The sequence below is a fragment of the Burkholderia sp. THE68 genome (assembly GCF_009938265.1).
Taxonomy (GTDB): domain Bacteria; phylum Pseudomonadota; class Gammaproteobacteria; order Burkholderiales; family Burkholderiaceae; genus Caballeronia.
On the sequence record NZ_AP022319.1, the window covers coordinates 915,877 to 973,547 of the forward strand.

The 57,671-nt window shown below is 65.0% G+C and carries 47 protein-coding genes and 1 pseudogene (2 of these 48 only partly in view); 34 read left to right on the top strand and 14 right to left on the bottom strand.

Annotated features, from left to right (window positions below; translation table 11 throughout):
• Positions 1–1,062, top strand: partial view of a chloride channel protein gene (locus BTHE68_RS32730; protein WP_162070413.1) — the 3' portion only. It extends 255 nt beyond the left edge of the window; the window shows 1,062 of its 1,317 coding nt (coding positions 256–1,317); its start codon lies beyond the left edge, outside the window; the stop codon is at positions 1,060–1,062.
• A 1-nt stretch (position 1,063) separates the two neighbouring features.
• Here the strand turns inward: BTHE68_RS32730 and BTHE68_RS32735 are convergent, their stop codons facing one another.
• Positions 1,064–1,822: an ATP-grasp fold amidoligase family protein gene (locus BTHE68_RS32735; RefSeq protein ID WP_353622670.1), complete on the bottom strand. Its 759-nt coding sequence runs from the start codon at positions 1,820–1,822 to the stop codon at positions 1,064–1,066.
• A 626-nt stretch (positions 1,823–2,448) separates the two neighbouring features.
• Here BTHE68_RS32735 and BTHE68_RS32740 point away from each other — a divergent pair.
• Positions 2,449–3,693: a hypothetical protein gene (locus BTHE68_RS32740; RefSeq protein ID WP_232078182.1), complete on the top strand. Its 1,245-nt coding sequence runs from the start codon at positions 2,449–2,451 to the stop codon at positions 3,691–3,693.
• Between the two features lie 15 nt (positions 3,694–3,708).
• Here the strand turns inward: BTHE68_RS32740 and BTHE68_RS32745 are convergent, their stop codons facing one another.
• Positions 3,709–4,899 carry an MFS transporter gene (locus BTHE68_RS32745; RefSeq protein WP_162070415.1) on the bottom strand — a complete coding sequence of 397 codons (1,191 nt, stop codon included), beginning with the start codon at positions 4,897–4,899 and terminating at the stop codon, positions 3,709–3,711.
• 114 nt (positions 4,900–5,013) lie between these two features.
• Between BTHE68_RS32745 and BTHE68_RS32750 the strand changes: the two genes are divergently transcribed.
• From BTHE68_RS32750 to BTHE68_RS32780, 7 genes are all read left to right on the top strand, one after another.
• A complete protein-coding gene (locus BTHE68_RS32750; protein ID WP_162070416.1) occupies positions 5,014–5,955 on the top strand; it encodes a GlxA family transcriptional regulator in 942 nt (313 codons plus the stop codon).
• 82 nt (positions 5,956–6,037) lie between these two features.
• Positions 6,038–6,232: a DUF2934 domain-containing protein gene (locus BTHE68_RS32755; RefSeq protein WP_232078183.1), complete on the top strand. Its 195-nt coding sequence runs from the start codon at positions 6,038–6,040 to the stop codon at positions 6,230–6,232.
• Positions 6,233–6,545: 313 nt separating this feature from the next.
• On the top strand, positions 6,546–8,531 hold the full coding sequence (locus tag BTHE68_RS32760) for a hypothetical protein (RefSeq protein WP_502710623.1): 1,986 nt from the start codon (positions 6,546–6,548) through the stop codon (positions 8,529–8,531).
• A gap of 128 nt (positions 8,532–8,659) precedes the next feature.
• Positions 8,660–9,580 (top strand): hypothetical protein, encoded by a 921-nt coding sequence (locus BTHE68_RS32765; protein ID WP_162070418.1) that lies wholly within the window; start codon positions 8,660–8,662, stop codon positions 9,578–9,580.
• 52 nt (positions 9,581–9,632) lie between these two features.
• Positions 9,633–11,636, top strand: coding sequence for a SpoIIE family protein phosphatase (locus BTHE68_RS32770; protein ID WP_162070419.1), 2,004 nt, complete (start codon positions 9,633–9,635; stop codon positions 11,634–11,636).
• Complete coding sequence (locus BTHE68_RS32775; protein ID WP_162070420.1) at positions 11,633–12,061, top strand: ATP-binding protein; 429 nt, start codon at positions 11,633–11,635, stop codon at positions 12,059–12,061. Before BTHE68_RS32770 ends, BTHE68_RS32775 begins: the two co-directional genes overlap by 4 nt.
• A gap of 19 nt (positions 12,062–12,080) precedes the next feature.
• Positions 12,081–12,416 (top strand): STAS domain-containing protein, encoded by a 336-nt coding sequence (locus BTHE68_RS32780; protein ID WP_162070421.1) that lies wholly within the window; start codon positions 12,081–12,083, stop codon positions 12,414–12,416.
• 55 nt (positions 12,417–12,471) lie between these two features.
• On the opposite strand, the gene BTHE68_RS32785 is transcribed toward BTHE68_RS32780, so the two are convergent.
• A complete protein-coding gene (locus BTHE68_RS32785; protein ID WP_162070422.1) occupies positions 12,472–12,960 on the bottom strand; it encodes an Hcp family type VI secretion system effector in 489 nt (162 codons plus the stop codon).
• A gap of 118 nt (positions 12,961–13,078) precedes the next feature.
• Positions 13,079–13,423 (bottom strand): STAS domain-containing protein, encoded by a 345-nt coding sequence (locus BTHE68_RS32790; protein WP_162070423.1) that lies wholly within the window; start codon positions 13,421–13,423, stop codon positions 13,079–13,081.
• A 356-nt stretch (positions 13,424–13,779) separates the two neighbouring features.
• Between BTHE68_RS32790 and tssB the strand changes: the two genes are divergently transcribed.
• From tssB to BTHE68_RS32875, 17 genes are all read left to right on the top strand, one after another.
• A complete protein-coding gene (gene tssB, locus BTHE68_RS32795) occupies positions 13,780–14,274 on the top strand; it encodes a type VI secretion system contractile sheath small subunit (RefSeq protein ID WP_061173142.1) in 495 nt (164 codons plus the stop codon).
• 1 nt (position 14,275) lies between these two features.
• Positions 14,276–15,763 (top strand): type VI secretion system contractile sheath large subunit, encoded by a 1,488-nt coding sequence (gene tssC, locus BTHE68_RS32800; protein ID WP_162070424.1) that lies wholly within the window; start codon positions 14,276–14,278, stop codon positions 15,761–15,763.
• A 183-nt stretch (positions 15,764–15,946) separates the two neighbouring features.
• Positions 15,947–16,435, top strand: a complete 489-nt coding sequence (locus tag BTHE68_RS32805; RefSeq protein ID WP_014192977.1) for an Hcp family type VI secretion system effector — start codon at positions 15,947–15,949, stop codon at positions 16,433–16,435.
• 32 nt (positions 16,436–16,467) lie between these two features.
• Positions 16,468–16,881: a type VI secretion system baseplate subunit TssE gene (gene tssE / locus BTHE68_RS32810; RefSeq protein ID WP_174258140.1), complete on the top strand. Its 414-nt coding sequence runs from the start codon at positions 16,468–16,470 to the stop codon at positions 16,879–16,881.
• Between the two features lie 49 nt (positions 16,882–16,930).
• On the top strand, positions 16,931–18,655 hold the full coding sequence (tssF, locus tag BTHE68_RS32815; protein WP_162070425.1) for a type VI secretion system baseplate subunit TssF: 1,725 nt from the start codon (positions 16,931–16,933) through the stop codon (positions 18,653–18,655).
• A complete protein-coding gene (gene tssG / locus BTHE68_RS32820; RefSeq protein WP_162070426.1) occupies positions 18,619–19,602 on the top strand; it encodes a type VI secretion system baseplate subunit TssG in 984 nt (327 codons plus the stop codon). The genes tssF and tssG overlap by 37 nt, the downstream gene beginning before the upstream one ends.
• A 45-nt stretch (positions 19,603–19,647) precedes the next feature.
• Positions 19,648–22,296 (top strand): type VI secretion system ATPase TssH, encoded by a 2,649-nt coding sequence (tssH, locus tag BTHE68_RS32825; RefSeq protein ID WP_162070427.1) that lies wholly within the window; start codon positions 19,648–19,650, stop codon positions 22,294–22,296.
• A gap of 84 nt (positions 22,297–22,380) precedes the next feature.
• Entirely contained in the window at positions 22,381–25,032 is a 2,652-nt protein-coding gene (locus BTHE68_RS32830) for a type VI secretion system Vgr family protein (RefSeq protein WP_162070428.1), read from the top strand.
• Positions 25,033–25,036: 4 nt separating this feature from the next.
• Positions 25,037–27,670, top strand: coding sequence for a DUF2169 family type VI secretion system accessory protein (locus tag BTHE68_RS32835; protein WP_162070429.1), 2,634 nt, complete (start codon positions 25,037–25,039; stop codon positions 27,668–27,670).
• Entirely contained in the window at positions 27,667–28,695 is a 1,029-nt protein-coding gene (locus BTHE68_RS32840; RefSeq protein ID WP_232078187.1) for a pentapeptide repeat-containing protein, read from the top strand. Before BTHE68_RS32835 ends, BTHE68_RS32840 begins: the two co-directional genes overlap by 4 nt.
• 25 nt (positions 28,696–28,720) lie before the next feature.
• On the top strand, positions 28,721–29,386 hold the full coding sequence (locus tag BTHE68_RS32845) for a DUF3540 domain-containing protein (RefSeq protein WP_162070430.1): 666 nt from the start codon (positions 28,721–28,723) through the stop codon (positions 29,384–29,386).
• A gap of 8 nt (positions 29,387–29,394) precedes the next feature.
• A complete protein-coding gene (locus BTHE68_RS32850) occupies positions 29,395–29,790 on the top strand; it encodes a DUF4150 domain-containing protein (RefSeq protein WP_162070431.1) in 396 nt (131 codons plus the stop codon).
• Between the two features lie 729 nt (positions 29,791–30,519).
• Entirely contained in the window at positions 30,520–31,299 is a 780-nt protein-coding gene (locus BTHE68_RS32855; protein ID WP_162070432.1) for a hypothetical protein, read from the top strand.
• A 134-nt stretch (positions 31,300–31,433) separates the two neighbouring features.
• Complete coding sequence (gene tssJ / locus BTHE68_RS32860) at positions 31,434–32,204, top strand: type VI secretion system lipoprotein TssJ (protein ID WP_225936457.1); 771 nt, start codon at positions 31,434–31,436, stop codon at positions 32,202–32,204.
• Between the two features lie 18 nt (positions 32,205–32,222).
• Positions 32,223–33,611 (top strand): type VI secretion system baseplate subunit TssK, encoded by a 1,389-nt coding sequence (tssK, locus tag BTHE68_RS32865; protein WP_162070434.1) that lies wholly within the window; start codon positions 32,223–32,225, stop codon positions 33,609–33,611.
• Position 33,612: 1 nt separating this feature from the next.
• Positions 33,613–34,302, top strand: a complete 690-nt coding sequence (locus BTHE68_RS32870) for a DotU family type IV/VI secretion system protein (protein WP_162070435.1) — start codon at positions 33,613–33,615, stop codon at positions 34,300–34,302.
• A complete protein-coding gene (locus BTHE68_RS32875; RefSeq protein WP_162070436.1) occupies positions 34,299–38,168 on the top strand; it encodes a type VI secretion protein IcmF/TssM N-terminal domain-containing protein in 3,870 nt (1,289 codons plus the stop codon). Before BTHE68_RS32870 ends, BTHE68_RS32875 begins: the two co-directional genes overlap by 4 nt.
• Positions 38,169–38,189: 21 nt before the next feature.
• Here the strand turns inward: BTHE68_RS32875 and tssA are convergent, their stop codons facing one another.
• From tssA to BTHE68_RS32890, 3 genes are read right to left on the bottom strand one after another with little or no spacing between them, the layout of a single operon-like run.
• Positions 38,190–39,776 carry a type VI secretion system protein TssA gene (gene tssA / locus BTHE68_RS32880; RefSeq protein WP_162070437.1) on the bottom strand — a complete coding sequence of 529 codons (1,587 nt, stop codon included), beginning with the start codon at positions 39,774–39,776 and terminating at the stop codon, positions 38,190–38,192.
• A gap of 38 nt (positions 39,777–39,814) precedes the next feature.
• Positions 39,815–40,549, bottom strand: a complete 735-nt coding sequence (locus BTHE68_RS32885) for a response regulator transcription factor (protein ID WP_162070438.1) — start codon at positions 40,547–40,549, stop codon at positions 39,815–39,817.
• Positions 40,546–42,552: an ATP-binding protein gene (locus BTHE68_RS32890; protein ID WP_162070439.1), complete on the bottom strand. Its 2,007-nt coding sequence runs from the start codon at positions 42,550–42,552 to the stop codon at positions 40,546–40,548. Before BTHE68_RS32890 ends, BTHE68_RS32885 begins: the two co-directional genes overlap by 4 nt.
• Before the next feature lie 323 nt (positions 42,553–42,875).
• Here BTHE68_RS32890 and BTHE68_RS32895 point away from each other — a divergent pair, with 323 nt between their 5' ends.
• Positions 42,876–43,697, top strand: coding sequence for an FkbM family methyltransferase (locus tag BTHE68_RS32895; protein WP_162070440.1), 822 nt, complete (start codon positions 42,876–42,878; stop codon positions 43,695–43,697).
• Positions 43,698–43,713: 16 nt separating this feature from the next.
• Here BTHE68_RS32895 and BTHE68_RS32900 read toward each other — a convergent pair whose 3' ends face one another.
• Positions 43,714–45,387 (bottom strand): cation acetate symporter, encoded by a 1,674-nt coding sequence (locus tag BTHE68_RS32900; RefSeq protein WP_162070441.1) that lies wholly within the window; start codon positions 45,385–45,387, stop codon positions 43,714–43,716.
• Positions 45,384–45,689: a DUF485 domain-containing protein gene (locus BTHE68_RS32905; RefSeq protein WP_162070442.1), complete on the bottom strand. Its 306-nt coding sequence runs from the start codon at positions 45,687–45,689 to the stop codon at positions 45,384–45,386. Before BTHE68_RS32905 ends, BTHE68_RS32900 begins: the two co-directional genes overlap by 4 nt.
• Positions 45,690–46,012: 323 nt before the next feature.
• Here BTHE68_RS32905 and BTHE68_RS32910 point away from each other — a divergent pair, with 323 nt between their 5' ends.
• Positions 46,013–46,684, top strand: a complete 672-nt coding sequence (locus tag BTHE68_RS32910) for a ferredoxin reductase domain-containing protein (protein WP_162070443.1) — start codon at positions 46,013–46,015, stop codon at positions 46,682–46,684.
• On the opposite strand, the gene BTHE68_RS32915 is transcribed toward BTHE68_RS32910, so the two are convergent.
• Together BTHE68_RS32915 and BTHE68_RS32920 are read right to left on the bottom strand one after the other, a co-directional pair.
• Positions 46,685–47,200 (bottom strand): GNAT family N-acetyltransferase, encoded by a 516-nt coding sequence (locus BTHE68_RS32915; protein ID WP_162070444.1) that lies wholly within the window; start codon positions 47,198–47,200, stop codon positions 46,685–46,687.
• A gap of 66 nt (positions 47,201–47,266) precedes the next feature.
• Positions 47,267–48,106: an alpha/beta hydrolase gene (locus BTHE68_RS32920; RefSeq protein ID WP_162070445.1), complete on the bottom strand. Its 840-nt coding sequence runs from the start codon at positions 48,104–48,106 to the stop codon at positions 47,267–47,269.
• A 449-nt stretch (positions 48,107–48,555) separates the two neighbouring features.
• Between BTHE68_RS32920 and BTHE68_RS32925 the strand changes: the two genes are divergently transcribed.
• The 6 genes and pseudogenes from BTHE68_RS32925 to BTHE68_RS32950 all read left to right on the top strand — a co-directional run bounded on the left by BTHE68_RS32925 (position 48,556) and on the right by BTHE68_RS32950 (position 54,955).
• A complete protein-coding gene (locus BTHE68_RS32925) occupies positions 48,556–49,776 on the top strand; it encodes a glycosyltransferase family 4 protein (RefSeq protein WP_162070446.1) in 1,221 nt (406 codons plus the stop codon).
• A gap of 732 nt (positions 49,777–50,508) precedes the next feature.
• Positions 50,509–51,213 (top strand): annotated as a pseudogene (locus BTHE68_RS32930) (GNAT family N-acetyltransferase); the annotation flags it as partial.
• A 172-nt stretch (positions 51,214–51,385) separates the two neighbouring features.
• Positions 51,386–52,444, top strand: coding sequence for an ABC transporter substrate-binding protein (locus BTHE68_RS32935; protein WP_232078189.1), 1,059 nt, complete (start codon positions 51,386–51,388; stop codon positions 52,442–52,444).
• Positions 52,441–53,280 carry an ABC transporter ATP-binding protein gene (locus tag BTHE68_RS32940; RefSeq protein ID WP_162070448.1) on the top strand — a complete coding sequence of 280 codons (840 nt, stop codon included), beginning with the start codon at positions 52,441–52,443 and terminating at the stop codon, positions 53,278–53,280. Before BTHE68_RS32935 ends, BTHE68_RS32940 begins: the two co-directional genes overlap by 4 nt.
• An 87-nt stretch (positions 53,281–53,367) precedes the next feature.
• A complete protein-coding gene (locus BTHE68_RS32945; RefSeq protein WP_162070961.1) occupies positions 53,368–54,135 on the top strand; it encodes an ABC transporter permease in 768 nt (255 codons plus the stop codon).
• Positions 54,128–54,955 carry a type 2 periplasmic-binding domain-containing protein gene (locus BTHE68_RS32950; protein WP_162070449.1) on the top strand — a complete coding sequence of 276 codons (828 nt, stop codon included), beginning with the start codon at positions 54,128–54,130 and terminating at the stop codon, positions 54,953–54,955. The genes BTHE68_RS32945 and BTHE68_RS32950 overlap by 8 nt, the downstream gene beginning before the upstream one ends.
• Positions 54,956–55,622: 667 nt before the next feature.
• Here BTHE68_RS32950 and BTHE68_RS32955 read toward each other — a convergent pair.
• The 3 genes in view from BTHE68_RS32955 to tauA are tightly spaced (each overlapping or abutting the next) and all read right to left on the bottom strand, a layout consistent with a single transcriptional unit that may run on beyond the window.
• The gene (locus tag BTHE68_RS32955) at positions 55,623–56,474 is read right to left on the bottom strand and encodes an ABC transporter permease subunit (RefSeq protein ID WP_162070450.1); all 852 of its coding nucleotides are present in this window, start codon (positions 56,472–56,474) and stop codon (positions 55,623–55,625) included.
• On the bottom strand, positions 56,471–57,250 hold the full coding sequence (locus BTHE68_RS32960; protein WP_162070451.1) for a taurine ABC transporter ATP-binding protein: 780 nt from the start codon (positions 57,248–57,250) through the stop codon (positions 56,471–56,473). The genes BTHE68_RS32955 and BTHE68_RS32960 overlap by 4 nt, the downstream gene beginning before the upstream one ends.
• A protein-coding gene (gene tauA / locus BTHE68_RS32965; protein ID WP_162070452.1) for a taurine ABC transporter substrate-binding protein crosses the window boundary here: on the bottom strand, positions 57,247–57,671 show its 3' end. Its footprint extends 610 nt past the window's final position; only the last 425 of its 1,035 coding nucleotides appear in the window; its start codon lies beyond the right edge, outside the window; it ends in the stop codon at positions 57,247–57,249. Before tauA ends, BTHE68_RS32960 begins: the two co-directional genes overlap by 4 nt.

Consider the following 57,671-nt stretch of genomic DNA (forward strand, 5'->3'; position numbering starts at 1 on the left):
AGCGGCATCCCGCAGGTCATCGCGACGCTGCATGACAAGCGTGACCTCGGGCCGCGCCTGCTCACGCTGCGCATTCTCGTCGGCAAGATCTTCGTGTCGTTTCTGTCGATCCTCGGGGGCTTCACGATCGGCCGCGAAGGACCGACCATCCATGTGGGCGCGGCGCTCATGTACAGCTTGCGGCGTTTCTATCCGGCGCGTCTGCGGAGCATTCGCGGCGGCGCACTCGAACGCAAGCTGGCGCTCGCGGGCGCGGCGGCGGGACTCTCGGCCGCGTTCAACGCGCCGCTCGCCGGCGTGGTCTTCGCCATCGAAGAACTCACGCGCAGCTTCGAGGCGCGCACGAGCGGCGTGCTGATCACGGCGATCATCTTCGCGGGTATCGTCTCGCTCGCGCTGCAGGGCAACTACGTCTACTTCGGCACGATCGATCTGGTGGGCAGTCATTTCCCCGATTCGCTCGCGCTCGCCGTCATTCTGGTCGGCGCGATCACGGGCGTCGCTGGCGGAATCTTCTGCTGGCTGCTTCTGAACACGCAACGCTGGATGCCGGCGCGCGTCCTTTCCTGGCGCGAGGCGCATCCGGTGGCGTTCGGCGCGGCGTGCGGCCTCGTCATCGCCGTGATCGGTCTGGCGTCGCGCGGTCATACCTTTGGCAGCGGCTACGCGGAAGCGCGCGAGATGCTCGAAGCCCATTCCGATGTCGGCGTGAGCTATCCGCTGCTAAAAATGGCGTCGATGGTCGGTTCCTATCTTCCCGGCGCGCCAGGCGGACTCTTCGCGCCGTCGCTCGCGATCGGCGCGGGCATCGGCAACGCGCTGCATCTCATCTTCGGCGGCGCGCATTTGCCATTGCCGATGTTGATCGCGCTCGGCATGGTCGGCTATCTGGCAGCCGTCACGCAGAGCCCGATCACGGCATTCGTGATCGTCATCGAGATGATCAACGGGCACGCGCTCGTGCTGTCGCTGATGGCCACGGCATTGATTTCGAGTCAGGTATCGAGACTGTTCGCGCCGCCGCTCTATGAAGCGTTGGCGCGCAAGTACATGAGCAAGTGACCTACATCAGGCGTCCCCACTCGTAGTCCACCTTGTCCGGCCGTATGCGGAACATGCCTGCGCCGGGCGTGAACGTCAGTTCGCCGAAATAGACGGCGTCGTTGGCATCGTAGAGATCGACGCGCACGAACTCAAAGTCGCTCGCCAGCTGGCGCGCCACCGACAGCAGCTTGTCCAGCTTTTCCGGGCGCGGAGCCGGAACCGGGCTGCGCGCGTAGTGGCCGATCGAAATGTCGAGGCGGTTCCAGTTTTCGTCATACACGTCGCCGCGCGGATGCCCTCCGAAGCGGTCCGTGACCACCAGCAGAAAGATCTTCGGATCGCCCGATTGCTTGTTGAAGACATGGAACTTCAGATCGGGCGGAACGATGCCATCCGGCCCGAGCAGCAGCGTCTCGAAGAAAATGCGCCGATCGATCGTGCGGTAATGTCGTTCCCGCGCGACCGCGTAGAAGTCCGTCGATAGCCAGCGCTGCGCCAGCGCATCGAGCTCCGCGAACGAGGTGTCGGCCTTGTTCTTCACGATCTTCACGAAGCTGCTCCCGTGATTTGCTTTCATCACGAAGGCTTGCGGAAGCGCATCGAACACGGCTTCGTTGAACGTCTCGGGCGCGGCGACGAGCGGCACGAGATATTCGCTGCCGATCTTCCCGGCCACGTAATCGCGCACTTTCAGCTTGTCGCTGAGATCGCCGTAACGCGGGTCGGGATTGAGGCAGCGATGCAGGATTTTCTCGTTGAAGGTCGTCGGATTTCGCATGCGCGGAAAACGCCCGATCCTGCGACGATGATAAATGCTGAGGAAAAGGTTATCGGGCAACCAGTCCCTTACGCTGTGGAACAGCGTCTTTGACAGAGTCATTCGCATGCCTCCATGGTTGTGTCTGAAGCCATTGTCGCCCAGATACGAGCTTAAGGTGGCACGAATCAGCTCGGAGGAATGCAATTGCAACACCGATGCCGAGCAGGACCCGAATCCTAAGCCGAATGCCCGGCCGTGCGTATGTGCGCCACCGCACACACCAAAAAATCGCGCCGCCTGAATGCGAGCCTGACGATTGTTCTACTTGCGACGATGCAGCATCGACGATACATTGCCTCTGGCCGGCGCGTGAGATTGCCGGCGCGGTTTCTCTCTTTCGATGAGTCGCTGGCTTCCATCGGCACGTGCCCGACTGGAGACATTCGGTTCAACCGGACGTCGCAGCGACAGGCGTCAAACCTTGCGTCAATCGTGTCGGGATCGTCTTGACGGGCAGTGTGTTCTTGCGTCGGGAACGACTCGCGATGCTTCCGGCGCACACGCTATGCATGCATCCCGCATGCGCCCGCAGTGCAGCCCGCAACACCTTAAGCAATCCTTCAGACGAGGGGCGGAGTCGACACATGCTCAAAGAGAAACAGAGACACATTCAGTGGATGAGCGGCGCAGTCCTTGCAGCCGCACTCGCAACACTGGCCGCTTGTGGCGGCGGTGGCGGCGGATCGGGCAGCAATTCGAGTTCACCCGCCGCGGGCACCACGCCCGCATCGGGTGCGACGCCCGCATCGAGTCCCGATACCGGCGCGAGCGCGCCCGCGACGAACGCCACGCCGACGCTCGCCGCGGCGACCGCGCTCGTCGACGGCACGACGATCGGCGCCGCGCAATGGAGCGACGGCTCGACCTCGACCGGCGGCACGGGTCAGGCGGTCAGCAGCCTCAACTGCACGGTGGCGGGCGCCAAGTACAGCTACGCGCATGTGTCGGTCTATCAGAACGGCAAGCAGCTTGCACTGCCGGCGAACATCGGCACCGTGGCGCCGACCATGGCGCGGCAGACGGGCTGCGTCTATCCGGTCCACACGGTCGATGCGTCGGGCAAGATCCGCATGGACGTGACATCGAACGCGTCGTACACGCTCGGTCAGCTCTTCGCCGTCTGGGGTCAGCCGCTCAGTACGACCAACCTGGCGGGCCTGACCGGCGCCGTGACCGCATGGGTCAATACGGGTGGCACGATCGCGCAGTACACCGGCGATCTTGCGAGCCTCGTGCTGCCGCCGCATGGCGAAGTGACGCTCGTCGTCGGAACGCCGCCGGCCCAGATCGCGACCTACACATGGACCGATCCGCCGCCGTTCACGTCGACTGTCACTACGCTCAGTTTCGGCGGCGTCGTGGGCAGCTCGTTCTGGCCGAACGGCAACACGGCGACGGGTGGCACCGGCGCGACGGTCGACGGCCTGATCTGCGCGGCGGGCATGGCTGAAACCTTCCACGTGCATTCGCACGTCGCGATCTTCAAGGACGGCCAGTGGCTCGCGTTCCCGGCGAACGTCGGCATCCTGCCGCAATGCAACTACGAGACGCATACGCACGACAACACCGGCATCATCCATATCGAAACCCCGAACGTGAAGCCCTTCACGCTCGGCCAGGTGTTCGATATCTGGGGCCAGCCGCTCTCCAGCACGAACGTGGCGGGCATCACGGGCAACATCGTGGTCTATATCAACGACAACGGCGATGTCCGGCGCTACACGGGTGATCCGCGCAACATCCCGCTCACTTCGCTGCGCGATATCACGTTCCAGATCGGCACGCCGCTGACGACGCTGCCGACCTATTCGTGGTACGAGCCGCAGTGACCGGGCAATAGTCAGTCAGACCGCCTCTGTCTCCCGCTTGGCCGGCGCGCGCCAGGGAGCGGGCGGTCGTTTGATTGAGCGATGCGCCGCTTCGGCGCAGACGAATGCCAGCGCGATTAGCGCGGCGGCGACGAGGCTCAGATTCCGCGCGCCGATCGATGGAATCAGCGCGCCGCCGAGCAAGCCCGAGCACGCCAGTCCGATGTACGTCGCCGTGTTGTTCAACGCGAGCAGCAACGGCGCGACATTCGGCGAGATATGAACGAGACGGTGCTGTTGCGGAACGAGGAGACCCCATCCGCAGATCCCCCAGATCACGAGCGCGACCGCCGCGCTGAATGCGTGCGCGGACGTCCACGGCAACGCGCAGAAATTGACGATGGCGAGCCAGAGCATCGCATCGATCAGCGTGCGGCTCTCGAAGCGGTCCACGAGACGGCCGGCCAGCAGGTTGCCGGCCGTCGCCGCCACGCCCCACAACAGGAACAGGCCCGCGAGAATGCGTTCATCGCCGTGGGTGACGCGCGCGAGCACCACGCCCGCATACGTGTAGACCATCAGAAATCCGCCGAATGCGAATAGCGACGTGAGCAGCGTGAGCGCCACGCGCACATCGCGCAACGGCGCGAGCCGCGCCCGCAACCTGACCGATGCCGGCTGAGGGACCGCTGGCAGCATCGTCCATACGCCGATCATCGCGACGATGCCGAGCAGCGTGACGAACCAGAGCGTCGTTCTCCAGCCACCGAATCCGCCGATGAACGTGCCGATCGGCGAGCCGAGCGCGGTGGCCGCCGTCAGCCCGGCGGTGACCGTGGCGAGCGCGCGGCCGCGCCTTTCGGGCGCCGCCACCGCCGACGCGACGCCCAACGCGGTCGGCGAGAACAGCGCGGCGCCGAATCCGGCCAGCGCGCGGGCCGCGAGAACCCAGTGCAGGTCGGTGGCGAGCGCGCTGATCGCGTTGCCGACGACGAAAATACCCAACGCCGAAATCAGCAGACGCTTGCGCGGCCAGTTGCCCGCCACGGCCGCCATGACCGGCGCGGCGAGCGCGTAGGTCAGCGCGTAGCACGTCACCATCAACCCGGCCAGCCCGACGGACGTATGCAGTGACGCCGCCACGCCCGGCAGGATGCCGGCGACGACGAAGTTGTCGGTGCCCATCGCGAACATGCCCGTTGCCAGTATCAGTAATCGACGATCCATACGAAAGTGCGCTCCTTGCACGCGCGAACGGTGAATGGAAGCAAGCTTAATCGTCGTTGACCGTGTCTCAAATGTCATATATACAAGCGATTCAGGACATGACTGGGGCAGGGCATGCATGCAATCGGTTTCGTGGTGTTCCCGAGTTTCTACCTGCTCGGGTTTGCGGCCGTGACCGCTTTCGAACTCGCCAACGCCGTGCTGGGCGAACCGGCGTATGAAGTGACGGTGCTGTCCGAGCGGGGCGGACTGGTGATGTCGTCGGCGGGTGTGCGCGTCGAGACGCAGGCCTTCAGCGATGTCACGTTCGATACCGTCATGTTCGGCTCGGGCGTCGAAACGGACACGGTGTCGCCCGCGCTGACCGCGTTCGTCAGGCGCTCGCTGAGCACGTCGAGGCGGATCGCCGCGCCATGCACGGGTGCGTTCGTTCTCGCCGAAGCCGGCGTGCTCGATGGCCGCCGCGCGACGACTCACTGGCGTTTCGCCAACGAACTGCAGCGCCGTTTTCCGCGAGTCGTCGTGGAAGAGGACCAGATTTTCATCGTCGATGGACCCATCTGGACCTCAGCCGGCATGACGGCCACCATCGACATGGCGCTCGCCATGATCGAGCGTGATCACGGACAGGACGTGTCGCGCGCGGTCGCGCGCAAGCTCGTCATCTATCACCGGCGCGCGGGCGGGCAGTCGCAGTTCTCGACCTTGCTGGACCTCGAACCGAAATCCGACCGCATCCAGAAAGCCATCGACTACGCGAACGGCAATCTGCGCAATCCGCTGACGGTTGAGGAACTGGCCGACGTCGCCGGTCTGAGTCCGCGTCAGTTCAGTCGCGCGTTCAGCGCCGAGACGGGGCAATCGCCGGCGAAAGCCGTCGAACATTTGCGCGTGGAGGCCGCGCGGCTCCTGCTCGAAAAAGGGCGTCTGTCGCTGGACGCGATCGCGGACGAAGTCGGCTTTTCGGATCGCGAGCGAATGCGGCGCGCGTTCGTGCGAACGACGGGGCAACCGCCTCAGGCGGTTCGTCGCTTCAGCCGGCAATCCGCGCGCTGAGCGTCGGCGCGTGCGGCACGCTGGTTGCTGTTCAAGAGCGGTAATCGACGGCGACGCGTGGTCGCAAAACATGGAGGCAGTGATGGACGATCAGAAAGAGCAGGACCGCATTCGTCGTCGTGCATACGAAATCTGGGAGCGCGAGGGCAGCCCGGAGGGACGCGCCGAGGAGTTCTGGCAGAAGGCGATTGAATCGCTTGACGCGGAAGATCCGCAAGGCGTCGGCGAAAGCGCGTCCAGTCAGCCCGAGCGCGCGGCCGAAGACAAGGGCAAATAGCCCGCGCGTCATTTCTTTCCCCAACCTTCCTGCGAAATTTCAGCGATGTTCCAAATCGTCTGAAAAAGCGGCGTTTTGCAAGGCTGATCGCCGAATTGGCGTTGAAGCCCTTCCCTTACGCTCATGACATCGGTGCACGGCTTCGCGAAGCCGCATCCGGTCTGTCATTGCGCCGCTGAATCGCGGCGTCCCGCTTCTTTTCAGCAAGGTCATCGTGAAGCCGATTTTTCTCACTGCCGCGGCGAGCGCGGCGTTTTCCCTGTTTCTTTCCGCGTGCGGCGGATCGTCCGCGTCCACCTCGGGCGGCGTGTATATGGGACCGGTCGCGAACGCATCGGTGGCCGCGCATGAAATCGCCGCCGACGGCACCGTCTCCGACAAGGCGTCCGCCACCGCCACGACCCACAGCGACGGCACTTTCGAGTTACGCGGCAGCCTGCGCTATCCGCTGCTCGTGCGCGTGACGGGCGGCAGCTTCGAGGAAGAATCGAACGGCGCGACCACGAGGCTGTCCGGCGAACTCGATGCGGTCTATCTGAGCGCGCCGACGCAGATCGTCGTCTCCACGTACTCGAACGCCGTCGTCGCCGACGCGCGTGCGGCGGGCGGGCTCGTCGCGGGCAATATCGCTGCGGCGATGTCGCGCGTGAACGCCTTCGCCGGCGATATCGACGTGCAGCAGACCACGCCGGCCTTCGTCGCCGCCGGCACGACATCGACGGTTACGGACGGCGCGAAGATGAGTCTCGCGCTCGGCGCGGAATCCGAGAGCCGCGTCGCCGACGGCAGCAGCATCGAGGCGAGCACGCGCAACATCGTGACGCAGGCCGCCAATGGCGACACGCTCGCGTCGTGCCACGCGGGCGCGGGCGATATCGCCGCCGACGGCACGCTCGGCGCGCCGGGCGGCGTCAATTGCTCGATCACTGCCGGCGCGGCGGCCTACATGACGAACGCGCGCAACCGCTCGGGCATCACGTCCGCCGCGCAGATCGAGCCGGTCATGCCGGGCGCAGTGCAGACCGCGAAGGGCAGCGCGGGCACATGCGGCGATCGCGTCGCGTTGCTGAACGACAATCTCGCGCTTTTCGAGGGCCGCAGAAACGACGTGCAGGCGAAGCTCACCGGCGCATTGACGAAGACCAACTGGGCGAGCTGGCAGACCATCAGCAGCTGGGGCCCGCTCGCCGGTCAGTACGGCGCGATCCAGCCGCCCGCCGGTTGCGCGGATATCGACACGTTCAAGCGCGAACTCGTGATGGCGGTCGAGAACTTCTGGGTCGACCAGAACATCAACTATTGCCATCACCACATTCCGGGCTGGCTGCCGCCCGACGATTCCGCGCTCGCGGACCCGAAATACCGCAACGCGTCGGCGGGCAGCACCTCGGGCGCGAAGGGCGACTCGGCCCAGAAGTACGGCATGACCTGCACCGCGCAGCGCAACGGCGTCGACGGCTCGCAGATCGTCCAGCGCAAGGGCGAGGCGAGCGCGCAGGCGCTGCCTTCCGCGCAGGTTCAATGGCACGGCGTGGACTGCTCCGACTTCACCGCGTGGGTCTACAACTTCGCGGGACTGACCACGGACAATCGCGAAGTCGAAACCGGCATCACCACGCAGGCGTGCATGACGCCCGCCGGCGCGGCGAGCACGCCGAAGTGGGCCGGCCCGGCGCAGACGGGCGTGCTGCTCGACATCAACCACGGCAACTTCGACGCCACGTCGAAAAATCTGCTGCCGGGCGATCTGCTCTACATCACGCTCGCTGCGCCGAAGCAGAACGGCGTGACCGTCCCCGAGACGGCGACTTCGACGATCGGCCTGTCGCACGTCGTCACGTGGACCGGCAAGAAGTGGTCGGAACTGCGCAACGGGCCGGAAGGCTGGCGTTACGACCCGGCGCATATCGGCGAGCCGGGCTCGCGTCTGGGCGGCGATCTCGCCTACATCCTCAACGACGACGACGTGCTGGGCGCGCTCACGAAGCTCGATCCTTACATGATCATCGACAGTCATTACGCCGGGCCCGCGTATCGGCCGTTCTACGGCTGGTATCGCAGCAGCGTGTCCAACGTGCGCCGCATCGTGGGCGCGGACGCGGCGCGCGCCAATCCGGAACTCGCGGATCTGATCATCGCGCAACAGCCGTCGATGAGCCGTCAGGCCGCGAAGGGCACGCTCGGGCAGATCGTGCTCGCGTCGAAGCACGGTCTTGCGAACGGCGGCTACCGCCTGCAGTACACGCAGGGCGCCAACGGCGCGCTGGCGGCCTGCGAGCGCGTGGGTATCGCCCGCTAAGGAATGCGGCGCGGCAAAGCCACGAATAGTCGCCTCTTTGGCGCTCTCTTCGAGGTTTTGTCCGCGCCGCGCATCGCTACACTTTCCGACGTAATTCAACCCGTTTAAAGCAAAAACAAGGAACGGCGATGGCCGACGCTGTGGACCATTACTTTGTCGGCTTGACGCAGCAGGCTTCGGCGGGCGGACTCGCGCGACTGCGCGGCCACGGCGCGCCGACGATTCCCGCTTCGCGCGTCTATCCGGTCGGCCCGCGTTTCAAGGCGTTCGTGCAGCCGCTCGTGACGCTGCTCCATGCCGACGATCACGTGCGGGACATCGTTCTGCGTCCCGTGCTCGGGCGCTATGGATCGAGTCAGGAACTCTCGGTCGGACTCGAAGTGAAGGCTGCGGTGGGTTTCGATGCCGCCGCGCTCGCCGCCCGCGTGTTCTCCCTCGCCGATGCCGCCGCGCAAACCGATGCCTTCGTGGGCCGCGTGCTGCCGCCCGGCGAATGGACCGACAACGCGCGCCCCGGCCTCACCGTGATGTTCCGGGAGCCGACGCGCATCGCGGATACAGTCGAGCTGGTGCGCAAGATCGTCGGCTTTCCGGGCGAAGGCTGGCCGATCGACGGATTCACGATGATTCCATCGGCGCAAAGCCGTATCGGCATCGTGCAGGGACTGCGCTACATCTTTCTTCCGGAAATCAGCATCCGCTGGGACCTCGATCTGCGCGCGCGCCTCGCCGCGAGCGACGACGAGATCGACGTGATCCTGCTCGATCAGGCCACGCGCATCGGACGGCTGTGCAAGGCGCTTGCCCAGAACCCGACGATCGAGGCCGCGTGGCTGAGCTGGTTCGACATCATGGTCGCGGGCATCGAGGACTATCGCGAGGTGATCGGCGTGCTGGCGGCGGAGCAGGGCGCGCGCGTCGCCGATCCGAAGTCGATGACGCGCATGGTCTTCTCCGAAATCCTTCAGTTGACGAGTTCGGGCGTGCTGCTAAAGCGCCTCGAACATCTCGGCTTCGCCGGCGCGCGCGAGCCAAGCATCGCGGCCTGAGCGCTCGATCCGATATGACCGCACTCCACCTCAACCTCAAACAAAGCAGCGTATGTCCGATCTGACGGCGGCCTTGTTCGCCCGCTACAACCGCGTCATGCGCATGGCGTTCGCCGGCGTGCTCGTCGTCGCGTGCGCGCTCGTCTTTCTGCAATACCGCCTGACGCTCGAAGCGCAAACCTCCAGCGTCAGCCAGCGCATGCAGGAACAGGCGATCGCGCTCGATGCGCTCGTGCGCAGCAGCACCGACGCCGTCAACTCGATGCGTATCCAGGGCGAGACGTGGTTGCGCCTGCATCCGCAGGGCGCGACGGATTCGCCCCTGCTCGCCGCGCTGCGGCCAGGCAAACAGCCGGACAGCATCCAGCTCGACGCGCTGCCGCCGCCGTGGACCGCCGCCGATGCCGGCAATCTGACGGGCCTTGTCGGTCCGCGCACGCCGGCGCTCGATCGCGAACTGGAGATGGCGCTGAGCCTGAACGGCACGTTCAAGACGATCATGGCCAATCTGCCGGGCGCGACCTGGGTGTATTACACGTCCGCGCGCCGCTTCATTAATATCTATCCGTGGGTCGGCTCGGGCGATTTCTTCTACGCGGATTCGTTGAAGCAAAAGGAATTCTTCACGGGCGTACAGACGGCGGCCGATCCCGATCACGCCGTTCTGTGGACGCCGGTCTATGTCGATGAAGCGGGCAAGGGCGTTATGGTCACCGCATCGGCGGGCGTGTTCGATGCCGGTCAGTTTCGCGGCTCGGTCTCGCTCGATCTGACGCTCGGCTGGCTCAACCAGTTCGTGCGGACCTGGCCGCCGGGACTGGGCCGCATGTTCATCCTCAACGACCGGGGACAGCTGCTCGCGGACCCGACGCTCGTGCACGACGGCGCGCAGCAGGTGTTATCGGCTGAAGATGCCTTTCCGCCCGAATTGCGCGGCGACGTGCGAGCCATGCTCAAGGACGCCGACGGCCGCCTGACGACGCGCGACGGCTACTACATCGAAGCGGTCGAGATCGCACATGCGCCGTTCCGTCTCGTGCTCTTGTTGCCGCGCTGGAATCTACAGCGCGTGGCGCTGGAGACGGGCGTGCCGAGCGTGCTGGTGCTCGTGCTGAGCCTGACGCTGATGCTGATGATCGCGAGCCGCATGACCTACAACGATGCGATCGTGCCCGCGCAAAAGCTGGTGCGCTATATCCAGGACGAGGACCGCGGCTCGGTCAAATCGATCCCCGATATTCCGCAGGCATGGCGGCCGTGGTTTCTGACCATCCAGAACGTGTTCAACGCGCATACGAAGCTCGTGTCGATCCAGCAGGAACTCGATGTCGCGCGGCGCATGCAGCAGTCGATCGTGCCGACGCGCTTTCCGTCGCGACCGGATCTGCAGATGTTCGCGCGCATGATTCCGGCGCGCGAAGTCGGCGGCGACTTCTATGATTACTTCTGGCTCTCCGATCAGAAGATCGGCATCGTGATCGCGGACGTTTCGGGCAAGGGCGTGCCGGCCGCGCTGTTCATGGCGGTGTCGCGCACGCTGCTGCGCGCGATCGCGCCGAGCGCCGCGAGTCCGGGCGCGTGTCTCGCGCTCGCCAACGATCTGCTCTCGCAGGACAATGAAGCGACGATGTTCGTGACGCTGTTCTACGGCATTCTGGATACCGCCACGGGCGAGCTCGACTACGCCAACGGCGGGCATAATCCGCCTTATCTGATCGGACCGGGCGGCGAGGTATCGCAATTGCCGGGCACGGGCGGCATGGCGCTCGGCGTGATGGAAGGCACGCCGTTCGCGGAGGGACGCACGCGTCTCGAAGCAGGCTCCACGCTGCTGCTCTATACCGATGGCGTCACCGAGGCGTTCAATGCCGCCGACGAGGAGTACGGCGAACTGCGTCTCGCGCAACATCTCGCCGGATCGACGGGCGAGACTGTCGAAGTCCTGCTCAAGCGGCTCTTCGACAGCGTCCATCAGTTCGCGGATGGCGCGCCGCAATCGGACGACATCACCTGCCTTGCGGTTCACTACGGGGCTTCCGGAGCGACGAAGGCATGAACGTGACCGACACTCTCGACACGCAACTGGATGCGCAGGCGCCGGATATCGGCGAACTGGTGAATCGTTTGCAGGCGCTCTTCGATGGATGCGGCCTGCCGCCCGCGCTGTTCCAGAGCTTCGCGATGGCGTTCGACGAAGTGATCTCGAATATCGCGGCCTACGGTTCCGCGCACGATCCGATCCGCATCCACGTGAGCGTCGGCGCGGACGAAGTGCGCGCCGAAGTCATCGACGACGGCGTGGCCTTCGATCCGCTCCAGTTGCCCGACCCCGATGTGACGAGCGCGCTCGACGATCGCGCGATCGGCGGTCTCGGCGTCTATCTGGTCAGGCAGATGATGGACGAAGTGGCCTATGAACGGCGTGAACCATTGAACTGCCTGAGCTTTCGCAAGCGCGTCGCCGCGCGGCCGGATGCTTGAAGATCTACCGAGGAAACCGATGAATATCAACGAAACGCATGAAGGCGAAATCCTGGTCATCGCCGTGAATGGCCGCATCGACAGCACGACGTCGAAACCGCTCGAAGATGTCCTGCCGGAACGCGTGCAGGGCGCGCCGCGTGTGCTGCTCGACATGAGCGACGTGCAGTACGTCAGCTCCGCTGGACTGCGCGTGCTGTTGAAGGCGGCGAAGGTCGCGCGCAGCACGGGGCATGATCTGGTTCTGGCGGGGCTTCTGCCTCAGGTTCACGAAGTCTTTCAGGTGATCGGCTTCGATTCGCTGTTCCGCATCCTGCCCGACCGCGCGGCGGCGATGGCAGCGCTCGCCGGATGAAAATGCAAAAGGCCGCCTACATGCGAGGCGGCCTTCGATGACTTCTACAGTCCGATCAGGACTTCGGCGCGAGCCACGAGTCTTCGGCTTCGATGCCGTCCGGCTCGTACGTCCACGTGATCTTCTCGTACGTGAACGACACGTCTTCCATGTGACCCATCTGCTTGTTGTCCGGCGACAGGCAGTTCGGCGTCCACGACTGCATGTTGGTGAGGATCGCGTTCGACAGCTTCACGGTGTAGTACTTCTCTTCCGTGCCCTTCGGCGAGATGCGATAGAACTCGAGCGTCACATCCTTCATCTGCTCGCCCGAGGTCAGCGCCTGGAACAGCTTCGGCGACGACTTGTCGATTTCCTTGGTGAGCGTCATCGCCTGATGGACGCGCTTGCCGGTCGGCAGGCCCGTCTGCGGGCTCTTCGGGATTTCGATGGTGTGATCGACAGCTTGAACGAGGATCTTTCCTTCGTGACCCTGAACCTTGGTCGAGCCTTCGATCTTGCCTTGGTTCTGGCCTTCGAGTGAGAGGTAGCACGGCATCGGCATGATTTTTTTCTCCGGTAGTTTCGCGCAGTTCGTTCTGCGCATGGGATGAATTCTGTGCGTGCGCCGTTACCGCCGCGTTTCAGAAAAACCGGCTCAGGTTACGGATGAAACATGGGGTTCACGCGACCTGGTTGAAACGTTCGAGCGCGGACGCGCGCGTATCGGCGACGTTGAGAATGTTGAGAAATCCGCTGATCTCGAAGGCTTCGCGAATCTGGTCGTGTATGCCGCACAGGACGAGCCGTCCCGCGGATTGTTTGAGGCGCTTCGCCGCGATCAGGACGACGCGCAGTCCCGCGCTCGAGATGTAGCCGAGCCCGCTCAGATCGAACAGCACCTGATTGATGCCCTGATCGAGACGGCGCTGGATGTCGGCCTCGACCTGCGCCGAGTTGATGCTGTTCAGCGCGCCTGCGAGGCTCACGATGAGCACGTCGCCCTGGACTTCATACTGGTTTGCCACGATGGTCTCTCACGCAATGGCGATATCGCCTCGAAGCATTAACGGCAAACAAACATAAAAGCTTGAGCAATCAGCCGCCGTCAAAACAGTTTCAAGAATTCCGCGGCGCTGTCGTTAATGCCCTCAGCGACAGGAAAGTCAGCGTATCACGCGGGTTTTGGGCCTAAGGCACGAACAGAACCCGGAACCCGGTTCTCTTTGCGGCAATGACCCGGGATACGCCATGAGATCGTTCCGTGTCGCCAGCAGCATGCAATGAATCAGCGGCGACGGCATTCGCGCACGATCGTGCTGACGCCGTTCAAAGCGGCTTGAATTTTTCATCAACACATTTGGTTTTGGGTTAGGGGGTAGGCATGGCATCTGACGGTTCAGTCGCTCCTAAGGAGCGGGTCAATATTGTGTATCGTCCGGCCACCGGAGATGCCAAGGCGGAAGTCGAGCTGCCGCTGAAATTGCTCGTACTCGGCGACTTCACCTTGCGCGACGACGATACGCCGATCGAAGACATGAAGCCGGTCAACGTCGACAAGGACAACTTCAACGAAGTGCTCAAGGGGCAGAAGCTCTCGCTCGATCTCGCGGTGCCGAACCGCCTCGAAGCGAATGCCGATCCGGAAGCGCAGATCGCGATGAACCTGAAGTTCGAGTCCATCGACGATTTCTCGCCCGACGCGATCGTCGAAAAGGTGCCCGAGTTGCGCCAGATGATCGCCCTGCGCGACGCGCTCAAGGCCCTCAAGGGACCGCTCGGCAACATTCCGGATTTCCGCAAGCGCGTTCAGGAACTGATCGAAGACGAAGGCGTGCGCGCGCGTCTGATGAGCGAACTCGGCATCGAGGAAAAGTGACATGAGCGACATGGAAAAACAACAGGAAGCGACGGCCGCACCCGAGTCCGACGCCAGCCTTTCGCTGCTCGATTCGCTGATCGAATCGGCGCGCATCAAGCCGGGCGACGAAGCGTATTCGATCACGCGTCAGGGCATCCAGGCCTTCATCGGGCAACTGCTGGAGCCGCAGAACGCGGTCGAGCGCATCACGCAGGCGACTGTCGACAGCATGATCGCCGATCTCGACCAGAAGCTGTGCGCGCAGGTCGACGCGATCCTGCATCACGACGATTTCCAGAAGATGGAATCGGCATGGCGTTCGCTCAAGTTCCTCGTGGACCGCACGAATTTCCGCGAGAACGTCAAGATCCAGTTGCTGAGCGTGAGCAAGGGCAAGCTGCTCGAAGACTTCGAAGACGCGGCCGACATCACCAAGTCGGGCCTCTACAAGAATCTCTACACGGCTGAATACGGCCAGTTCGGCGGCCAGCCGTTCGGCGCGATCGTGGCGAACTACGAGTTCGGCCCGGGCACGCAGGACGTGAAGCTGCTGCAGAACGTGGCGAGTGTGTCGGCGATGAGCCACGCGCCGTTCATCGCCGCTGCCGGTCCGCATTTCTTCGGCGTCGATACCTACGATCAGTTGCCGAACCTGAAGGACCTGTCGTCGATTTTCGAAGGCCCGCAATTCGTCAAGTGGAATGCGTTCCGCGAATCGGAAGACGCGCGCTACGTCGGCCTCACGCTGCCGCACTTCCTGCTGCGCGTGCCTTATGGCGCGGATACAGTGCCGGCCAAGAAGTTCAACTACAAGGAAGACGTCTCGGGCGGCAACAGCCAGTTCCTGTGGGGCAATGCGGCGTTCGCGTTCGCATCGCGCCTGACGTCGAGCTTCGCCGACTACCGCTGGTGCGCCAACGTGATCGGACCGCAAGGCGGCGGCACGGTGGGCGATCTGCCGGTGTACACGTACGAGTCGATGGGCGAGCTGCAGAACAAGATCCCGACCGAAGTGCTCATCTCCGAGCGCCGCGAGTTCGAGCTTGCCGAGCAGGGTTTCATCGCGCTGACGATGCGCAAGAACAGCGACAACGCCGCGTTCTTCTCGGCCAATTCCGCGCAGAAGCCGAAGTTCTTCGGCAATACCAAGGAAGGCAAGGAAGCCGAGCTGAACTACAAGCTCAGCACGCAACTGCCGTACATGTTCGTGGTGAGCCGCCTCGCGCATTACATCAAGGTGATCCAGCGCGAGAACATCGGTACGTGGAAAGAGCGCGTCGATCTCGAAAGCGAACTCAACACCTGGATTCGCCAGTACGTCGCGGATATGGACAACCCCGCTGAAGGCGTGCGCAGCCGTCGTCCGCTGCGTCAGGCGGAAATCGTCGTGGCCGATGTCGAAGGCGATCCGGGCTGGTATCGCGTGGACCTGAAGGTGCGTCCGCACTTCAAGTACATGGGCGCGTCGTTCACGTTGTCGCTCGTCGGCAAGCTGGACAAGAAGTAAGCACGCAAGCCGTGTTTCATCTGTAACGCAGCGCGGGAAAACTGAAACCGACCGGTAACGGGCCGCGCGCAACATGTGAAACATGGCGCAGCAGACAAGCGCTGAGCTAAACCGCCGGGGCCAGGAGGCCACGGCGAAACAACCGAAACCCAACATAGTTTGCTACCCAACAGGGGACTTATCATGCCGATGCCGTGCTACCTCACTCTCGAAGGCCAGAATCAAGGCAAGATCGAAGGCTCGACCAAGGTTCAAGGTCACGAAGGAAAGATTCTCGTCCAGGCTGTCGATCACACGATCGAAATTCCGAAGAGCCCGCAGACGGGCCTGCCGACCGGCAAGCGCGTCCATCTGCCGATGACGCTCACCAAGGAAATCGACAAGTCGTCGCCGAAGCTGTTCCAGGCGCTGACCTCGGGCGAGCAGATGAAGAACGTCACGCTGGAGTTCTACCGCATCTCGCCGAAGGGCACGGAAGAGAAGTACTACACCGTGAAGCTGTCGAACGCGATCCTGACCAACATGAAGTCGTGGACGCCGAATTGCCTGTCGCCGGAAAACAAGCAGATGGGCCACATGGAAGACATCTCGTTCACCTACGAGAAGATCACGTGGACCTTCGATCCGGACGGCATCGAAGCGGAAGACTCGTGGCTCGCCCCGAAGTCCTGAAAGTCCTGATTGATGCCTGAGCGGGGGCAACGGTGAGAGAACGTCGGCTGCTGGAGCGAATCGCGAGTTGGGGTGCGGGTGGAGCGCGCTCCAACGAGACGCAGGTCGATGTTCTCGTCGACTCGGTGATGAGTCACCTGGGCCGGCTGCTCAACACCCGGCAAGGCAGCGTGCAGATCGACCCGCAATTCGGCGTGCCCGATTTCACCAACCTTGCCGGCACCACCGCGATGGGTTCCACGCGCGAGATCGAAGAGGAAATACGCCGCATGGTTCTGCGCTACGAGCCGCGCATCAAGTCGCCGCGCGTCACGCTCAACCGCGAGGAAACCGACGTGCTGTCGATCCGCTTCGCGCTCGAAGGCACGCTCGAAGTGGACGACCGCGAGATTCCGTTGCGCATCTCGACGACCGTGGGCGCGAATGGCCGCGTAAGCGTCGGCTGATTTCACGCGCTCACTCTTTTCTTTTCCCGATTCAGCCGAGCCGGTCCGCATGTTCAATCGATACTATCAGGATGAGCTGAACAAGCTGAAAGGCCTGGCCGCCGAGTTCGCGCGCGCGAATCCGGCGATCGCGCCGATGCTCTCGGGCACCTCGGCCGATCCGGATGTCGAGCGCCTGCTCGAAGGCGTCGCGTTTCTCACGGGCCTCACGCGCCAGAAACTCGACGACCAGTTTCCCGAGTTCGTTCAGGAACTCACGAATCTGCTGTTCCCGCATTATCTGCGGCCCGTGCCGGCATCTACATTGATCGGCTTTGCCGCGAAGGGTCCGCGCGCGCAGGCGGCGCGCGTGGCCGCGGGCACCGAACTCGCATCAGTGCCGGTGGATGGCACCGCGTGCCGCTTTCGCACCACCTGCGACCTCGATGTCGAGCCGTTGCGCATCGCCGAAGTCAATCTGCTGAGCCACGCGGGCGCCGCGCCCGTGCTGATGATCGACTTCGAAATGGAAGGCGGCCTGAGCATCGCGCAATGGAATGGCGACTCGATCCGCCTGTTCCTGAACGGCGGCCATGTCGATGCATCGAAACTGCTGTTGCTGCTGATGAATCACGTCACCGACGTGCGCATTTCCAGTGGCGGCGGCGAACGGCTTTCGCTCGGCGCGAAGAACCTGCGCACGAGCGGCTTCGACGCCGATCTGCTGAGCTATCCGAGCCACGCGCCGAGCGGCTTTCGCACCATCCAGGAGTTCTTCGCGCAGCCGGAGAAGTTTCTCTTCATCGATATCGTCGGGCTGAGGCGCTGGACCGCGAACGCCAAGGGTTCGAGCTTCAGCATCGTGATGACGCTCGATGCGCTGCACGACTGGATGCCCGAGATCGACGCCGCGAGCTTCGCGCTCAACATCGTGCCGGCGATCAACGTGTTCGCGCATGTCGCGGACCCGATCACGCACGATCATCGCGCGACGGAATATCGCGTGATCCCCGAAGGGCGCGACCGTCGCCACTATCAGATCTATTCGGTCGATCAGGTGCTCGGCTATCAGCAGGGCCGAGCGCAGGAACGCGTTTATCAGCCGTTCAGCATGTTTCGTCACGATGGCCGTGGCGCGCAGCTGAGCTATCGCACGACGTTGAAGAGCGCGAACGTCGAGCGCGGCAGCGACGTGTATCTGTCGCTGAACTATCCGCCGTCCGAAACGCCGTTGCCGGAGACGCTGTCGATTCGCGTCACCTGCACCAACCGCGCGTTGCCGGAAGGCCTCAAACCGGGCGATATCAACGTGCCGACCAGCACGTCGCCCGACCAGATGAGCTTCACCAATATCCGCGCGATCACGCCCGCGCAGGATCCGCCCGCCGGCGAGGAACTGCTGTGGTGCCTGCTCTCGCACGTGTCGCTGAACCTGCTGTCGCTCGCGAACGCCGACAACCTGCGCAAGCTGCTCGGCCTCTACGTGTTCGCCGGACGGCAGGGGCCGGAAATGTCGAATCGACGCCGTATCGAAGGCATCGTCGATGTGACGGCGACGCGCGAAACGCGCCTCGTCGGCCGTGGCGGCATGCAGCGCGGCCAGTTGATCCGTATTCGTTGCCGTGAGGACCATTACGCCGGGATCGGCGATCTGTATCTGTTCGGTTGCGTGCTCGAGCGCTTTCTCGCCGATTACGCCGGCATCAACTCCTACACGCGCGTCGAGCTCGAAGACACGCTTTCAGGGACCGTATTCAAATGGCCGCCGAGACTCGGACAACAACCGATGCTGTAAAGGCGCTGCTTCTCACCAACGGTGAGAAGTACTCCTACTTCCAGGCGATCCGGCTGCTGCGGCTGTACGACCGTCACACGGGCCTGAATCAGGAGAATCTGCGGGTGCGTCCGCGGCTCGGGCTCGGGTTCCCCGAGAACGACATCGATCGCATCGAGGCGACGCCCGAAGGCGGCTATCGCATCACCGCGAATTTTTTCGGCCTGTACGGCGTGGCCTCGCCGCTGCCGACGTATTACACCGAAGACCTGTTCGAGGAAGAGCGCGAAGGGCACCACGTCACGCGCGATTTTCTCGACATCGTGCATCACGCGCTGTATCCGCTGCTGTTCGACGCATGGGCGAAGTATCGCGTCGAGCAGCGCATCGTCGAGGACCGGCACGAGGCGTCGCTCAATCAGCTGTACGCGTTCGTCGGGCTGCACGATCCGGAACTGCGCGTCGACCTGTTGCCGGGCAGCGCCGAACTGCTGCGCTACGCGGGCCTTTTCAATCAGCGGCCGCATTCCGCGCTCGGCCTGAAGACGCTGCTCGCCGACGCCTTCGCGCCCGCCGACGTCAAGGTTGTATGCGGCGTGCTGCGCGCGGTGCCGATTCCCGCCGATCAGCGCTGGCAACTCGGCCGGCAGCAAAGCTGTCTGGGCGAGGACGCGTGGCTCGGCGCGGAGATCGACGACTACGAAAGCGCCATCCGCATCGAATTCGCCGATGTGCCGCACACGCTTTTCCATCAGATGCTGCCGGGCGGAAGCGCGCATGCGCGCCTGCGCTTTTTCACGCGCTTCTATCTGACCGATCCGCTCGACGTGGAAGTCGAGCTTCAGCTGCGCGACGACGAAGCCGGCGCGGCGCGCATGGGCCGTGGCGCGTGGTCTCGGCTCGGCTTCGATACCTGGCTCAATCCCGGCGAGGCGAAGCTGCCGACCCGGGTTCATTACTCTCTCTAACCCTGATTGCTGGCCGTTGCTGGAAAGACTAAGAGGAACACAAACATGCTGCTGGTCGAACTGAAGCCCCTGGTGGGCCGCCTCAACGGCTTTTGCAAACAGGCGCTCGAAGATGGCGTCGGGGTGTGCGTATCGCGCGGACACTACGAGATCACGGTCGAGCATCTGCTCGTCAAGCTGTTCGATGATCAACAGGCCGATATCGCGCTGCTGCTGCGTCAGCAGGACGTCGAGGCGGCGCTGGTGAAGCGCTCGATCAATCTGTCGCTCGAACAGATGAAGACGGGCAACGCCGGCCGTCCCGCGTTCTCGCCGCTGTTGCTCGAATTGCTGCAGGACGCGTGGCTGATCGCGTCGGTGGATATGCAGGAGCCGCGCATCCGTTCGGGCGCGGTGCTGCTCGCATTCCTCGCGCGCCCGACGTACTACGCGACCGGCGACTACGCCGCGCCGCTGCGTGCGCTGAACCGCGAAACGCTGATCCGCTCGTTCGATGCGGTCTGCGGCGGCTCCGTCGAAGCCGGCACGCGCGAGGCGCTCGGCGACGGCGCGAGCGATGCGTCCGCGCCCGCCAGCGGCGACGGCAGCGCGATCGCGCGCTTCTGCGAGAACTTCACCGAGAAGGCCCGGGCCGGCAAGCTCGATCCGGTGTTCGGCCGCGACGCCGAGATTCGCCAGATGGTCGATATCCTCGCGCGCCGCCGCAAGAACAACCCGATCTGCGTCGGTGATCCGGGCGTCGGCAAGACGGCGGTGGTCGAAGGGCTGGCGCTGCGCGTGGTCGAAGGCGATGTGCCCGATTCGCTCAGGGACGTGACGATCCTCGGCCTCGACATGGGTCTGCTGCAGGCTGGCGCAAGCGTGAAGGGCGAGTTCGAGAACCGCCTGAAGGGCGTCATCACCGAAGTGAAGGCATCGGCGAAACCGATCATCCTGTTCATCGACGAAGCGCATACGCTGATCGGCGCGGGCGGTCAGGCGGGCACCTCCGATGCGGCCAATCTGCTGAAGCCGGCGCTCGCGCGCGGCGAGTTGCGCACCATCGCCGCCACGACGTGGGCCGAATACAAGAAGTACTTCGAGAAGGATGCGGCGCTCGCGCGGCGCTTCCAGCTCGTCAAGCTCGACGAGCCGGACCTCGACACCGCCGTGCTGATCCTGCGCGGTCTGAAGGAGAAGTACGAGGACGTGCACAAGGTCGTGCTGCGCGACGACGCGATCGTCGCGGCGGCCGAGCTGTCGAGCCGTTACATCACGGGCCGCCAGTTGCCGGACAAGGCCGTCGATCTGCTCGACACCGCCTGCGCGCGCGTCAAGGTGCTGCAAAGCGCGAAGCCCGACGTGCTGGAGAACACGGAGCGCCGCATTCAGGCGCTGCAACGCGAGAAAAGCGGACTCGAGCGCGATGCGGACAATCAGCAGCCCGTCGATATCGCGCGTCTGCGCGAAATCGATGAGGAACTGCCCAGGCTCGATGCGCAAGCTGAGGCGCTGCGCGCCGTCTGGCAGCAGCAACGCGATGCCGCCCGCGCCTTGCTCGACGCACGCGCGGCGCGCCACGAAGCGAAGGCGAACGGCGCAGGCGCCGATACCCTGGAGTCGCTGTCGCAAGAGATCGCGGCCGCTGCCGTTGCGTTCAAGACGGCGCAGGGCGATCAGCCGCTGGTTCATATCGATGTCGATCCGGACGTGGTCGCGCGCGTGATCTCGGACTGGACCGGCATTCCCGTCGGCAAGATGCTGCGCGATCAGGCGCAGAGCGTGATGCGCATGGCCGATACGCTGAAGGCGCGCATCCGTGGTCAGGACCACGCGATGGACCAGATCGCCGAAGTGCTCAAGACCGCCAAGTCGGGCCTGAAAGACCCGGATCAGCCGATGGGCGTGTTCCTGCTCGCGGGACCGTCGGGCGTCGGCAAGACGGAGACGGCGCTGTCGGTGGCGGACATTTTGTTCGGCGATGAAAAGTCCACCACCGTCATCAACATGAGCGAGTTCCAAGAGAAGCACAACGTGAGCCGCCTGATCGGTTCGCCGCCGGGATATGTCGGTTATGGCGAAGGCGGCGTGCTGACCGAAGCGGTGCGCCAGCGCCCGTACTCGGTCGTGCTGCTCGACGAAGTGGAAAAGGCGCATCTCGACGTGATGAACCTGTTCTATCAGGTGTTCGACAAGGGCATGCTGTCGGACGGCGAGGGCAAGGAAATCGACTTCTCGAACACGGTGATCTTCCTCACGTCGAACCTCGCGACCGATGTCATCACCGAAATGACCGCAGGCGAAGAAAAGCCCGACGCGGTGACGCTGCTCTCAGCCGTGCGGCCGATTCTGTCGAATCACTTCAAGCCCGCGCTGCTCGCGCGCATGACGGTGATTCCATACTTTGCGCTCGCCACGGACGCGCTTTCCGGCATCGTGCGCCTCAAGCTCGACAAGATCGTGAAGCGCATCGCGCACAACAACAAGATGCGTTTCACCTACACCGATGCCGTGGTCGCGCAGATCGCCGCGCGCTGCACGGAAGTGGAGACGGGCGCGCGCAACATCGATTTCATTCTGCGCGGCACGGTGCTGCCGATGATGTCGCAGGAACTTCTCACGCGCATGGGCGAAGGCGTGGCGTTGCCGGAAGTGGCGCTCGACGTGAACGAGAGCGGCGATTTCGCCGTGAGCTTTCCCGGCGCGCCGGCCTGACGTTTCAAACGTAACGCAGTTGAAATCACGCGGTGACCGAGCGCCGCAAAAATAACAGGCATATCACCTGTACGGAGAATCAGCATGAACTCACTGGCCGATCGGATGCTCGCCAACAAGCGCTTCGATTTCACGTCGGAAGCGTTTGACGCGGACAAGTTCGCGGTCGTCGAAATGGAAGGCTTCGAATCGATCTCGCAGCCGTTCCGCTTCGTCCTCACGCTGGTGTCATCCGATGCGTCGATCGACTTCGACACGATGCTGAGCCATCGCGCCTCGTTCGTGATCTACGGCCCGGAAGGCGGCATCCGCGCGCCGTATCACGGCATCCTCGCCGAGTTCGAGCAACTGCATCGCGTGGACGGCTACGTGTTCTATCGCGCGGTGCTGGTGCCGCGTCTGTGGCGTCTGTCGCTGTTTCGCGTCTCCGAGGTCTATCTCGACGAGCGGCCGATCACCGAAACCGTGCGCGGCGTGCTCGAAACCGGACGCCTGAATTCCGCCGATTATGAATTCAAGCTCACCGGCTCATATCGGCCGCGCACCTTCGTGTGCCAGTATCAGGAGACGTATCTCGACTTCGTGTCGCGCTGGCTGGAGAAGGAGGGCATCTATTACTACTTCGATCATTCCGGCGGCGCGGACAAGCTCGTCGTGATCGATGACAACCTCATGCATGACGGAGAGGCGCTGCCCGTCGCCTATCGTCCGGACGATTCGCTCGACACCGGCCTCGCCGCCGATTCGGTGCGCGACTTCGTGTGCCGTCAGAAGCCGCTGCCGCATGAAGTGGTGCTGCAGGACTACAACTATCGCAAGGCCGCGGTGCAACTGAAGGCGCGCGCGACGGTGTCGGATGCGGGCATCGGCGAAGTCATGCTCTACGGCGAGAACTTCCGCGACCAGCAGGAAGGCGACCGCTACGCGAAGCTGCGCGCGCAGGAACTCATCTGCGGCGGCAAGGTGTATGCGGGCGAGGGCACCGCGCTCGGCTTGCGCAGCGGCTATTTCTGCACGCTCGCGCAGCATTACCGCGATGACTTCAACGGCCGCTATCTCGTGACCGAAGTGCATCACGAAGGCTCGCAGGCGGGCGCGCTGCTCAACGGCGTATCGAGCCCGTACAGCGACGGCGCGCGCGGCGGAGAAATCGTCTATCGCAACAGCTTCCGCGCGATTGCCGCCGCGACGCAGTTCCGCCCCGAGCGCGCGACGGCCAAGCCGCGCGTGGCCGGCACGATGAACGCGACCATCGACAGCGAAGGCAACGGCCAGTATGCCGAACTCGACGAGTACGGCCAGTACAAGGTGCAATTGCCGTTCGACAAGACCGACAAGAACGCCAACAAGAGCTCGGCGCGGCTGCGCATGGCGTCGCCGTACGCGGGCACGGATCACGGCATGCATTTCCCGCTGCACAAGGATGCGGAAGTGCTGCTGTCGTTCATCGACGGCGATCCGGACCAGCCGGTGATCGTCGGCAGTCTGGCGAATTCGGAGAACAGCAACGTCGTCACGCAGGACAACGCGCAGGCGAACCGCATCGCGACGGCGGGCGGCAATCAGTTGCACATGACCGACAGCAAGGGCAAGGAAGCCGTCTGGCTGCATTCGCCGTTTCACAACAGCACGATCGGCATCGGCTCGACCGACGTGAACGGCGGCGGCAGCCTGTGGACCAGCACGGCGGGCAGCTCGGAAAGCGTGACGGTCGGCGTGAGCAACTCGCTGTTTGCGGGGACGAAGAATTCGCTCACGCTGTCGTACGAAGGGTCGCTCTCGGCGTCGATGACCACGAAGGCGTCGTTCGGCGCGAACGTGTCGTTCGGTCTCAGCACCAACGTGAGCTGGAACAAGGGCAAGAGCATCACCGTCGACGATTCCGACACGGTCTCGCTCAAGACCTCCGGCAAGCTGCAGGGCGCCGAAACGGTGCTGATCTCGGGCGGCCAGGACCCGATCATCAAGACGACCGTCGATGGCGTGAAGGACTCGATCAAGGGAGCCGTCGCGCTGAGTCTCGCGGTGAACGCGGCCATCGCGCTGGACGCGGGTATCGCGATCAGCGCGGCCGACGACGCCGGCGGCGGCTCGGGCAAGATCGCGCCGTGGACGCCGGGCAGCTATGGCGTCACGGCGGCGCAGACCGCACTGGGCGGTGCACTCACGTCGATCCTCGCGCACAAGGTGCTGTTCGACGGCGCCAAGGCGATCGCCGCCGCGAGCGAGGCCAAGCCGCTCTATGCCAGCAACATCGAACTCGGCATTTCGGGCATCAAGGCTACCGTGTTGCCGTTGCCGGGCATCGGCTCGACGCTGAACATGTCGCAGTTCGGCAGCGAGCTGTCGGTGGCGAGCGGGCCGGGCGTGTCATCGAGCGTGGAGGTCGACAGCCTGCAAGTGGTCCTCAAGGCCGGCGGCGCCAATACGACGTGGGTCGATGGCGACGGCGCCGGCACGCGCGCGGCGACCATCAAGCTGACGGCCGTGTCGGGACTGACGGCTACCGCCGGCGCGGACCTTGGCCTGAAGGCGACCGGCGCGCTCTCGGCGCAGGCGGCCGGCAACGTGTCGGTGAAGGGCGCGCAGGTGACCATCGACGGACTGGACAAGGTCGCGACCATCTCCACGAACGTGAACGTGGAAGCCGCCAACGCCTTCAGCGTGACGGCCTCGCAGGTGAAGTTCAACGGCTCGACGGTCAAATTCAACAGCGCGCTGATTCAGCTGGGATGACGGCATGAAGATCCTCAAGCCAGACAATCTGGCGCTCGTCTATCGCGGCCTGCGGCTCGCGCGGCGCGACGTGCTTTCGATCGGCATGATCGCCGGCTTTCGCTTCGATGCCGCCAGTCTCGACGCACTGTTGCCCGAACCCGATCTGTGGGCCGCTGTCGCTGAGGCGCTCGGCAAGAACGCGATCCTCGACGAAGGCTATCCGAAGCCCGTCGGCGAATATCTGATCCACGGCGCGGCGCATGCGCCGGCAGGCACGCAGGTCGCGCAGCAGCGGGTGAGCGCGCGGATCGGCGCGCTCGGCAAATCGCTCGTGGTCAGCGGCGAGCGCCACTTCAATGCGCTCGGCCTGATCTCAGCGGCAACGCCCTACACGCAGATGCCGATCGAGCCAGCGACCGCATTCGGCGGCGCGGGCTGCGCGGACAATCCGCTCGGCAAGGGTTACGCTGAAATCGACAACGCCGACGGCACGCGCGTCTGGCCGTTGCCGAACGTCGAGAGCGAGACGCGCCGCATCGCGAGCCGTGGCGAGCGCGTGGCGCCGGCGGGCTTCTGGGGCAACGGTTGCGACGCGCCGTTGCGCCGGCAGCATCTGGGCGCGTGCGACGAGCGCTGGCTGAAAAACGAGTGGCCGCATCTGCCGTCGGATACGCGGCCCGAGTTCTTTCTGAGCGCGCCGTCCGATCAGCGTCTGCCTGGTTATTTCAGCGGCGACGAGCGCTTCGAGATCGTCAACATGCATCCGCGCGCGAGCATGCTGCAAGGCGCGTTGCCGCGCTTGCGGGCGCGCTGCTTCGTCAACACGAACGGCACGCTGACCGAAGTGGCCACGCACGCGGAGACGCTCTGGCTGTTTCCCGGACTGGAATGCGGCGTGGTGCTGTACCGCGCGCTGGCCAATATCGCCGATACCGACGCGAGCCAGGTGAGTCACCTGATGGCCGAATGGGAGCGTCAGGGCGACGCGCCGCTGCCGTTCGAGCACTACCGCGATGTGTTCCGCGAGCGGATCGCCGTGGCGGTGCCCGCGCGCGCGGCGGCTGCCGTCGAACCGGACGCGGCCGCCGAGGCTGTCGCAAAGCCCGTGGCGGTGGCGCTGCCGCAAGCGGCGGTTTCGTTCGACACCGCCGGGCTGTCCGCCGCGCAGGCGCAGACCGCCGCATTGAACAGCGAAAGCCGCGCGCTGATGGCGAAGTTCGGCAAGACCGACGCCGATATCGCGCCGTTTCTGAAGGCCGCGCCGCCGGAGCGCGTGCCGACGCTGGCCGAAGTCAAGGCGAGCGTCGCCGAACTGAACGCGGAAACCCGCGCGCTGATGCAGAAGCACGGCGTGAACGATGCCGACGCGGCGCGCTTCCTGACCCAGCCGGAAGCCGACGCGAGCGCCGCCGATCTGCCCGGCCTGCTCGCGCGGCTGCAGGCGGAAACGCAGCAGCGCATGCGCGACGCGGGATTGTCGGAAGCTGATGTGCGTCGTCAGCTGGCGAGCCGTCCCGAACTGGCCGAAGCGTTGCCGCATCTGGCGCCGCCGGGCGTTGTATCGGCAGCCGATTTTGCCGCGCTCGCTGCGTTGGCCGCGAAACCACCCGCACTGCCCGCGCCCGCCGTCGACGTGCCCGAGGTCGAAGCGCCCGTGGTCATCCAATTGACGCGCGAGGACGTCATCGCACGCCATGCCGCACGGCAAAGTCTCGCGAACTTCGATCTGAGCGGCCTCGATCTGTCGAAGCTCGATCTGACCGGCGCGGATTTCTCCGGCGCGATGCTCGACAAGACGTCGTTCGCGGGCAGCGTGCTCGCCGACGCCAACTTCACGCAGGCGCTCGCGCGCGAAGCGGATTTCAGCGCAGCCGATCTCGAACGCGCGCAGTTCGCCAAAGCGAGCGCCGCCAGCAGCACGTTCGCGCAGGCGAAGCTGCGCAACGCGCAACTCGTCGTCGGCAACTTCACGGGCGCGGACTTCTCGGCATCGACACTCGCCAATGCCGATCTGCGCGGCGCGGTGTTCGATCAGGCCAAACTTGCCGGAGCCGATGCATCGGCGTGTCAGGCGCAAAGCGCGAGCTTCACCGACGGCGATCTGAGCGGCGCGAAGTTCAACGCCGCCGCACTCGGCGCGGCCAGCTTCAACGGCAGCCGTCTCGCGGGCAGCGACTTCTCCAGATCCATCTGCCAGCAGACGGAGTTCTACGGCGTCGACGCGCAGCAGGCCAATTTCACCGATGCCGACCTGAGCCATTCACGCGCCGACGCGAAGACCTGTTTCGACGACGCCCGCTTCACGCGCACGCGCCTGAATCGTGCCGCGTGGGACGGCGTGCAGATTCGTCGCGCGAACTTCGAGCGGGCCGTCATCGATCATGCGGATTTCAGCAATGCGCAGGCGCAGGCGGCGCGCTTCGATGCGTCATCGGCGAAAGGCGCGCGTTTCGACAAGGCCGACCTGTGCGGCGCGGGCCTCGATGCCGTCAACCTGTTCACCGGTTCGCTGCGCTGCGCGAACCTCAAGGGCACGCTGTTGCGTCACGCGAACCTCTACGGCGTGAACTTCGAAGGCACGCAGCCGACCATCGCGAGTCTCGAAGGCTCGAATATCGATCGCACCATTCTCCAGTTCAGGCCGCCCGTCATATGAGCACGACGACTTCCGCCTCCCGCGCGCGCATGAGCGCCGACGAAGCGCGCGCAACGCTTGCCGCGAGCCGCGTGCTCGCCGACGCCGATCTGTCCGGCGCGGATCTGTCGGGCATCGATCTGTCCGCGTGCCGCCTCTTCAACGTGACGCTCGCCGACGCCAACCTGACGCAAGCCGTTTTCGCCGACGCCGATCTGCGCGACGTGACACTCGCACGCGCGCGCCTCGACGGGCTGAAGGGGCCCAAGACGCGCTTCGAGAACGTCGACTTCACCGGCGCGAGCATGCGGCAGGCGGACTGCGCATTCGCGGCGTTCGATCGCTGCGACTTCAGCGGCGCATCGTTGGCGCTTGCCGCGCTGGTGCGTGCCGACGCGCACGATTGCCGTTACGCCGGTACCGACTTCAGCGGCGCGAACCTGCAGCGCTTCACCGCGATGAACGCCGATCTGAGCACCGCGCGCCTGCCCGGTGCATCGCTCGCGCAAGCCTATCTGTGCGGCTGCGATCTGAGCGGCCAGGATTTGCGCAACTGCGATCTGACGATGACGATCCTCGACGGCGCGTCGTTGCGTAAGGCCGATCTGTCCGGCGTCGCGCTCGATCGCACGAGTTTCATCGGCGCGCAGTTGCAGGATGCGTCGCTGCGCGGCGTGCGCGCCACCTTCGCGGCATTGCTGAACGCCGCGTGCGAGCGCGCCGATCTGACCGACGCGGTCTGCGAAATGGTCAACGCGAGCGAAGCGAACTTCGGCGCGGCGCGCGCGGATGCGTCGCGCTGGAACCAGTCTGTGCTGACGGCGAGCGTGTGGCAGCGGGCGTCGCTGAAAGGCGCGCGTCTCACGTTCTGCGACCTGTCGCATGCCGATCTTTCCGGCGCCGATTGCACGCGCGTCGACTTCGGCGGCGCGAACCTTCATGCGCTCATCGAAGAAGGCGCGCAACTGAGCGGCGCGTCGTTCGACGGCGCGCGCCGCACCGATCCCGTCCTCGCGCGCGCCGAGCAATGGCAGCCGCGCATCTGACATGAACAATTAAGGAAATACGGCCATGAACAGCACGCTCGTCACGATTGCCCGGCCCGGCGACGATCCGGCCATCGACCTCGTCTACGCGACGGTGACCGGCCGCGCCGACCGCTGGTTCTTGTTCGACGCCGCCGGCCGCGCGCCGCTGCGCGCGTTGCGCGCCGAAAGCTGTCTCGTCGAGCCCGAGTGCGGCGATACCGTGCTCGTCGCCGCCGGCGGCGCGAACGCGATCTCGTATGTCATCGCGGTACTGGCGCGCGCGCAGCGCTCGGGCGCGGCGCTCGTGCTGCCGGGCGACGTCGCGCTGCACACGGATAACGGCGCGTTGCGCTTCGAAGCCGCGAGCGTCGACGTGAACGCCGAGCACAGCCTGAAGCTGCACGCGCCCGACATCACGATGACGGGTGAGCGCGGCGAGCTGAAATTCCAGCGCGTCGAAGCGGCGATCCAGCAGTTGCACGCGGGCTTCGGCACGGTCAGCACGGTGGCGCAGCAGGTCACGAGCACGGTCGGCCGCCTGATCCAGCGCGCCCGCGACAGCGTGCGCTGGATCGACAACGACGACGAAACGCGCGCCGGGCGCGTGCGCATGCAGGTCGAGGAACGCCTGCACGTGAGCGCGCGTCACGCGACGATTCTGGCCGAAGGCCAGGTGAAGATCGACGCCGACAAGATCGACCTCGGATAGGAGCCGACATGTTCGCAGTGACCAAGGCGGGCGGCCAGTGCATGGCGATGCCCGATGTGTGCAAGACGCCCGCGCCCCCCGCGCCGCCGATTCCGATTCCGTACCCGAACATCGGCATGCCGCCGATGGGCAATCCCGCGACCGTGAAAGTGCTGATCGGCGGGATGCCTGCGCTCACGAAGTCATCGGAGATTCCGCTGACATCGGGCGACGAGGCCGGTCTCGCGGGCGGCGTGGTGTCGGGCAAGAACATGGGTAAGGTCCAGTTCATGATGGGCAGCCTCACCGTCAAGTTCGAAGGCGCGCCTGCCGTGCGGCTCAGCGATCCGACCCAGCACAACGAGGGCAATATGGTCGGCGCGGTGCTGGCGCCGAGCCAGGCCATCGTGATGGTCATGAGCTAGAGGGTGTTGTGGTGTGCTGGATGTTTTGTTTGCTTGGGCTTCTATAAGTGGCCTGTGATCGTGTCGGTTTATTGGCGTTGCCCCTGTGCGGGGCGGCAGTCACTTTCTTTGCTGCTGCAAAGAAAGTAACCAAAGAAAGCAGCTCGAGACGCCCGCGGTCACACGCAATTTGGCCACTATTCTCATTGTTCGTGGGCTTAGTAGCGAGTGCCCTCGAAGGACTTACCCGGCGTGGACCGCGCACGGTCTGACAAGCTAGAACCCCAAGGGCACTGGTTCAGCACGAAAGAGTTCCGGCACAGCGCTACGCGCTGCCGTCGGGCATGCAAGGGAAAACCGGTGGTATGGATACCTTGGTAGAGAAGCACGCACCGCGCAGACTCGATATACCCATCGGCCGCGCAGCGGGCCGGAGCCATTTGGTGCTGAACCAGTTTGTGTTGTGGTGCGATGTGGCAGACCGTGCGCGGTCCAAGCCCGATGTGGCCTATGAGGGCGCTCGCTACTGCTGTGCCAAAACCAATCGCCTGTGCCGCGGCCGGCTTGAAGTGCTCAGGATGGGACAAGCTGCTTTCTTTGCCTACTTTCTTTGCAGCAGCAAAGAAAGTAGGTGCCGCCCCGCACAGGGGCAACGCCAATAGACCGACGCGAGAACGGGATCCGGCGACTGCTTCGTACCCGTCCCTTCTACAGCGCAGCGCCAGTACCCAATCGAAAGGAACGATCGTCATGAACAAAACTGTCTGGATCACCGCGTTCGACAAGACCCGCGACGCCGCGCGCGTCAGCGCGTTGTCGCAACTGCTCAAACGTTACGGCCTCGCGACGCAAGGCCACTTCTGGGTCGATGAACCCGCGAAACTCGCGTGGCGCGCCGGGCTCGACGCGCTGAACGCAGCGCGCGCCGATCTCTGGCTGATTCTCGCCGACGACGCCGCGCTCGCCAAAGCGTCCGTGCGCTACGGGCTGTCGGTGTTCGCCGCGAGTCTGCGCGAGGCGCGCGGCTCGGGCTTTCCGATAGTGCTGTCGGGCGTGGCGGGCGTCGAAGGCATGCCGGCGCTGCTCGGCAACGCGACGGTGCTGGTCGAGAACCATCCGTCGTGGCCGGCGAAGATCGTCGCGCGCGCGAATCTCGCGAAGGCGGGCGAGCCGCAGGACTATCGCTTCGAAGTGGTGGGCGAGGAGCAGCTCGGCCAGTGGTTCGCGATCGGGCCGCGCGAGGGCGAATGGCAGGGCGTCGTGCTCGGCGTGCATGGCGGCGACGCGAAGATCGATTTCCAGGCGGTCGGCCCGCGCGGCAAGCTGCCGGAAAAAACCGTGCTGGAGTACGCGCAGGAAGGCCTGACGCTGCAGGTCGGCGAGCGCGAATTCACCGCATGGGCGGTGCGCAACCGGCTCGGTCCGGACGATGCCTACTACGCGCGCGTGAAAGGATCGCCGGAATCGATCCTTTTCATGCCGTACACCGACGACAGCGAAGCCAGCGCGACGATCCTGCCGCTGGTCTGACGCGGCGCGCCGACGCCGCAGATTTCGAATAGGGCCGGGAAAACACCTTTTTTCGCCGTATGAGCCTGCCGCAAAGTCCGGAGAATGTGCGGCAGGGGCAAAAGACTCGACGGCAACCGAATGGGGCACCGGCAATGGCAGTAACGAACTACCGCGCCGCGCAGGGCGGCGAACATGGTGCACGCAGAGTGCGGCGGCTGCCGCTCGCGTGCGGTGCGTGGGCGCTCGCGCTCGTGCTGTCCGCATGCAGCAGCGCGCCGCCGAAAGACCCGCTCGCCGACGTGACCTGGAGCTACGCCACCGACGCCGTGATCTTCGAGATCACCGCCGATCCGGGCCTGAACCAGTACGACGGTCAGTCGCACACGCTGTTGCTCGGCATCTACGAGACCGGCGATGCGCAAGCCTTCCGCAATCTCGCCGCCGATCCGAACGCGCTCGCCGACACGATGGCCACCGGCAAGGTGCCGCAGACCTTCGCGCAGTTCTCGCGCTATGTGGTCGCGCCCGGCCAGCACTCTTATCTGATTCTCGATCGCGCGCAGAACACGCGTTCGATCGGCCTGGTCGCGGGCTATGCGCAATTCGGCGTGGCCAACGCGGCACGCCAGTTCGACGTGCCCGTCGTCACGAAGACCTCGGGCTTCATCTTCCGTACTCACACCAAGCTGCCCGGACCGCTCGTCGTGCGGCTCAACCTCGGCGCGCAAGGCATTCTCAACGCCGAAACGCAGCCCGGCGGCCCGGATGCCGCGACGCTGCAGCGCGCGCAGCAACTCGAAGGCGGCGGCAAGGAAATCCGTCTGAGCGACAACGCGGCGAACCCCGGCGGCTCCGGCGCCACGACCGGCGTCGTCGGCGCGGCCAGTCCGCAGGACACGCCGTTGCGCAAGCTCGCCAACTAGCACATCGACCGCCAAGGTATGGAACACAACAAGGGCATCTACTGGTATCAGGGCATGTTCATGCAGCCCCAGCACTTTCAGCTGGCGTCGCTGCACGAGCAGTTCCGCAACAAGCCTGTCGTCGAGACGGGTTTGCCGCATTTCTGGGGCGCGGGGGCGCTGGATATCGCCACGGGCGCGATCGCGAGCCAGACCATCGAAGTGCGTTCGGCGAAGCTGATCTTTCCGGATCGCACCTATGTCGAATATCCGGGCAATGCGGTGCTCGCGCCGCGCTCGTTCGATGCGGCGTCGATCGGCGACGGCCGCGCGCTCACCGTTTATCTCGGCGTGCGCAAGTTCGCCGCCGATGGCAACAACGTGTCGATGTGCGCATCGGCCGATGACGCCGCCGCCGCGCAGACCCGCTACGCCAGCCTCGAAAACCCGGTCGAAGTGCCCGACCTGCATTCGGACGGTCCCGCCGCGCCGGTGCATACGCTGCTGCACGTGCTGAAAGTGTTCTTCGAGGGCGAGGCCGCCAATCTCGGCCAGTACGATCTGATTCCGATTGCGCAGCTCACGCGCATCGGCGATACGGTGACGCTGTCGGAGCGCTTCATCGCGCCGGGCTACGCGCTGTCCGGGTCGGACACGCTGCTGCGCATCGTGCGCGAGATTCGCGACGATGTCGTCGGCCGCGCGCATCATCTTCAGGAATTCAAGAATCCGCGCGAGTTGCAGAAAGCCGAATTCGATCCCGGCTACATGATGCTGCTGCTCGCGATGCGTACCCTGTCGCGCGCCGCGCCCAACCTCGTGCATCTGACGCAGACGCCGACCGTGCATCCGTGGCATCTGTACGGCGAATTGCGCAGTCTGGTCGGCGAACTGAGCGCGTTTTCCGAGCGCTTCGACATGCTCGGCGAGGCGCAGGACGGCACGCCGGGCCTGCCCGCCTACGATCACACCGACCTCTACAACTGCTTCTCGCGTGCGCAGGCGCTGATCGGCTTTCTGCTCGGCGAGATCGCGATCGGGCCGGAGCATCTCGCGGTGCTCGAGTATCGCGACGGCATGTTCGCGGGCGACTTGCCGCGCGCGTTCTTCGACCGGCGCAACCGCTTTTATCTGGTGCTGCGCACGGAGCAGGCGGCGGCGCAGGTCGTCGATGGCGCGCTCTACGACGCGCGCCTCGCCAATGCCGCCGATGTCACGCGCCTCGTCGCGCACGCGCTGCCGGGGCTGGAGCTGATTCATCTGCCGAACGCGCCGCAAGGCATGCCGCGCCGCGCGTCGTCGAATTACTTCCGCATCGAGCAGGTGAGCGAACTGTGGGACGCCGTGGAGCGCGACGAGAACATCGCGCTGCAATGGCCCGACGCGCCGCAGGATCTGCGCGCGGAAATCGTCGTGCTGCGGAGATAGCGTGACACTCGCCGATACCCTCATTCCCCTTTTCGCGCAGGTGCGCGCGTTCGCGGCAGCGCCGATGGGCGACGCGGCGAGCCTGACCGCGCAACTCGACGGCGCGATCGCGACCGCGCGTCAGCGCGCGCACGACGCGGGCTTTTCGCAAACCGACATCGACGAGGCGCTGTTCGCCTTCAACGCGTGGGCCGACGAACTGCTGCTCACCACGCGCTGGGAAGGCGCGGCGCAATGGCAGCGTCATCTGCTGCAGCGCCGCTACTCGAACGTGACCAACGCGGGCGTCGTGTTCTACGAGCGCCTCGCGCAACTCACGCCCGCGCAACTGGCGGTGCGCGAAGTGTTCTATCTGTGTCTCGCGCTCGGCTTCGGCGGGCGCTATGCGTACGACCGCAACCAGAAGACGCTCACCGACATCCGCCGCACCAATCTCGCGATGCTGCTGCCCGACGCCGACCAGCTCGGCGCGTCGGCGCGCGCGTTCCTGTTTCCGGACGGCTATCACGTCGCGGGCGATGCAGCCGCGGCGGCTGGCGCAGGCGTGCGCGCGCGTTTCGCCACGCGTCTCACGCGCGGCAAGCTGACCGCCATCCTGTTACCGCTGTTCCTGCTGGCGGCGCTGTACGGCGTGTATCACACCGTCGTCGCGCAGTCCGTCGATACGCTTCTCTCGCAGATACATCCATGAAAACGCTGGGCATCGCATTGCTGTGGCTGTTGACGCTGATCGTCGTGGCGCTGGTCAGCTGGGGCGTCGTCCTCTATTTCGGCTGGCCGCTGTGGGTCGCGCTGGCGATTTTCGTCGGCGTGTTCGCGCTGTACTTCTTCGTGACGTTCGCGCGCCGCATGATCGTGATGATGCGTTCGCGCAGCCGCCTCGCGGCGCAGAGCGCCGCCATCCACGTCGAGGCGCCGGCGGCGTCGCCGGAAACGCTCTTGCGGCGCAAGTGGAAGGCCGCCGTCGCGACGCTGCGCCAGTCGAATCTGCGCAGCCAGGGCGATCCGCTCTACGCGCTGCCGTGGTTCATGGTCGTGGGGCAATCGGGCACCGGCAAGACCACCGCGCTCACGCGCGCGCGGCTCTCGTCGCCGATCCAGAAGATCAGCCAGCAGGCGAGCATCGGGCAGACCGCCAACTGCGACTGGTGGTATTTCGACCGCGCCGTGGTGATCGATTGCGCGGGCCGCTACGTGCAGGCGGAGGACGTCGAACAGGATCGCCGCGAATGGGAACTCGGGCTCGATCTGCTCGGCCGTTACCGTCCGCGCGAAGGCCTCGACGGACTCGTGCTCGCGGTGAGCGCGGACCGGCTCATGCAGCCCGACGCCGATACCTTCGCCGATGAAGGACGCATCGTGCGCGCGCGCATCGAGCAGTTGATCCGCATGTTCGGCAAGCGCTTTCCGGTGTATGTGCTGGTCACCAAATGCGACCGTCTGTACGGCTTCGAGGAATGGGCGAAGACGCTGCCCGCCGACGCGCTCGGTCAGGCGATGGGCTATCTCGCCGACGAAAGCGACGCGGATGGATCAGGCGAAACCGCGTTCGTCGCGCGCGCGTTCGATTCGATCGGTGCGCGCTTGCAGGCGCTGCGTCTCGCGATCGTCTCGCGCGAGGCGCAGCCCTCGCCTGCGTTGCTGATGTTCCCGAACGAACTCGAACAATTGCGCGCCGGCCTCGGGATGTTTCTCGGCACCTGCCTCGCCGACAGCCCGTATCTCGAACGGCCGCTGTTGCGCGGCATCTTCTTCAGCAGCGGCCAGCAGGAAGGCGGCGCGATGTCGGCGCTGATGGGTTCGGTGCTGCCCGCCTCGCCGCCGCATGCGAGCGACACGGCGGGTGTGTTCCTGCACGACTTCTTCGGCCGCATCCTGCCGCAGGACCGCAACGCCGCGAAGCCAGCCATGCTCGTGCATCACTGGAAGCGGGTCACGCAGAGCGTGGGCGTCATCGCGTGGGTGTTGCTCGTCGCGATGTTCGGCATCCTGCTGTCGGTGTCCTTCGCCGGCAACAAACAGACGCTCGCCCTGGTGCAGAGCGCGCGGCCGGACAAGGTCGCGCTGAATGGCAACCTGTTCCACGACGCCGCCGCGCTCACGTATTCCAACGACGTGCTGATGCAGGTCGCGCAGAACGACCGGCGCTGGATGTCGGGGCTGCTCGGCAATGGCGCGGGACTCGCGTCGCTCGAAGCGCGTCTGCATGATGTGTTCGTGCAGCAATACCGGCAAGCGATTCAGCCCGCTGCGGACCAGAGCCAGCAGACGGCGCTGGCGGCATCGGTGGGACAGGCGGGGCCGCCGGTCGAGCAGGCGGGACAACTGCTGAATCTCGCGCGCTCGATCGCGTTGTTGCGGGCGCGCATGGGCGGCGCGAACCGCGCGACGCTCGAAGCGATGCCGCAGCCGGTCGCCACTTCGCTCTATCCGGCGCAGCTCAACGCCCAGATGAATCCGCTCACGGTCTCGTATCTGGTCTGGTCGCCGAACGACGCCGGTTATCTCCAGGAGCGCCTGAAGAACCAGCGCGCGCTACTTGATCAGGCCGTCGCTGCCGATCCGCAGATGACCTGGCTCGTCGGCCTCGTGCCGGACGGCGGCGAACTCGCGCCGGTGCGCGCGTCCGACTTCTGGGGCGGCAACGCGCAACCCGCGAACGCAATGGCCGATGCCGGCATGCGCTCGGCCAGAGGCAGCGTGATCGGGGCAAGCGTAGCGAGCGTCGCGAGCACGCCCGATGCGACGGTTCCGGCGGTCTATACCGTCGCGGGCCGTCAGGCGCTCGACGCACTCGCGAAGCAGATTCGCGCGGCGGTCAGCGATCCTGAGCAATTCGACCGGCAGCGTGCGTCCTTCGACGACTGGTATCGCACCCGGCGCGTGCTGGCATGGCAGAACTTCGTCGAGGCCTTCACGAACGGCGCCGCGCCGTATTCGGGCGAAGCGGGCTGGCGTTCCGCGCTCGGCATCGTCAGCGGGCCGGCGAGTCCGTATTTCCGCCTGATCGCGCGGATCAACGAGGAGTTCGACGGCGAACGCGCCGACGCGCCGCTGCCCGGCTGGATCGTCCTCGCGCGGCAGTTTCAGCAGGTGCGCGAACAGGCGACGCGCATGGGCGCGGCGAATCAGGCCGTCAAGGTGGCGGGCGCGATCAACGCGGTCGGCGCGACGGCGCTCAAGGACGTGCTCTCCGGCGCGCCCCAACGCGGCGGTCAGGCCGTGACCAACAACCTCGGCGCGGTCGATGCACTGACGCTCTATCTCGCCGGACTGAACAAGCTCGCCATCGACAGCGGCGCGGGCAGCGGCAAGAACTATCAGCTTGCCGCGGACTTCGCGCAGTTCGCGACGAGCGCGCAACCGCAGCCTTCGGAGATGATGAGCGCGCTGCAACCGCTCACGCAGTTGCGCACGCTGATCGGCACCGGCGACGGCTCGGACATGCTGACATGGCGTCTGATCCGCGGTCCGTTCGATTTCCTAGCGGCGTATGTCGAGCAGCAGGCTTCGTGCGAATTGCAGCGCGGCTGGGAATCGGGCGTGGTGTATCCGCTGCAGGGCGCGACCGACAAGAGCGCGGCGATCGACCAGCTGTTCGGCGCGAAGGGCGCGGTCTGGGCCTTCGCCGATGGCGCGGCCAAGCCGTTCCTCACGCGCAATGCGAGCCGTTACGAGATCGTGGAGACGCAGGGTTTCAGCGTGCCGTTCACGTCGACCTTCGTGCCGATGCTCAACGGCGCGTTCGGACGCCAGCTCGCGCAGCAGCAATCGGCTGCGCGCAGCGCGGCGGACAAGCAGGCGCAGCAGCTTCAGGCGCAGAAGGCGCAACTGGACGCACAGCAGGCGCTCGATCAGCTCGACCGCACGCTCGCGACGGCCAAGCAGCAGGCCGATGCGGCCCGAGCGCTGACGGTGCCGCTCACGCTCACGGCGCAGCCGACCAACGTCAATGCCGACGCACAGGCGAAACCCTACGCGACGATCCTCACCGTGCAGTGCGCGGCGGGCGTGCAGACGCTGAACAACTACAACTTCCCGGTCAGCACGAGCTTTGCGTGGACAGCGGGGCAGTGCGGCGATACGCGCTTGCAGATCAAGATCGGCAATCTGACCTTGAACCGCAATTACGCTGGGCCGCTGGGTGTCGCAGCGTTCCTGAAGGATTTCGCGGATGGGCAGCGCCAGTTCACGGCCGCCGATTTCCCCGCGAGCGAGAGCGCGCTGAAGGCGCTCAACGTGCAGACGCTGACAGTGAGTTTCGCGGTGACGGGCGGCGATCAGGTGACGGACGCCGCGCATCGGATCGAGGTCTACGAGACGCTGCAGAAGACCACCGCGCAACAGAAGCAGCAGATTCAGGACGCGCAGGCGCAGCGTCAGCAGATGAACATCGTCGATCAGCTCGCGGTGATGAGTCCTGGCATGCCGCCGCTGCCGGCGATCGTGCCGACGGTGGCGGGCAATCCGGTCACGCTGGCGGAACTGGGTTTGCCGGCGACGATCGGCGCGTGCTGGCGCGGTCAGACGCCAGCGATGATGATGACGGGGCTTTGAGGGCGGCGCGCCCTCGGCCCATCACGTAATCAAGCGCACCGCGATCCCCACGTCCAGCGGCGCGATGCGCGCGAGCAGCGCCGCCGTTTCCGCTTCGTTCTGATCGTTGCGGCTCAGGATCGCGTAGGCGGCGCGCAGCGCGTCGGCGGTGAGTTCCGGGTCCCACGACGCCACGCCGTAGCGATCGACTTCCTCCACCAGCGCGCGCGCGAAGGCATCGAGCCGCGCGCCCGGACGATGCTCCAGCAGCAGATCGCACAACGCAGTGCGCAGCCGCAGACGCGTGCCGACGGCGGCGGTCTTGTCGATCGCGTCCTGCAGGCATTGCGCGGCGGCGCGCAGATCGTTGTCGGCGGCAAGCGCTCGCGCCCGCGAGAGCACCGCGAGGAGCGGGTCCGGCGCGGCGGCCGCGCCCGCATCGCCGCCCGAAGACGCCAGCGAGCCCAGCCATTGCACCGTATCGGCGTTCGCGAACGGCACGCCATTGGCGAATTTCAGCCGCTCGATGCCGTCCATCCGCGCAACGAACTTCGCGGTCTCGCCGCAGACTTCGCGACGCGCGGCGCTCCACGCATCGCCGAGCTGGGCGAGCGCGGTCGCGGCGGCATAGTTCAGATCGAGCCAGAACGGATACGTCAGCACTTGCGTTTCCGCAAAGCCGACGATATCCCCATGCGCCGCGCGCGATTGCAGATTGCGCAACGCATCCTGTAACGGGGGAATCGGGCCGGGCAGTTGCGTGTCGGAGCCTTGGGCGTTCGGCGCGCGCTCGATGCCGGCCCACACGCCGATGCGGCGCAGCCGGAAGCCGAGCGCGCTCGATGGATCGTTCTGCGCGTACCAGGTGCCGATGGCGGCGAGCCGGTCGAGCGCTTCGTCGGTGGCGCGGCTGGCGCCATCGGATGAATCGACGGCGAGGGGTGCGAGTGGATCGGCCTGTATCGGAGGCGCGGCCACTGGTGCCGATGCGGGCCGGGGCGCGGCGACGGGAGCCGCAGCGACGGGCTCCGGCTCGACGACAGCTTCTGACACAGCCACAACCACAGGCTCAGGCTCCGGTTCGGCAACCTGCACCGTGCCGAGCAGCGCGCGCAACGGCTGCATCGACGGCGCTTCGTCGTCCTTTTCCGCGAGCACGCGATCGATCCCGGCCAGCGACGCGCGCAGGCCTTCGACGAGCGCCGCATCCTGCGGCGGCCAGCTCGACCAGTCGTGCTCGTCGCCATGCGCGCGAACGCGATCGATCAGCCATTGAATCGCGTTGCGCCGCGCCCGCAGCCGCGCGACCGGCGGATAAAGCCCTTCCCAATGCGTCGCGAGCAGCCCTTCCAGCGCCTGCGCGCCGTCGCTCAGACCGGCGAGTCCGCGTGTGATCAAGAGCGCGCCCGTCAGATAGCTCGCGACGAGAATGTCCTTGCCCTTGCCGGCGAGCAGCGCGGACGACAGCTTCACCACCTGTTCCCAGTCCGGCGAACCGCTCGCGGCCGGATTGGTCAGCTTCGCGATTTCGTTTTGCAGCAGCTCGAAGTCGGGATCGTCGCGCACGTCGACGCCGCAAGGCTGCGCCTCGCTGATGGGTTGCGTACCAAGGCTCTTGAAATCGGTCACGGGTTTCTTTGCATGCGGTTGAGAGGGATGGGACGCGCTCAGGTCCACAGATGTTCGATGTCGGTGTCGAAGATATAGCCCGCGCCGCGCTCGGTGCGCAGCAGCGCCGGCTTTTTCGGGTCGATCTCGATCTTGCGCCGCAGCCGCAGGATCTGCACGTCGATGGCGCGATCGTAAATGTCGTCGAAGGCGCGCGTGCTTTCGAGCAGCTTTTCGCGCGTGATGATACGCCCCGGCGCGCTCAGGAAGGTGACGAGCAGATTGAATTCCGAATTGGTGAGCGGCACCGCGGACTGATCGGCGGAACTCAGGCGGCGCGTGTTCAGGTTCAGCGTCCAGCCCGCGAAGCGATACGCGTTCGGCAGCTTGCCGCGCGTGAGCGGCGCGGCCGACGCCGCTCCCGCGCGACGCATCACCGCGCGCATGCGCGCCAGCACTTCCCGCAGCGAAAACGGCTTGACGATGTAGTCGTCCGCGCCGAGTTCGAGTCCCATCACGAGATCGGCTTCGTCGTTGCGGCCCGTGATGTACATGATCGGCACCTGCGCCTGTTCGCGCCAGCGGCGCGCGAGGTCGGTGCCGTCGCCGTCGGGCAGGCCGAGATCGAGCAGCACGAGGTCGTAGCGTTTGGCGGCGAACACGCTGAGCGCCTCCTGAGCGGTCGCCGCGCCGTCGGCCTTGTAGCCGTGCCCGGAAAGATATTCGATCAGCAGGATACGCATCGAATGATCGTCGTCGACGACGAGGATGCTGTGTTGCGGCTGCAAGCTCATGACAGGTCCTTCAGGGCGGTTGCGGCGGCGCGTGCGAGGGCCTCGCGCTCGATGGGTCGGTTCAGGACGACGACGCGCGCGGCGAATGCGATATCGCTCGCAGGCAGGCTGTCGGAGGCGGCGAGCACGAGCGCGGGTTCGTCGTCGGCGTGCGCGGCTTCGTCGAGCGCTTCGTCGGCGTCGGCGTAACCGAGCGGCTCGAAGCCCATTTCCGCGAGCCAGTCCTCGCAGCGTTCGCGCGATTCGGGATCGGCGTCGATCAGCATCACGCGTTCGCCGTGGCCGATCGGTTCGGCAGGATCGAAGCGCTGCTCCGCCGCCGGCGCCTTCGTCAGCAACGGCAGCACGAGACGAAAGCGCGTGCCGCCCGGCCCGGTCTCGATCGCGACGCCACCCTGATGTTCGCAGGCCACGCCCGCGACGATCGCGAGACCGAGGCCCGAGCCGCCGCCCTTCGCCCGCACGGAGAAGAACGGCTCGAACAGATGTTGCAGATGTTCGGCGGGAATGCCCGGGCCATCGTCTTCGACGTCCACCCACGCGATGGCGCCGGGCGGCGCGTCGCCGACGGCGAGCGGTCCGGTCATCGACGGCGCGCTGCCGGCGCGCAGCACCACGCGGGAGCGCGCCGCGAGGCTGGCGTTGCTCGCGAGATTCAGCACGGCCCGCACGAGCTGGTTGCCGTGCGCGGCGACGAACAGGCGGCCATCCGCCGGCTCGAATTCGATGACGACGCCGTTGCGGCACAGCGGCCGCGCGAGCGCGATGCTCTCGCGCACGATCGACATCAGGTCGAGCGATTCGCGCACACGGTCGCCGCGCCGCGCCGCCAGCAGGATTTCCTCGGTGAGTTCGTAACCGCGCGCCGATGCGGCCTGCACTTCGCGAAGCGGTTTGCGCGCGGCGGAATCGGCCGCGAGCCGGTCGCGGGCGATTTCCGCGTAGCCATCGACGGCGGCGAGGATGTTCTTGAAATCGTGCGCGACGCCGCCCGCGAGCAGCCCGAGCGACTCCATCCGGCGCGCCCGTTCCAGGCGAAGCGCGAGTTGCCGGCGCTCGCGCACGGCCACCGCGACGAAGAACGTGAGGATCGCGAGCCCGGCCATGTCGATCTGCAGATGCCATGCGCTTTCGGCGTTCTCGTAGCGATACGGCCCGAGCCGCATCAGCGTCAGGCCGACGCCGAACACCGCGGCGGTCGCGACGGTCGTCGCGGCGGCGGCCAGTCCGCCGTAAATCGCGATGCCCGCCAGCAACAGCGAGACGACGGCGCGTTGCACCTGTTCCGACACCTGCAACGCCGCCGCGGCGACCAGCAACGCGACCACCGCGAGGCTGCACGCGAGCGCGATCAGCGGTTCGGCGTTGCGTGCGCTGTTCGCGCTGGTCGCGGCCGTGGCGAGACGCGCGCGCCAGGCGAGCACCGCCGGCACCAGCACCAGCACCGCGACGCCGTTGCCGACGAACAGCGTGCGCCATTCGCGCCACCAGCCGTCGTGGCCCAGATCGCTCGCGAGCGTCGCGCCGAGCATCGAGGTTGCGCCGATGGCCGCGAGCGGAAGCAGCAGCAGGAAGCGCATCAGCGTGGCGGTCGTGACGATCGCGCCATCGGCGTCGACATAACGCCGGCCGAGCCACGCGCACAGCGCGACTTCGAGCACGTTCAGGACGCAGAAGCCCAGGTCGCTGCGCCATGACGCGCTGCTGAAATCGCCCGTTGCGGCGATTGCGACGAACATCGCGAGGAGATGGATCGGCCAGCGTCGCGGCGGCATCGGCCAAAGAATCGCGATGACGACCGCGGGCGCGGGCCACGCAATCGCCGCGAGCGTGCCGGCGCTGTCGAGATGCGCGACCGGCCGCGCGAGCAGGTAACAGAGGATGCCGAGCGCGAGCGCTTCGGCGAGCGTGCGCGTCCGGTTCGACGCGGTCACGTTCGAAGCGGGCGCGGCGCTTGCGCGAAGGAAGTTCGCCAGAAAATGCTGACGGGATGAAAGTGACATGGCCTGGCCGGGAAGCTGTTTGACAGCGTCGGAGGCGTCATCGAATGACGCGCCTTCCGTGCTTATTTCGGCACGACGCGGGAGAACTTGAATGAGGGACCGGCGCACGGCGCTTGCGGGGGACAGAACCCAGAGCTGGGCCAGCGCAGATATCTGGGCGCGGCTGTGCGGTAGCGCACATTCACGCGCAAAAAATGCCGCTTTTGGGAGTGAACGGTCGCGTAACCTCAAGATCGAAAAAAATTCGCCGGCTGCATCGGACACGCAATGCGGCCCTTTGAACCGATGAAGCAATCTCGAACGAGATCCATTCGGAGGCAAGGATGCAAGACTTTACGCGCGACTTGATCAAGCACACCGTCAAGGACATGGTGCCCCCGGTGCTCTTGCGATGGCTGCGCCCCGGCAATGCGTCGGCGGACGCCTGGGGGCCCGTCAAATACGGTCCGCATGGCTTGCGCCTTCCTGGCGGCAAGCTCTTCACGTATCGGCCCGCGATCGCCGACAGGCGCGTGTGCCGCGATATTTTCTTTCAACGTTCCTACGCGTCGGACCATCTGAGCCGCTCGCAGGAGATCGTCGACTTCTACGAGTCCAGTCCCGATCCGATCATCGTCGACGCCGGGGCCAATATCGGCGCGGCGTCGGTCTGGTTCGCCCTGACCTATCCCAAGGCGAAGATCCTGGCTGTCGAGCCGGATCTATCGAACTACGAACTACTGAGCCGCAACGCGGCGTCGTTCCCGTCGATCGTGCCGGTCAACGCGGCGATCGCAGCGCACAGCGGAAAGCTGTTTCTGACCGATCCGGGCTCGGGCGCGTGGGGTTATCGCACGGCGGAGCAACCGAGCGAGCGCTCCTATGAAGTCGACGCGCTGACGCTCGAGGAAGTGATCGCGAAAACCAGCGGTACGCCGTTCATCCTGAAGATCGACATCGAAGGCGCCGAGTCCGATCTCTTTTCACGCTACTCCGAGCAGTTGAACAGTTTTCCGCTGGTGATCATCGAGCTGCATGACTGGATGCTTCCGGGCAAGTCCAACAGCCGCAACTTCCTGCAGTGGCATATCGACATGGAACGGGACTTCGTCCACTACGGCGAGAACGTATTCTCGATTTCCAATTCGATCCTGCCACGCAGGTAAGTCGAGGCGCGCCGGTTCAGTGCTTGTCCGTGGCGCGCGCGGCGCCGATGCCCGTCATCGACCGGATGAACTGGCCGACATAGCGTTCCTGTTCGCGCTTGCCTTGCGCCGATGAATCGAGCACGGAGAACAGCCACGCGCTCGCGAATGCCAGCGTCATCGAGAAGAGGGCGGGATTGGCGTACGGGAAGATCGCGTGCGGGTGCTTGAGGATCTGCACCCAGACGGCGGGGCCGAGCACGAGCAGCGCGATCGCCGAAATCAGCCCGGTGAGCATGCCCGTCACCGCGCCGCGCGTCGTGAGGCCCTTCCAGAACATTGAAAGAAACAGCACCGGAAAGTTGGCCGATGCGGCGATCGCCAGCACGAGCCCCGACAGGAACGCGATGTTCTGATGCTCGAAGATGATGCCGAGCAGAATCGCCAGCACGCCGATGACGAGCGTGGCGATCTTCGACACGCGAATCTCCTGCGCTTCCGTGACCGCGCCCTTGCGCAATGCGTTCGCGTACAGATCGTGAGAGACGGCGGACGCACCCGAGAGCGCGAGGCCGGACACGACCGCGAGCACCGTCGCGAACGCCACCGCGGAGATGAAGCCGAGGAACAGATTGCCGCCCACCGCGCCCGCCAGATGCACGGCCACCATGTTGCTGCCGCCGATGATCTTGCCGGCTGCATCGTGGAAATCGCCGTTGGTGCCGACGATCACGATCGCGCCGAAACCGAGCAACAGGATCAGCAGATAGAAGTAGCCGATGAAGCCCGTCGCGTAGAGCACCGACTTGCGAGCCTCTTTCGCGTCGGCGACCGTGAAGAAGCGCATCAGGATGTGCGGCAGGCCAGCCGTGCCGAACATCATGCCGACGGCAAGCGACACCGCATCGACCGGATCGGAGACGAGCCCGCCCGGCGCCATGATCGACTGGCCTTTCGCGTGCGCCTTGACCGCGCCCGAGAAGAGCGCTTCGATATCGAAGCCGAACCACGCGAGCACCATGAACGCCATGAAGGTCGCGCCGCCCAGCAACAGCGCGGCCTTGATGATCTGCACCCAGGTCGTCGCGAGCATGCCGCCGAACATCACGTAGAGCACCATCAGACAGCCCACCAGCATGACGGCCGACAGATAGCTCGTCCCGAACAGCAACTGGATCAGCTTGCCCGCACCGACCATCTGCGCGACCAGATACAGGATCGCCACGGTCAGCGTGCCGCACGCTGCGGCGATCCGCACCGGGCGCTGCGCGAGCCGGTATGAAACGACATCGGCGAAGGTGTATTTGCCGAGATTGCGCAGCCGTTCCGCGATCAGAAAGAGGATGATCGGCCAGCCCGCCACGACGCCGAGCGCGTAGATCATGCCGTCGTAGCCCTTGTCGAAGATCATCGCGGAGATGCCGAGAAAGGACGCCGCCGAGACCATGTCGCCGGCGATCGCAAGGCCGTTCTGGAAGCCGGTCAGGCCACCGCCCGCCGCGTAGAAATCGGAGGCCGAGCGCGTGCGCTTCGCGGCCCAGCGCGTGATGCCGAGCGTCAGAAGAACGAACACGAAGAACATCGCGATCGCGCTCCAGTTGAGCGGACGCGCGCTCACCGGACCCGTCACGGCATCGGCGGCCATCACGGACTGCGAAGCAAGCACGAGCGTCGCGAGCGCGAGCGGAATCGTCGGGAGAAGCTTCTTCATGCGTGATGCTCCTTCAGGGTTTCGTTGAGCGCGTCGATCGAACTGTTCGCCTTGATGACGTAGACGGCAGTCAGCGTGAAGGCGAGCAGGATGAACGCGATCGCCACCGGAATGCCGAGCGTCACGGTGCCCGCGCCGATGCGCAGACCGAGCGTCGACGGAGAAAACGCGAGCAGCAGTACGAAGCTGAAGTAGGCCGTCAGCATGACGGCGGTGAGGGTCCAGGCGAGTCGCGTCTTGGTCGCGACCAGGCGTCTGAAGTCGGGGTGGAGGCGAAGCGTCTCCAACTGCTGCTCGTCCATGCATGTGTCTCCGGAAGGGATGTGTTTTCGCCAGCGCTCGGGGCGTTGGTCTTGCAACGAGCAGCCATTCTATTAATAAACCGACCGGGCGGTATGTTTATTTTGAGATGACTCTGAGAGGATTTCGTCAGCAAATCGCAGGGTTTCGAGCGTTATATTTTTAAGCGGACGCCAAACAAGGCGCTTTCGACGCACGTCATCGGTTCGTACAGCGGCCGCTGAGTATCGCCGTGACGATATGACTGGCATGCGCTCGTGTGCCTTGATCGCGCATCCGGTCCGCCCTACGCTCGACGAGAGCCGTTTTTCATACCGGAGGAGACATGCGCGACAACCTGATTCCCGTCATCGTGGGCCGGAGATGGCAAATTGCAGAGGGATACCAAGCGATCGAAATCCGCACTCGGTCAAGATCGTCGCTGCCGCCGTTCGACGAAGGAGCGTGCGTCACGCTCGCGCTCGACAGCGCGGGCGACCGGAGCAGGACGTATCCGCTGATCTCCGCGTCACCCTATGCCGATGGATACGTGGTCGGCGCAAGACAGGACACGCGCCCTGCCGGATTTCCGCTGAACGAACGGGACGAAGTATTCGCCGGCAGCCCGAAAAACGCGCCGACGATTCTCGACGATCGCGCGCGATCCATTCTTTTCGCGGGCGGGATCGGCGCTGCGTCAATCGTGGGCATCGCGAAGCGGCTGGCGTCGGCGGGGCAGAGCTTCGAGTTGCACAACTTCGCGCGATCCGCCGATCGCGCCGTGCTCCGCGATGAAATCGACGCGCTGCGCGATCACGGCAAGGTGCATCACTATTTCGATCTGTCTCACGATCTGTTCGCGCAGACGAGCGCGCACGCGCTGAGTCCGAGTCACGCGAGCACGCAGATTTATTGCAGCGGGCCGCCCGCCTTCATGGATCTGATCGGGCGCCAGGCGCGCGAATGGGTCTATGCGGCCAATATTCACAAGATCGTGCTCGGCGAGCAGACCGCATAGTCAGTCAGCGTCGCTCGTGAGGCGCAGGCACATGAGGACATCGCCGTCGCGTGTGCCGTCAGAGAAGATCGAATCGGGCTCGCATGTGAGCGTATCGAAGCCAAGCGACTGGTAGAGCTGAATGGCGATGGCGTTGTCCGCCGCCACGGTCAGATGCAATTGCGTGACCCCCGCCATTTCGTGCGCGAAGCCGATCGCTTCGGCCAGCAGTTTCCTGCTCACGCCCGCTCCCCGGCAGACCGGCGCGACATACACGCCCCAGAGATGCGCCTGATGCTCGTGTGCACGGAAGACGTTGCAGCGCACGCCCGCGATGCCGACCAGGTGTTCATCGTCGAATGCACCGAAGACGGCCTGTTTCTCCGTGAGGATCAGGCGCGCGGCGATTTCATCGAGGGAACGGTTCTTTTCGTCGTCGTAAGTCGAGGCGAACGACGAAGGCGACAACTGAAGCGCGGAAAGCCGGAGCGATTGAAAAGACTCGGCGTCGGCGGGAGTCAATGCACGCACGAACATGAGAATGCGGACGTTCCGAATAACGACGTGGAGCGGCCTTCCATTATATGAGCGCGCGCCGCGTGTTCAATGCGCGGCGATGAAGGCGGTGACATCGGCGAGAACGGGTGAAGGCGTGCCCTGCGTCGCCGCAAGCGACTTGACGATCGTGTCGTGCCCGAAGCCCGCATAACGCTTCAGTTCGACGACATCGTGATGCGCTCGTAACGCCGCGGCGAAGCGGTCGCTGTTGCGCGGATCGACATCGGTGTCCGCGGTGCCGGCGGCGAGCAGCATCGGCGGTTCGTTACCCGAAAGGAACTGGATGGGCAGCGCCTGCTGACGCAATGCGGCCGGAAAGATCACGTCCATGTGCGGATCGCTCGTCGGGATCGCGGCGTAGGGTCCCGCCAGTCCGATCATGCCCGCGAGCGAGCTCTTCGCCATGCCCTGCGCGGCCAGATAACGCGGATCCGTTGCGAGCATCGCGGCGATGTGCGCGCCCGATGAATGGCCCATCACGAAAATGCGCTTGGGATCGCCGCCGAATTCGCGCGCGTGATCGCGCGCCCAGCGCACGGCGGCGGCGGGGTCGTCGAGAAAACCGGGGAACACAGCATCGGGATAGATGCGGTAATCCGGCGTGATGGTCAGGATTCCGTGGGCGGCCAGCGCCTGCGCGACGCCACGGGCATCCGAGCGGTGACCGCTTTGCCAGCCCCCGCCATAAAAGTACACGACGACAGGCCGATCCGCGCCGGTGCGCGACTCGGGCGCGTAGACATCGAGCCGCTGACGGGGCGCCTCGCCATACGCGACGCCGTCGGCCCGTTCCTCATCGTTCTCGCGCGCGCGAGACGTGAACACGCCGGCCACGCACGCCGCCAGTGTCAGGGAAATGAAACCTCGTCTTGCCAGTGCGCGCATAGGATATCGGGGAATGGCGCACGGTCGCGCGATGAGACTGCGACGATGGCGGGCCGTCGGCCGGCTCTTTCGCAGCTTTATCATTAGACGATGCCTGAAAGCGCGCGTCCGTGCGGAAGCCATCGTATTGAGCGGTTCCTTCGTGCGGTAATTTCGTTCTCGTGCGAAGCTTTGCGCGAGAGCACGCGCGTCAGGTCAGGCAAGCAATGTTTCGCTTTGAAACAGTATTCTTGAAACATTCATTCGCTGGACTCCATTCGGGGCGGCAAAAGGCGATACGCTGATTTTCAACGCGTCGTATTAAGTATGACGAATGCATTTTCCGACCCGCTTCCCAAGGGATTTGTCGCGCCCTAGACTAATGAGCCATTCATGCATCGTGTGCTCTGACGCCTTGGTCGCGCCACTTTGGAGGCAATATCAGGGGCACTGCATCGCACGGGGATTTCGTGAAAATACTCATAGCCAACACACTTTACTTTCCGGATGAGCCGGGAGGAGCCGAGGTTTCGACGCGACTGCTCGCGGAAGGTCTGGTCAAGGCAGGCGTGGAAGTTTGCGTGGTCTGCGCGACCGGGACCGGTGTCGACCACGTGGACCACGTGAACGGCGTGAAGGTGTATCGGCTGCGTTCGATGAATCTCTACTGGCCGCATCAGCGGGAGAAGCACGGGCGTGTTGCCAAACTCATCTGGCATGCCATCGATGTGCATAACGTGATGATGTCGCGCAAGCTGTCGAGCATCATCGCGCGCGAAAAGCCGGACGTGATCAGCACCAGCAATCTGTCGTGTTTGTCCATCGATATCTGGCGACTCGCGAAGAACGCCGGCGTGCCGATCGTGCATACCGCGCGCGATTACTACCTGATGTGCCCGACCGCGATCATGTACTCGCGTGGCAAGCCGTGCATGCGCCAGTGCGGCGTCTGCTCGCTCTATGCGGAACCGAAGCGGGCGGCGTCATCACGGGTTGCGGTGGCCGTGGGCGTCAGCCGCTTCGTGCTGCAGAAGCATCTCGAGAGCGGCTATTTTTCGCGTGCCGCGCGCACGACGGTCATCCACAATTGCGTCGAGCCATTCGACGGCCCCGCTCCGCCGCCGCGCACCCGGCGCTATACGGGCGGCCCGGTGCGGCTCGGTGTGCTCGGGCGTGTGTCGCCGGAGAAAGGGCTCGAAGTGCTGCTCGAACAATTGCGCGCGGACGATACGCTGCAGTGGACGCTCGCTGTCGGCGGCGCGGGCGATGCGGATTACCTGCGTTCGCTCAAGGCGAAGTACGACGATCCGCGCATCGAGTATCTCGGGCACGTCAAGTCAGGCGAATTTTTCGGGACAATCGATATTCTCGTGGTGCCGTCGATATGGAATGAACCGTTCGGGCGCGTGACCATGGAAGCGTATTCGCATGGACTGCCGGTCGTGGCAGCGGACACGGGGGGCATTCCTGAAGTCGTCGAGCCGCGCACCGATCTCGTGTTCCAGATGGCGCGGCCCGCGACGATCATCGCGAAGCTGCGCGAGGCGGTGGCGCTGCTCGAAGATCCAGGCGTGCATGAACGTCTGCGCGAGTATGCAGGGCGTTTCGATCGCGATGCGATGGTTGCGGCTTATCTCGAGTTGTATGAGAGTGTGTTGGGGGATCATGCGGTGGAGCGGGCTGTGTGTTAGGGCTTTCGCCGGATCCCGTTAGCGTGTTGGTTTGTTAGCGTTGCCCCTGTGCGGGGCGGCAGTCACTTTCTTTGCTGCTGCAAAGAAAGTAACCAAAGAAAGCAGCTCGAGACGCCCGCGGTCACACGCAATTTGGGTGTTCTTCTCGTCGTTCGTGGGCTCAGTAGCGAGTGCCCTCGTAGGTCTAACCGGGCTTGGACCGCGCACGGTCTGACAAGCTAGTAGTTTAAGCGCGCTGGTTCAGCACGAAATGGCTTCGGCACAGCGCTACGCGCTGCCGTCGGGTATGCAAGGGAAACCATTGGTATGGATACCTTGATAAGGAAGCACATGCATCCCCGATGAACCCATCGGCCGCGAAGCGGGCCGGAGCCATTTCGTGCTGAACCAGCCGCTTACGCGGCGCGATGTGGCAGACCGTGCGCGGTCCAAGCCCGGTTAGGCCTACGAGGGCACTCGCTACTGAGCCCACGAACAACGAGAAGAACACCCAAATTGCGTATGACCGCGGGCGTATCGGGCTGCTTTCTTTGGTTACTTTCTTTGCAGCAGCAAAGAAAGTGACTGCCGCCCCGCACAGGGGCAACGCCAATAGACCGACGCGAATACGGGATCCGGCGGAAGCCCACGAGCGTGTCAAACGCTTTGACCAAGAACCTTCACATCCTTTGGCAAAAGTGCATAAGATGCTCTAGCTCGCGCGCTATAAATCCCCCTTGGAGCCCCTCACACATGCCAGGAACCAACGAATACCGTCAACCCATCGGCGATCCGGTGATCAACTGGACCCCGCGCGCACGCCCCGCGCGCATCACCATCGACGGGAAGCATTGCCGCATCGAGCCGCTCGACGTAACACGCCACGCGGCCGATCTCTTCGACGCCTACAGCCACGCGCCCGACGGCAGCGACTGGACCTACCTCTTCGTGGGCCCATTCACGGAATTCGACGCCTTCCGCGACTATCTGACAAAAGCCGCGGCATCCACCGATCCGCTCCACTACACCGTCATCGATTCCGCGAGCGGCAAGGCAGTCGGCACGCTCGCGCTGATGCGGATCGAGCCGGTGCATGGCGTCATCGAAATGGGCAGCGTCACGTTCTCGCCCTTGCTCAAACAGACGCGCATATCCACGGAAGCGCAATATCTGTTGATGCGCCATGTCTTCGATGACCTCGGCTATCGGCGCTATGAATGGAAATGCGACAGCCTGAACGCGCCGTCGCGCAAGACCGCGCTGCGGCTCGGCTTCGAGTTCGAAGGCATCTTCCGGCAGGCGATCGTCTACAAGGGCCGCAATCGCGATACGGCCTGGTACGCGATCATCGATCGCGACTGGCCGCGCATCCGGCGCGCCTTCGAACGCTGGCTCGCCGACGACAACTTCGACGCGAACGGCACCCAGCGCGCATCGCTCGCTCAACTCCGCGACGCGGACCGCGACTGAATCGAACGCGGTTTCCGTGAAATGCATTGCAGATTTCACTGCGTCAGCTAATCAGATTTGCTTCGTTTGATCGTCTCACGGCTCGCGTGAGAATGAGAGAGCACGGCGCTGCCGGTCGCGCGGCGTCGCAACTTTTCCTCTCCTGCTCCTCATCGATCCTATGAAGGCGTCTCTTTCGAAGTACCGGCTGCATGCCGTCTGCGCGGCCGCCACGCTCGTTCTCCTGGGCGGCTGCAAACCTCAGGACGAACAGGCGCAAGCATCCTCGGCCAAGGTCACGCAGACGGCGCGTCAGGAAGTGACCTACTTCAAGTATCCCGACAACCCCTCCTTCGATCTCGTCTATCTTGCCGACAAGCTCGGCTATTTCGAAGGCACGAGCACGCGGCCGAAATATGTCGGCAAGATCGCCGCGCCGCAGATCATTCCGCTCGTCGGCACGGGCGAGATCGATTTCGGCACGCGCATGGTGCCGCTCGTCATCTCCGCGATCGCAAGCGGCGCGGATATCAAGGTGGTCTCCGCAGGCGGCGAAACCTTGCCCGATGCGCCGCATATGAAGTACTTCACGCGCAAGGATTCCGGCATCCGCTCGCCGAAGGATTTCGAAGGCAAGACCGTCGCCTTCAACAGCTTCGGCGCGTGCGCGGAGTTCGTGACGAAGAAGTATCTGTCGCAGCACGGCGTGGACGTGTCGAAGGTCAACTGGCTCGTCGTGCCGGATAACCAGTCGCAGCAGGCGCTCGTCACGAAGAACGTCGATATCGCCATCATTCATCCGCCGTTCTCCGGCGCAGCCGAAGCCGATGCGCAACTGCACAAGCTCTGGAGCGACTGGGACGAGGATCACGGCCTCGGCGGCATGGCCCCCTACAGCGTGAACGGTGCGTTCGCGCGCGCCCATCCGCAGGCGGTGAAGGACTTCGTCACGGCCATCGCGCGAGCGGGCAACTGGGTCAACGCGCATCCCGACGAAGCGCGCCAGCTCACGGCGGAACGGCTCGGCATCGACGTGAAGCTGGTCGAGCGTTATGCATATGTGAAGGATCTCGTCGTGACGGAGCCGCCGATCCAGTACTACATCGACATCCTCGAACAGGCCGGCAAGATCCCGAAGGGCAAGGTGCAGGTCAAGGACGTCTACACCAACGAATACAACCCGCTCGCGAAGCAGTCGCAGGCGAGCGCGACGCCGCGCGCGAACGGACAGCCCTCATGAGCGGCGCGTTCGCGGCACGCGACAAGATCGTCGCGCGAGACTTGTCGCTCACCTATGTCAACGAGGCCACGGATACGAGCCAGACCGTGCTCGACGGCTTCGATCTGAGCGTGCGCGAGGGCGAATTTCTCGCGGTGCTCGGACCGAGCGGATGCGGCAAGTCGACCTTCCTCAACCTGCTCGCGGGCCTCACGCCGCCTACGTCCGGCTCGCTCACGGTGGATGGCGAATCCGTAAGCGCCGCGCGCCGCAAGCTCGGCTTCGTGTTTCAGGGCTATGCGCTGTTTCCGTGGCGCACGGTGCGCAGGAACGTCGAGACGGGGCTGGAGATTCGCGGCGTGAAACGCGCGCAACGACGCAGCGAGGCCGAGCGCTTTCTGCGCCTCGTCGGTCTGCTCGATTTCGCGGATCACTACCCGCATCAACTGTCAGGCGGCATGCGCCAGCGCGTGGCGATCGCGCGCGCGCTCGCCTACGGTCCCGAGATCCTGCTGATGGACGAACCCTTCGGCGCACTCGATGCCCAGACGCGCGAGTCCCTGCAGCAGGAGTTGCTCGGCATCTGGGAGCAGAGCGCCAAGACGGTCGTGTTCGTCACGCACAGCATCGACGAGGCGATCTATCTGGCCGATCGCATCGCTGTCGTGGGGCGCAGGCCGGGGCGTGTGAAGGAGATCATCGACATCGACCTGCCGCGTCCGCGTCCGGCGTCGATACGTCATGACGCGGCGTTCGTCGCGTTGCGGCAGCGCGCGTGGGCGAGCCTCAGTTCCGAACTCGGCGGCGCGCAGACCGCGCCGGACGAGCGGATCGCCGAATCATTGACGGGAGCGTGAATGGCAGAGCAAGAAACCGTGCGCAGTTTTCCGCTGCTCGCCGGAGCGAGGAAGCGTGACGCGGCAAACATCGGACGCAGGCGCGGCATGCGCCTGTCGGGCGCCATCGAGCGTTCGATCGCGCTTGTCGTGTTCGCCTTGTTGTGGGAACTGCTGCCGCGGCTTGGCATCGTGAGCACGGCGTATCTGAGTCCGCCGTCGCAGGTGGCTGTGGCCATCGCGCATCTGTTCGACAGCGGCGAGGTGTGGAAGCATCTCCGCGCGAGCGCGCTGCGCTCGATCAGCGGCCTGTTGCTGGCAGCGGCGGGCGGCGTCGCCGGTGGCTTCGCGCTCGGCTGGTTCCGGCGCGCCGAGCGCATCGTCGATCCGCTGTATCAGTTGCTGCGGCAGGTCTCCGCGTTTGCGCTGTTTCCGGTGTTCATGCTGTTTCTCGGGATCGGCGAGTCGTCGAAGATCGCCATCATCGTGTGGGCCGCGTTCTGGCCGGTGCTGCTCAACACGATCTCGGGCGTGAAACAGGTCGAGCGCGTGTTCATCGATTCGGCGCGTTCGATGGGTGCATCGCAAGGCTTCATCTTCGTGAAGGTCGTGTTGCCCGCAGCGCTGCCCGAGATACTGACCGGCATCCGGCTCGCGGGCGCGTATAGCATCACGGCGCTGGTCGCGGCGGAGATGATCGGCGCGCGTTCGGGGCTTGGGTTCTACACGCTCAATTCGCAGGAGACGTTTCAGATTCCCGATATGTACGCGGGCATCGTGCTTCTTGCGCTCTTCGGCTTGCTGATCAACAAGAGTCTTTCGCTGCTCGAACGGCGTCTTCTGCGCTGGCGCGTGGGGCTCGCGCAGAATGGCTAGGAGCGCGCTTGCAGCGGGCGTACTGGTGGTCGTTGCGCTTTCGTTCATTCCATGGCGCAAGGGCTTTGGCGATGTGCAACCGTTCGCCGCCGCGAGCGCGCGCGGCACGCTGATTGTCGCGGTGACATCGCGTCCCGCGCCGACGCTGAACGTCGGCCGTGTCGATCATTTCGCGCGCGCGCCGGATGGCTTCGCGGCCGCGCTCGCCGACGAACTCGGACGGCGTGCGGGGCTGCCTGTCACGCTGGTGCTCGCCGGTTCCGACGACGCGCGCGACGCGGTGCGATCGGGCAGGGCGGATGTCGCCATCGCGGGGCTTGCGTTCGGCGCGGACACGTCGCTTGCCTTCGCGCCGACCGCCTACACCACCGGGCGTGGCATGGCGCTCGTGCTTCGTAATGGCGCGGTGCGCGCGTGGAGCGATCTGGCGGGCCGTTCGATCTGCGCGTCGCGTGGCAATCCATTCGCGGACGATGCGGCGCGCCGCGCGCACGCCAATGTGCAGGATTACGACCGTCCGCTGGACGCGCTGCTCGCCTTTCAGGCGGGCGAATGCGCCGCGCTGGTCGACGATGAGTACGTGATCCGCAAGCTGCTCAGACAGCCGGACTGGGCCTATTACCGCAGGCTGCCGGGCACGCTCGCGCCTGCGCGCGCAGTCATCGCGACGCGCGGCGGTGATGTCGCCAGCGCGGCGTTCATCGAGCGAGCAGTGAACGACTGGCGGCGGCAACGGTGGCTCGCGACCGTGCGAGAGGATCAGGCGACGCAGCTTGCCTTCGATATGTTCAACGCGCAGAACGACTTGTATTGTCATTAGGACGGGTTGGGAACTGGGTTTGGGTTTGTCGCCGGATCCCGTTAGGGTGTTGGTTTATAAGCGTTGCCCCTGTGCGGGGCGGCAGTCACTTTCTTTGCTGCTGCAAAGAAAGTAACCAAAGAAAGCAGCTCGAGACGCCCGCGGTCACACGCAATTTGGCCACTATTCTCATTGTTCGTGGGCTCAGTAGCGAGTGCCCTCGAAGGACTTACCCGGCGTGGACCGCGCACGGTCTGACAAGCTAGTTGTTTAAGCGCGCTGGTTCAGCACGAAATAGCTTCGGCACAGCGCTGCGCGCTGCCGATGGGTATGCAAGGAAAACCGACGAAAAAAGAGAAACGCAGAAGCCCACGCAGACCCGATTAGGCCATCGGCCGCGAAGCGGGCCGGAGCTATTTCGTGCTGAACCAGTTTGTTTTGTGGCGCGATGTGGCAGACCGTGCGCGGTCCAAGCCCCAGATGGCCTTTGAGGGCACTCGCTACTGCTGTGCCAAGACTGATCGCCTGTGCCGCGGCCGGCGTGAAGTACTTTGGATGGGGATAGCTGTTTCTTTGGTTACTTTCTTTGCAGCAGCAAAGAAAGTGACTGCCGCCCCGCACAGGGGCAACGCCAATAGACCGACAAGCCAACGGGATCCGGCGAAACGCTGCGCCGCCGTCTACACCCTCACCGTCCCTTCCACGGCACAAGACGCCGCTCCACCGCGCGCATGGCAAAGTCAAAAACCCAAGCGATCGCGCCGATCAGCACGATGCCCATCACCACGACATCCGTGCGCAGAAAGCTCGATGCGTTGAGCACCATCTGCCCGAGCCCTGCCGTCGCGGCGACCATTTCGGCCGCAACAAGCGTGGTCCAGCCGAACCCGACGGCAATGCGCAGGCCCGTCAGAATCTCCGGCAACGCGGCCGGCAGCACGACATGCCACACCACTTGCCGCAAGTTCGCGCCGAGCGACCAGGCCGCATTCACCTGCTCCGCCGTTGCGCTCTTCACACCCGCACGCGCGGCCATCGCGATCGGCGCGAAGCATGCGAGCCAGATGACGACGATCTTCGCGGTTTCGTCGATGCCGAACCAGATCACGACGAGCGGCAGATACGCGAGCGGCGGCAGCGGCCGATAGAACTCCAGCGGCGGATCGAGCACGCCGCGCGCAATGCGGCTCACGCCCATCAGAATGCCGACGGGCACCGCGGTGACCACCGCGAGCGCGAACGCGCCGAACACGCGGATCGCGCTCCAGAGCAAATGCTCGGACAACGGCAGCCCGCCCTGAAGACGCCCGTGCACGGCGTCGAGAAATGCTCGCCACACCGCTTCGGGCGAAGGCAGGAACAACGGGGGAATCCAGCGGAAATGCGTCGATGCCCACCAGAGCGCGGCGATCGCGACGACGCACAGCGTGCTTGGGAGCGCGGTCGGACCCGCGCCGGGCATGCCGCGACGCCGGCGCCTCACGCGCTTCGCAGTCGCGTTGCGCGGCGTGTCGGCCAGCGCGTGAACAGGTTGCGTCATGCCGCCTCCGTTTCCGCGCGATGCAGACGGCGCGTCAGACGCTCGCGCCATTCGATGAACGCAGGCGACGATTTGACGGCGCGCGCATCGCGGTTGCGGATGTATTCGCGCGAGAACGGCAACTCGTGCACCTCCTCGATGCGCCCCGGTCCGGGCGTCATCAGCACGAGGCGCGTCGCGAGAAAGAGCGCTTCCTCGACGCTGTGCGTGATGAAGAACACGGTCTTGCGCGTGCGCGACCAGACATCGAGCACGATTTCCTGCACGTTTTCGCGCGTGAGGGCGTCGAGCGCGCCCATCGGTTCGTCCATCAGGAGGATTTCGGGATCGCTTGCGAGCGCCCGCGCGATGCCCACGCGCTGCTGCATGCCGCCCGACAGCGCGTAGATTTTCGCGTCTTCGTGCTGCGCCAGGCCGACGAGCGCGAGCGTGCGGCGCGCGATCTCGCGGCGTTCGTCGCGCTTCACGCCGCGAAAGCGCAGGCCGAGCGCGACGTTGTCGATCACGTTGAGCCACGGCATCAGCGCATGCTTCTGGAACACCACGCCGCGTTCCGCGCCGGGGCCGTCGATCGGCTCGCCGTTGAGCGTCGCGACGCCTTCGGTCGGATCGAGAAAGCCGGCGAGGCAATTGAGCAGCGTGGTCTTGCCGCATCCCGAGGCGCCCAGCGCGACGACGAACTCGCCGCTGCCGATGCGCAGATCGACGCCCTGCAACGCCGGCGTGCTCGCGCCTTCGTAGGTGACGCCGAGATTGCGGATCGAAAGCGAGGTCATTTCGCGGCCTGCTGCACGAAGCGCGGATCGACGCCCGTCGAATAATCCGCGAGCACGTTCTGAATCGTGCCCTGTTGCTTCAGGAATTGCGCCGTCGCGGTGAGCGATTGCGCCGCGCCCGACTGTTTGCCGCCACCGAGCCATGTCGGCGACGCCTGTTCGCCGGCCGACGGGAACGCGTAGAGCGCAAGGCTCGCGGGCACGTCGGCGGCGGCGGCGCCGGATTCCTGCGCGACCGCCTGCACCTGCTTCGAATCGACCGTCCATGCGGCCTTGTTGTCGCGGTACTGGGCGTCGGTGTCGGCGAGCACTTTTACGAGGCCGGACAGGAACGCGGGATTCTCCTGCGCGAACTTGCGCGACGCGACGAGGCCGTCGAAGGTCGCCTTGCCGGTTTCCTTCGCGACCTCGCCGGACGTGA

Coding starts and splice junctions, on each gene's coding strand:
- BTHE68_RS32735 (WP_353622670.1), bottom strand. CDS start 1,822: ATGCGAAATCCGACGACCTTCAACGAGAAAATCCTGCATCGCTGCCTC.
- BTHE68_RS32740 (WP_232078182.1), top strand. CDS start 2,449: ATGCTCAAAGAGAAACAGAGACACATTCAGTGGATGAGCGGCGCAGTC.
- BTHE68_RS32745 (WP_162070415.1), bottom strand. CDS start 4,899: ATGGATCGTCGATTACTGATACTGGCAACGGGCATGTTCGCGATGGGC.
- BTHE68_RS32750 (WP_162070416.1), top strand. CDS start 5,014: ATGCATGCAATCGGTTTCGTGGTGTTCCCGAGTTTCTACCTGCTCGGG.
- BTHE68_RS32755 (WP_232078183.1), top strand. CDS start 6,038: ATGGACGATCAGAAAGAGCAGGACCGCATTCGTCGTCGTGCATACGAA.
- BTHE68_RS32760 (WP_502710623.1), top strand. CDS start 6,546: ATGGGACCGGTCGCGAACGCATCGGTGGCCGCGCATGAAATCGCCGCC.
- BTHE68_RS32765 (WP_162070418.1), top strand. CDS start 8,660: ATGGCCGACGCTGTGGACCATTACTTTGTCGGCTTGACGCAGCAGGCT.
- BTHE68_RS32770 (WP_162070419.1), top strand. CDS start 9,633: ATGTCCGATCTGACGGCGGCCTTGTTCGCCCGCTACAACCGCGTCATG.
- BTHE68_RS32775 (WP_162070420.1), top strand. CDS start 11,633: ATGAACGTGACCGACACTCTCGACACGCAACTGGATGCGCAGGCGCCG.
- BTHE68_RS32780 (WP_162070421.1), top strand. CDS start 12,081: ATGAATATCAACGAAACGCATGAAGGCGAAATCCTGGTCATCGCCGTG.
- BTHE68_RS32785 (WP_162070422.1), bottom strand. CDS start 12,960: ATGCCGATGCCGTGCTACCTCTCACTCGAAGGCCAGAACCAAGGCAAG.
- tssB (WP_061173142.1), top strand. CDS start 13,780: ATGGCATCTGACGGTTCAGTCGCTCCTAAGGAGCGGGTCAATATTGTG.
- tssC (WP_162070424.1), top strand. CDS start 14,276: ATGAGCGACATGGAAAAACAACAGGAAGCGACGGCCGCACCCGAGTCC.
- BTHE68_RS32805 (WP_014192977.1), top strand. CDS start 15,947: ATGCCGATGCCGTGCTACCTCACTCTCGAAGGCCAGAATCAAGGCAAG.
- tssF (WP_162070425.1), top strand. CDS start 16,931: ATGTTCAATCGATACTATCAGGATGAGCTGAACAAGCTGAAAGGCCTG.
- tssG (WP_162070426.1), top strand. CDS start 18,619: ATGGCCGCCGAGACTCGGACAACAACCGATGCTGTAAAGGCGCTGCTT.
- tssH (WP_162070427.1), top strand. CDS start 19,648: ATGCTGCTGGTCGAACTGAAGCCCCTGGTGGGCCGCCTCAACGGCTTT.
- BTHE68_RS32830 (WP_162070428.1), top strand. CDS start 22,381: ATGAACTCACTGGCCGATCGGATGCTCGCCAACAAGCGCTTCGATTTC.
- BTHE68_RS32835 (WP_162070429.1), top strand. CDS start 25,037: ATGAAGATCCTCAAGCCAGACAATCTGGCGCTCGTCTATCGCGGCCTG.
- BTHE68_RS32840 (WP_232078187.1), top strand. CDS start 27,667: ATGAGCACGACGACTTCCGCCTCCCGCGCGCGCATGAGCGCCGACGAA.
- BTHE68_RS32845 (WP_162070430.1), top strand. CDS start 28,721: ATGAACAGCACGCTCGTCACGATTGCCCGGCCCGGCGACGATCCGGCC.
- BTHE68_RS32850 (WP_162070431.1), top strand. CDS start 29,395: ATGTTCGCAGTGACCAAGGCGGGCGGCCAGTGCATGGCGATGCCCGAT.
- BTHE68_RS32855 (WP_162070432.1), top strand. CDS start 30,520: ATGAACAAAACTGTCTGGATCACCGCGTTCGACAAGACCCGCGACGCC.
- tssJ (WP_225936457.1), top strand. CDS start 31,434: ATGGCAGTAACGAACTACCGCGCCGCGCAGGGCGGCGAACATGGTGCA.
- tssK (WP_162070434.1), top strand. CDS start 32,223: ATGGAACACAACAAGGGCATCTACTGGTATCAGGGCATGTTCATGCAG.
- BTHE68_RS32875 (WP_162070436.1), top strand. CDS start 34,299: ATGAAAACGCTGGGCATCGCATTGCTGTGGCTGTTGACGCTGATCGTC.
- BTHE68_RS32885 (WP_162070438.1), bottom strand. CDS start 40,549: ATGAGCTTGCAGCCGCAACACAGCATCCTCGTCGTCGACGACGATCAT.
- BTHE68_RS32890 (WP_162070439.1), bottom strand. CDS start 42,552: ATGTCACTTTCATCCCGTCAGCATTTTCTGGCGAACTTCCTTCGCGCA.
- BTHE68_RS32895 (WP_162070440.1), top strand. CDS start 42,876: ATGCAAGACTTTACGCGCGACTTGATCAAGCACACCGTCAAGGACATG.
- BTHE68_RS32900 (WP_162070441.1), bottom strand. CDS start 45,387: ATGAAGAAGCTTCTCCCGACGATTCCGCTCGCGCTCGCGACGCTCGTG.
- BTHE68_RS32905 (WP_162070442.1), bottom strand. CDS start 45,689: ATGGACGAGCAGCAGTTGGAGACGCTTCGCCTCCACCCCGACTTCAGA.
- BTHE68_RS32910 (WP_162070443.1), top strand. CDS start 46,013: ATGCGCGACAACCTGATTCCCGTCATCGTGGGCCGGAGATGGCAAATT.
- BTHE68_RS32915 (WP_162070444.1), bottom strand. CDS start 47,200: ATGTTCGTGCGTGCATTGACTCCCGCCGACGCCGAGTCTTTTCAATCG.
- BTHE68_RS32920 (WP_162070445.1), bottom strand. CDS start 48,106: ATGCGCGCACTGGCAAGACGAGGTTTCATTTCCCTGACACTGGCGGCG.
- BTHE68_RS32935 (WP_232078189.1), top strand. CDS start 51,386: ATGAAGGCGTCTCTTTCGAAGTACCGGCTGCATGCCGTCTGCGCGGCC.
- BTHE68_RS32940 (WP_162070448.1), top strand. CDS start 52,441: ATGAGCGGCGCGTTCGCGGCACGCGACAAGATCGTCGCGCGAGACTTG.
- BTHE68_RS32945 (WP_162070961.1), top strand. CDS start 53,368: ATGCGCCTGTCGGGCGCCATCGAGCGTTCGATCGCGCTTGTCGTGTTC.
- BTHE68_RS32950 (WP_162070449.1), top strand. CDS start 54,128: ATGGCTAGGAGCGCGCTTGCAGCGGGCGTACTGGTGGTCGTTGCGCTT.
- BTHE68_RS32955 (WP_162070450.1), bottom strand. CDS start 56,474: ATGACGCAACCTGTTCACGCGCTGGCCGACACGCCGCGCAACGCGACT.
- BTHE68_RS32960 (WP_162070451.1), bottom strand. CDS start 57,250: ATGACCTCGCTTTCGATCCGCAATCTCGGCGTCACCTACGAAGGCGCG.